Source organism: uncultured Parolsenella sp. (assembly GCF_958346945.1).
Taxonomy (GTDB): Bacteria; Actinomycetota; Coriobacteriia; order Coriobacteriales; family Atopobiaceae; genus Parolsenella.
The window spans coordinates 1-57,671 of sequence record NZ_CATVTL010000009.1 but is presented as its reverse complement, the minus strand read 5'-3'; the positions used below and the strand labels follow the sequence as shown (position 1 = coordinate 57,671).

Sequence of the window (57,671 nt, the reverse complement as noted above, 5' to 3'; positions counted from 1 at the left end):
GACTCGCCGTACTGGGAGATGGCGTCCTTGAGCTGGGTGGTGGGCACCTGGGCGACGTCGAGGTTGCCGGCCTGGAACTCGGTGTAAGCCGTCTGGACGTCCTTCTGGATGTTGAAGTGAATGCCGTCGAGCTTGGCCTTCTCGCCGTAGGAGTAGTCGTCGAAGCGGACCAGATTGATCTGCTGGCCGTCCTCCCACTTGCCGTCCATCTTGAACGGGCCGTTACCCACGGGGGCGAAGAAGAACGTGTCGAAGTCCTCGAGAGCGCAGTCAGGCACGGGCGAGAGCGCCGGGTGCATGCAGACGTAGGGGAAGTCGGCGTAGGCCTGGGAGAGCTTCACGACGAGGGTGTCGTCGTCGGGGCAGGTGACGCCCTTGAGCTCGGTGGCGTCGCCGGCGGAGAGCTCGGAGTAGCCGTCGACCATGGCGAGGTGATAGCCAATCGCGGAGGCGTGCTCTGTGGAGGTGTTGGGGTTCAGGATACGCTCCCAGCCCTGCTTGAAGGACTTGGAGGTGACGGTGGTGCCGTCGTGGAACTTGGCGCCCTTCACGAGGTGGAAGGTGAACTCGTCGGCGGCGTCGTTGACGTCCCAGGACTCGGCGGCAAGGCCCACGAGCTCGTTCTTGGTGAAGTCATAGGTGGTGAGGGCGTCAAAGAGCTGGTAGCCCACCATCATGCCCTGATCCTCCTCGAGGTCATACGGGTCGATGGCGCTCGGGTTGTTGATGTAGTAGCTCAGAGTGCCACCCTCGGCGGCGGAGCCGGAAGCGGCGCTGGTGTCTCCACCCTTCTTGCCGCAGGCGGCGAGCGCGGCCATGGCGCTGGCGGCCAGGCCACCCTTCACGAACGTGCGACGGTTCATCGTAGGCTGGGTCATAATGCCTCCCTATGTTGCGATGCCCTGTCAGGCGACCCGTGCGCCTGGGCTCCAGAGCATCTCGAATGTGGGCGGGGAGGTCCTGGCCTTCTCGGCGTCTATGCAGCCGCCCGGCGCGCGCGGCGCCTAACTGAGCTTGGCAAGAGTCCCCGCTTGCAAACTTGTCATGTGATTATCCGATATTGGATGGTGGGCGGCAACCTGAACGGACGCTTTAGCGCAGTAAAGGAAACAATTTGAAACAGACTAGAAACAAAGGGCGCGCCTCCCCCGCGGGAGACGCGCCCATGCGTTCGATATGTGCCGCGGCGACTAGCCGAGCGAGGAGACCGTGCCCAGCGGGTAGGTGAGCATGAAGATGACGATCGTGGCCATGAAGATGACGGCCGCGATGACGGTGAGGCGGTCGAGGTTCTTCTCCCACACGCCCGAGCCGGCGTTGGCGTTGTACATGGAGGAGGCGATCATGTCGGACACGCCGGTGCCCTTGCCGGAGTGCATGAGCACCAGGACGATGAGGGCGACGGCGGAGATGGCCCAAGCCACCAGAAGGATCGTGTTGAGAGGACCCACAGTTGCTCCTTTAGGGAGAAGTTACATTCATGCAAATGATGAGGATAGCACAAGTTGGCACATTAGCCTCGGGGACAAAAGACCCGTCCCTCTGTCCCCAGGCTGTATGGAATAGGGCCGCTACCAAATCAAGCGGCAGCGGCCCTAAAGGTGAAGCAAAAGACGGAGCTCGGAGGCTACTCCTCGGTGGCGAGCACGCGGCCCGTCATCTGCTTGGAGGGCTCTAGGCCCGCAAGCGTCAGCATCGTCGGGGCGATGTCGGACAGGCGACCGTCCTCGATGCCCGTGAGCTTGGCGGCCGGGTCGGCCACGATGAAGGGCACGCGGTTCGTGGTGTGGGCCGTGAACGGGTGCTTCTCGCCGTTGACCACGTCAAACATGTGGTCGGCATTGCCGTGGTCGGCCGTGATCAGCGCAAAGCCGCCCTTGGCGAGAATCGCCGGGACAACCTTGGACAGCGCGGTGTCGACGGCCTCGACGGCCTTGACGGCGGCTTCGAACACGCCCGTGTGGCCAACCATATCGCAGTTGGCGAAGTTCACGATGTAGAAGTCGGCGCGGTCCTCGTTGATGGCCTCAACCAGCTTCTTGGTGACCTCGGGGGCGCTCATCTCGGGCTTGAGGTCATACGTGGCGACCTTGGGGCTCGGCACGAGCACGCGCTCCTCGCCGGGCTTGGGATCCTCGATGCCGCCGTTGAGGAAGAACGTCACGTGGGCGTACTTCTCGGTCTCGGCGGTGTGCAGCTGCTTCAAGCCGTTCTCGGCAATGACGTCGGCCAGGACCTCCTCGGGGAAGGTCTTGGGGAAAGCAACCTCGACGTCGAACGTCGGGTCGTACTCGGTAATCGTGACGAAGTGCGACAGGGCAATCTGCTCGCGCTCGAAGCCGTCAAAGCCCTTGTCGGTGAAGACGCGGGTCATCTGGCGGGCACGGTCGGGGCGGAAGTTGAAGAAGATCACCGCGTCGCCGGCAGCCACGCCCTCGTTGTGGGCGGCAAACGGCTCGATGAACTCGTCGCCGCGCGGGTCCTTCTCGTAGTAGGCCTTGATGCCCTCGACCGGGCAGGTGTCCTCGGCGGCCGGCGTGACGATGACGTCGTAGGCGCGCTTGATGCGCTCCCAGCGGTTGTCGCGGTCCATGGCCCAGTAGCGGCCCGACACGGTGGCGACGCGGGCGTCGACGCCGGTCTTGGCAGACAGGTCCTTGAGGAAGTCGCAGAACTCGGCCATGTAGCCGGCACCGGACTGCGGGTCGACGTCGCGGCCGTCCATGAAGGCGTGGACGCGAACGCACTTGACGCCGCGCTCGGCGGCCATCTTGGCGAGCGCCTCGACGTGGCTCATGTGCGAGTGCACGCCGCCCGGGCTCATGAGGCCCATGAGGTGCAGGGTCTTGCCAGAGGCCTTGACGTCGTCCATGGCCTTGACGAAGACCTCGTTCTCGGCGATGGAGCCGTCCTTGATGGCGTTGTTGATGCGGCTGAGCTCCTGGAACACGATGCGGCCGGCACCGATGTTGAGGTGGCCCACCTCGGAGTTGCCCATCTGGCCGTCGGGCAGGCCCACGTCCTCGCCGGAGGCGCCCAGCGTGGTGTGCGGGAACTCGGCGTAGAGCGAGTCGAGGTAGGGGTGGCTCGCGTTGGTGACGGCGTTCTCATCGTTCGCCGGGGCCAGGCCGCAGCCGTCCATGATGACGAGCAGGGCAGGGAGATGACGCTGAGTCATAACTGATTACTCCCCCGCCTTGACGACCATCTGGGAGAAGTCGGCAGCCTTGAGCGAGGCGCCGCCCACGAGGGCGCCGTCCACGTCGGGCTTGGCAACGAGCTCGGCGATGTTGCCGGGCTTGGCGGAGCCGCCGTAGAGCACGCGGATGCCGTCAGCGAGCTCGGCGCCGAAGATCTCAGCGAGGGTCTCGCGAATGGCGCCGCAGACCTCCTGGGCGTCGTCGGCCGTGGCGGTCTTGCCGGTGCCGATGGCCCAGATGGGCTCGTAGGCAACCACGAGCTGGTTGGGGTCAGAGATCTCGAGACCAGCGAGGCCGGCCTTGACCTGGTCGGTCACGTGCTTGACGTAGGTGCCCGCCTCGCGGACCTCCTCGGGCTCGCCGCAGCAGAAGACCGGGACGATGCCGGCGGCCACGAGGGCCTTGGCCTTCTTGTTCTCGTCCTCGTCGGTCTCGTGGAAGTAGTCGCGACGCTCGGAATGGCCGATGATGCAGTAGGTGCAGCCAGCGCTCTTGAGCATGTCGCAGGAGGACTCGCCGGTGTAGGCGCCCTTCTCCTCCCAGTAGACGTTCTGCGCGCCCAGCGCGATGGGGGCGGCGGAGATGCGGTCGTGGACCGTGGTGATGTCAATGGTAGGCGGGCAGACGAGGACCTCGACGCCAGCGGGGACCTCGGGCAGGGCCTGGGCCAGCTCGTCGGCCAGCTTGGCCGCCGCGTGGACGTCGTTGTTCATCTTCCAGTTACCAGCGATGAGAAGGGTGCGATTAGGCATCGAGAAGCGCCTCCACTCCGGGAAGGGCCTTGCCCTCGACGAGCTCCATGGAAGCGCCACCACCGGTGGAGATCCAGCTCATCTTGTCGGCCAGGCCGAACTTGTTGACGGCCGCGACGGAATCGCCGCCACCGATGATCGACGTGCAGTCAGAGTCCGCGACGGCGCGGCAGACGGCCTCGGTGCCGTGCGCGAAGTTGTCGAACTCGAAGACGCCCATGGGGCCGTTCCAGAAGACGGTCTTGGCGCCCTTGATGGCCTCGGCGTAGAGCTCCTCGGTCTTGGGGCCGATGTCCATGCCCTCGCGGTCATCGGGGATGGCGTCGGAGGCCACGACCTCGGGCACGGCGTCCTCGCCGAAGTGGTCGGCAACGCGGTTGTCGACGGGCAGCAGGATCTTGACGCCCTTCTCCTCAGCCTTCTTGAGCATCTCGCCCGCGCGCTCGACCCAGTCCTCCTCCTTGAGGGACTGACCCACGCTCAGGCCCTTGGCGAGGAAGAAGGTGTAGGCCATGCCGCCACCGATGATCAGGGTGTCGGCGGAGTCGATGAGGTGGTCGAGCACGCCGATCTTGCTGGAGACCTTGGAGCCGCCGACGATGGCGACGAAGGGACGCTCGGGCTCGGCGAAGATGCCGGTGAGGGTGTCGACCTCCTTCTCGAGCAGGAAGCCGGCGACGGCCGGGATGTAGGCGGCCGGACCCACGACGGAACCCTGGGCGCGGTGGGCGGTGCCGAAGGCGTCGAGGACGAAGACGTCGCCGTAGGAGGCGAGGCGCTTGGCGATCTCGGGATCGTTCTTCTTCTCGCGCTTGTCGAAGCGGACGTTCTCGAGGACGAGGACGTGGCCCGGCTCGAGGGCGTCGACGGCGGCCTTGGCCTCGTCACCGTAGGTGTCGGCGACGAAGGAGACGGGCAGGCCGCTCATCTCGGCGAGCTTCTCGGCAACCGGCTTGAGGGAGAGCTCGGGCTGGAAGCCAGTGCCCTCGGGGCGGCCGAGGTGGCTCATGAGGATGACGCGGGCGTTGTGCTCGACCAGGTACTTGATGGTGGGCAGGGCGGCGGAGATGCGGGTGGTGTCGCCCACGACGCCGTCCTTGATGGGCACGTTGAAGTCGACGCGGCACAGGACGCGCTTGCCGTCGACGTCGATGTCGCGGACGGTCTTCTTGGTAAAGGCCATGGTTGATCCTTTCGTGTCTGTGGAGGGCGGGCGGGCCGCCGACGCGTTCTGCGCGCGGTGCGAGCGAGCCGGTGTCTGCGTGGCCCTCCGTCAACAAAAAGGGCGCGGCCGCGGCCCGAAAGCTGCAACCGCGCCCCTCAAAGCTACCTAGGGAAGCGTCACTTAGGCGACGAACTTCTCGAAGTACTTGATGGTGCGGACCATCTGGGAGGTGTAGGAGTTCTCGTTGTCGTACCAAGAGGTGACCTGCACCAGGGTCTGGCCGTTGCCGAGGTCAGAGCACATGGTCTGCGTGGCGTCGAAGATGGAGCCGTGGGTCTCGCCGACGATGTCGCGGGAGACGATCTGGTCCTCGTTGTAGGCGAAGGTCTCGGAGATGGTGGAGGCGTAGGCCTTCATGGCAGCGTTGACCTCGTCGACGGTGACCTTCTTGTCAACGACGGCGTAGAGGTTGGTCAGCGAGCCGGTCGGCGTCGGGACGCGCTGGGCGGCACCGATGAGCTTGCCGTTGAGCTCGGGGAGAACCAGGCCGATGGCCTTGGCAGCGCCCGTGGTGTTCGGGACGATGTTCTCGGAGCAGGCGCGGGAGCGACGGAAGTTGCCCTTGCGCTGCGGGCCGTCGAGCGGCATCTGGTCGCCGGTGAAGGCGTGGATGGTGGTCATGATGCCGGAGACGATGGGGGCGAAGTCGTTCAGGCCCTTGGCCATCGGGGCGAGGCAGTTGGTCGTGCAGGAGGCAGCGGAGATGATGTTGTCATCAGCGGTGAGCTGCTCGTGGTTGACGTTGTAGACGATGGTCGGGAGGTCATTGCCGGCAGGAGCGGAGATGACGACCTTCTTGGCGCCAGCGTTGATGTGGGCCTGGGCCTTGGCCTTGGAGGTGTAGAAGCCGGTGCACTCGAGCACGACGTCGACGTCGAGGTCGCCCCACGGCAGGTTGTTGGCGTCGGCCTCCTTGTAGATCTTGATCTCCTTGCCATCGACGATGATGGAATCCTCGGTGGACTCGACCTTGTGGTCGCGGGCGTAGTTGCCCTGCGTGGAGTCATACTTCAGAAGGTAGGCGAGCATCTCAGGGGAGGTGAGGTCGTTGATGGCGACGATCTCGGAGCCCTCGTGGCCGAACATCTGACGGAAGGCCAGACGACCGATGCGGCCAAAGCCGTTGATAGCAACCTTAACTGCCATGCTTTCTCCTTTCGAAGGCCCTTCGGGCGCCCCTTGCGCCGAGCGGACCTAAGTTGGAAACACCATCGGTAATAGTACCGCTTTTGAGTGCCACTTAAACGGCAAAGCGACGGCAAGGTTGGCAAAACTCGCCGTCTACCTGCAAGTTGTCTACTGAACCATGGTCAGGTTGGCATGGTTTTAAGCATTCGCGGCAGGTGGCGGGCACGCGGGCGATGTGTGGAGACTGTATGGCGCTGGCACGGGGCAGGCTTTGCGGCAGCTGACACGGAGCAACGTGGCCGCGCAGCGCGGAGGGGAGGGCGCGGGACGGCTGCTGCGGGCATTCGTAGCGGCGGGGCATTCGAAGTGCAAACCTGGGCTCATGGGATGGTCGATTTACGCGGTGATTGCCTCACGAAGCCACTTGCCTGCAGGGCATCAACGAGAGCCGCAAGAAAAATCACGTCAATTAGGTAACCTGGCGTGCCCACATTGAGCGGACCACTTCTACGGGCTCTCTTCAACTAGGGTTTTGCTGCTATTTGTGACAGGGAACTCGGACTTTTTCCAATCTGGTTACCTAATTGACGACAAAAATTTGCCAGCAGACCGGCAGCAGGCGCATGCGGGCGGCGAAGGCACGTTGGCCGAGATGCAGGAGGCAGACCCAAACGCCCGCAGGCGTGTGGGGCGGCAAGCCCCGAGCCCCCTACTTGCGGCGGCCCACGAGCTGCTCGAGGCGCAGCACGCGGTGGTACAGCGCGCTCTTCGAAAGCGGCGGGCGCATGGCGTTGCCCAGGTCGCGCAGCGACAGGTCGGGGTGGGCACGGCGAGCCTCGCAGAAGGCGCGCAGCGCGGGCGGCAGCTCGTCAAAGCCAATCTCACGCTCGACCTCGTCGATGAGCTCGAGCTGGTCGGCCGCGGCGCCCGTCGACCTTGCCTGGTTGGCGATCTCTGCGTTTACCCGACGGTTCACGTCGTTCTTGACGCTCTTCATGACGCGCACGTTCTCGACGGCCCGGGCCGTGCGCCGCGCGCCGATGACGCCCAGGAAGCGCACGATGTCGTCAAAGCTCTTGAGGTAGATGGCGTAGCTGCCGCGACGGCGGTTCACGCGCGCCGTGATGTTCTCGTCGTCGAGGAGCTCCACGAGGTCGTCGGCGAACTCGTCGCCGGTGACCGCAATCTCGAGATGGAAGTCGCCGCGTGGGTCGGCGATGAAGCCGCCGGCCATGAACGCCCCGCGCAGGTAGGCGGCGCGGCAGCAGGGCCGAGCCACCACGCGGGCGGCGATGCCCGAGGAGAGGCCGCGGCCAAGCACGAGCACGCCCATCTGGATGAGCGCCTGCTCAAGGCCCTTCTGCTCGGGAATCTCGATGAGGTAGTTGCGGGTCTTGTGCAGGTTTGAGCGACGCACGGTGAGCGACGTGTCGAGGTCGAACACCTTGTGGGCCAGGCGAATGACCGTGCGGGCCACGGCGCCTGTCTCGGTGGAGACGCGAATCGAGTAGGCGCCCGACCCGTGGAACGACAGCGCGCCGCAGACGCGCACGAGGGCCGCGAGCTCGGCGATCTCGCAGGCCGGGCAGCTCCCCTCGACGCGCGACAGCTCGTCTTTGACCTCGGCGGTAAACGACATCTAGCTCGTCCTCACGTTGGCGAGGGCCAGGTCGCGGTGACTCAGGCTCACGTGATAGCCGCACTTCTCGAGATAGGCGGCCGTGGCGTTGGCGATGGCAACGCTACGGTGCTGGCCCCCGGTGCAGCCCACGGCAATGGAGAGGTGGCTCTTGCCCTCGGCCACGTAGCCGGGCATGGCGACGTCGAGCAGGTTGAACCAGGCGTCGCAGAACTTCTCGGTCACGGGGTTGTTGAGGACGAAGTCGCTCACGAGCTTGTCGTTGCCGGTGAGGGCGCGCATGCGCGGGTCGTAGAAGGGATTGGGCAGGAAGCGCACGTCGATCATGAGGTCGGCCTCGACGGGCATGCCGTGCTTGAAGCCAAACGAGAAGACGCTGACCTCCATGAGCTGCTGGTCCGTGAGCTCTGAGAACGCGCGGCGCAGACGGCGGCGGAGCTCGGCGACCTTGAGGTGGCTCGTGTCGATCACGAGGTCCGAGGCGTCGCGCACGGCACCGAGCTGGGCGCGCTCGCGGGCGATCGTGGCGGCCAGGGACTCGCCGCCCTGGGCGAGCGGATGGCGGCGGCGGTTCTCGTCGTAGCGGCGCATGAGGATGTCGTCTGCGGTGTCGAGGAAGAGGACCTTGCAGGACAGCTCGTGGGCGCGCAGGGCCGCGATGGAGTCTGCGAGCTCGTCGAACAGGCCCTGGCTGCGCAGGTCGCAGGTGACCGCGAGGTGGCGGCCGACGCCGGAGTTGATGCCCACGAGCTCGGCGAGCTGCAGGATGAGGCGCGGGGGCAGGTTGTCGATGCAGAAGTAGCCCATGTCCTCGAAGACATGGAGGGCCTGGGTGCGGCCCGAGCCGCTCATGCCGGTGATGACCACAACGTCGGGTACGCGCGCGGCGGCCTCGGCGGTGCGCATGCTGGAGCCGGCGCTGTCCTGGGCGAGGGTGGGGCCGGGCGCGCGCACGACGTCGGCGCTGGCCTGGGCCGCAGCGGCCACGCGGGCGCGGGAGGCGGCGGTGCGGGCGGCGGCCTCATCGGCGGCGGCAGCAGCGGGGGCCTCGGTGTTAGCGGGGGCCTCGCTCGACGCGGCGGCGGTGCTGGTAGTGCGGTTTTCTGCTTCGCGTGGCGCGTCCATGGGCGTGCGCTCCCCTCTCGTGTTTTCTGCCTTCGAGTATAGCGTGCGGGTGGATACGCCCGGCCGCTCGCGAGGCGCACGTTGCGTCACGGCAACAAAAAGGGCGCCCCGAAGGACGCCCCATGCGCGGGTGCTTATGTGCGAGAAGCGCGAGCGCTAGTTGTTGCGACGACGCAGGGCGACGGCAGCGACAACGACCACGATGCCAGCAACAGCAATCGCAACCGGCACCATCATGTTGGTGTTGTCACCGGTCTGGGGCAGAGCCTTCTTGGGGGCATCGGCCTTCTTGTCACCATCGGCAGGCTTGGGGTCGGTCTTGGGGTCGGTCTTGGGGTCGCTCTTGGCAGGATTCTTGGTCCACATGGCAACGAGAGTCACGTCAGAGGTGGGAACGAAGGTCGCGTCGACCTTCGCGTCGCCATCGTACCAACCAGAAACGGTGTAGCCCTCGACCTCGGGGACGGCGGGCATCTGGTCGCCTACGGCCTCGCCAGCCTTGACCACGGCGGTCTGGAACTCGCCATGGCCGTTGGTCTCGAAGTCCACGAAGTAGACAAGGCGATCGACGTCGTCGGCAGTCTTGCCATTCTCCTTGGCGAAGGTGTTGGCGTCATCGGTGTTGTAGAAGTAGATCGTCTGGCCGTTGACCTCAACGGTGGCAACGGCAAGGTTCTCGACCTCATCGGCAGCGTTGACGTAGAACTTGCCCTGCTTATAGGAGGTCACGTTGCCGCTGGTCACAAACTTGGCAACGGAGGAGTCGCTGAACTGACCGCTGGAAACGGCCGGCGCGAGGTTGATGCCGTCGTCGGCGCCGAGGTTGGCAAGAGACCCATTGAAGGTACCCGCCTGAATGTCTACGGTGCCGGTGTTGTTGACGTTGCCCGTGCCAAAGAGCGAGCCGGCTCCATCGTTGGCGGAGGTGAAGTTACCGCCCTTAATGGTGAGCTTGCCCTGATCGGCAGTGATCCCATAAGCGCCGTTAGCAATGAGGGACGAGGCGGTCTCACTCACGGAGAAAGTGCCGTCGTTAACCTCGGCTACATTCCAGTTGAGGAGGGCAGGACCGGAGGTGCTGGTGAAGGAGCCACCATTAATCGTCAGGAAGCCAAAGTCGTCGTTCTTGACGGCATTCATGCCGTTGGAGACCGAGCCGGAGTTGATTGTCAGCGAAACGTGGGCGTCCGTGGGCTCGCTCAGGCCGCAGTCATTGCCCGTATTGCCATACCAGCCATTGTCGATGGCGCTGGTGCCGGCGTCGAACTGGGTGACGCTAGCGCCATCGATCGTCATGGTGCCGAGGTTCTTGATGACGTACCACTTGGAGCCCATAAAAGTGCCACCGTTGAGGTTAGCCGTGGCGCCAGGAGCGTTGTACAGGGCTGCCGTCTGGCTCACGTTGCTGCCATCAACAGCGCCCTCACCCGTGACGGTGAGATTGCCGTTGTTAGTAATGGCGGCCCACTTCTGAGCACCGGTAAGCTTGTGGCCACCGAGGTTCAGCGTGAGCGTCTGACCGGCAGGCACGGTAATGCTGGCAGTGATATCCTCGCCGAGCGTAATCTCGGTCTCACCGCCAGCGATGGCGGCCTGAAGATCGTCAGCGCTAACGGCGGTGTAGGGGTCAGCCAGAGCCGGGGCCGGGGCTACGCCCAGAGCGGCGACGAGCGCGGCAGCGACAAAGGCCGCGGCACCCGCCAACATGCGTCTCTTCCTCATATGTTCTCCTCTCGTCATCCGGGTCTCGAATGAGTTGACTAGCGATACCAATACAGCCTGAAATTGTAGCCCCCAAGCCAGCAATTCTTGAACGCATCTGAAAACTAATGGGGCGATTCCGTAAAAGGTCGGTAAACCGGCTGCCGACCGCGCGCATACGAAGGTTTTCGCAGCTTAGTCAGCGAATCGGAGCGCCATTCGCTGACTCCGCCAGCGGCACATGGCGACACGGACGCACTTGGACGCACTTGGTTTGCGGCCTCTTGCTCTACCCCGCCCCATAATTATGGAGCGCGCGGGCGCTTTGCACGCAATCAGAACCAGTCTGATAGGGCACATCGCGTGCAGGCTGGGCATGCATGCGGCGGTCGCATGCGAGTTGAGCTCTTGCATTGCCGAGAAGGACGCAAAGCCAGGGCGCTGCACCTTATTCGGCCCTGTGCATTCACCAAAAGGTAAGGGACAGATGCACGGGGGCGAATGACGCACGGCGGTCGAGGCGCGTGAGCTGGCCCAGCCCCTTTGGAACACGTGCCAAAGGGGATGGGCCTGATGGCACGGGCGCGGGGGCGGCGTGTTGCGCAGGCGGCGCCTGGGGCGCCGCACGTTATCGGGCGTCGTGCATTCCCAAGCGGGGCACGAAGCCAGGGCGCTGCACGTTATCGGGCTTCGTGCATTGCCGAGAAGGACGGCGCCGCGAGGCGCTGCACCAAATACGGCGTCGTGCATTCTCCGTAAATGAGCGGACAAATGCACAACGACCATTTATGTGCACGCCGGCCCTTCTCGCCCTCAAAGCAGAAGGGGCCCCGAATGCACCAAGCCGATTCGCGTGCAGCACAAGGCAGCCAAGGATCACGCAGAATGCACGAGGCCGATTTGCGTGCAGCGCGCGCCATGCGGGGCGTCATACACGCCAGTCCTTCTCGCACAAGAAAGCGCCCGCGATGCCTTTGGCACGCCCCGAGCTACTGGGCCATGAGCTGCTCGACCTCGTCGCGGGTGGCAAGGTGATCGCTGAACGCCGAGGCCGACCCCGCGCAGAGGCCCATGCGGAAGGCCGTCTCGTACGAGCCCGTCTCGGCCAGGCCCGCCAGGAAGCCGGCGACGCACGAGTCGCCCGCGCCCACGGAGTTGACCACGGTGCCGCGCGCGGCCGGGCTCTCGTAGACGGAGCCGTCCTCGGCCACGAGCACGCCGCCCTCCCCCGCCATCGAGACGAGGACGTTCCTCGCGCCCTCCTGCTGCATGCGGCGCGCGTAGGGCACGACGTCGGCGCGGGTCTTGAGCGCAGCACCGTAGATGTCGCCCAGCTCGATGTTGTTGGGCTTCACAAGGAACGGCTGGTAGGGCAGCACGCGACGGAGCAGGTCGCGCTCGGCGTCGACCACGATGCGCACGCCGCGGCCGGCCAAGCGCGCCATGATCTGCTCGTACATGTCGCTGGGTAGGCAGGCCGGCACCGAGCCCGAGACGACCAGCGTGTCACCCGCGACCAGGACGTCAAGCTTGGCCAGGAGCGCGTCGACGTCTGCGGCCGTGACCTCGGGGCCCATGCCGTTGAGCTCGGTCTCCTCGGCACTCTTGATCTTTGCGTTGATGCGGCTCATGCCCTTCTCGACATGGATGAAGTCCGCGTCGACGCCCGCCTGGGCCACGCGGCGGGCGATCTCGTTGCCGGTAAATCCCGCGAGGAAGCCCAGCGCGCGGCTCTTGTGACCGAGGTTTCCCAGCACGACGGACACGTTGATGCCCTTGCCGCCGGGCAGGATCTGCTCGTAGACGGTGCGGTTGATGACACCCAGGCGCATGTCGTCGACGCGAACGATGTAGTCGAGCGAGGGGTTGAACGTAACGGTGCAGATCATGCGGCTACCTCCACGACGTTGTGTTTGCGCCCATTCTACGCCGCGGCGAGGCTCGCTATTCGTCCGAGTCGGCGAGGTCGGCGCCCGCAGCGACAGCGGCGCCATCGCCCGCAGCAGCGCCGTTGCCAGCGGACTCGCCCTCGCCCAGGGCGCGCTCGCGGCCGTCCTCGCGCTCCTCGTCCCAAGCGCGCAGCGTGGTGTACACCTCGTGCGCCACCTCGGCGGGAATCCCCGGCACGGCGGCAATCTGCTCCTCGGTGGCCTCGCGCAGGCGCTTCATGCTCCCAAACGCGCGGCGCAGCGCGCGCTTGCGCTTCTCGCCCACACCCGGGACCTCGTCGAGGATCGACACGGTCATGGCCTTGCCGCGCAGCTCGCGGTGGAAGGTGATGGCAAAGCGGTGGGCCTCGTCTCGCACGCGCTTCACCAGGTAGAGCGACGCCGAGCCGCTGGGCAGCACCACGGGCATGTCGTCCCAGGGCACGAACAGCTCCTCGTCCGACTTGGCAAGGCCCGCCATGGGGATGTCGAGGCCCAGCTCGCCCAGCTGCTCCATGGCAGCCGTGAGCTGCGGCTTTCCGCCATCGAGGATGAGCAGGTCGGGCTTGGCGCCAAAGCGCTCGTCGGCCATGCGCTCGGGCGCGTAGCGGCGGGCGAGCACCTCGCTCATCGAGACGAAGTCGTTGGCCTCGTCGAGCTCGGCGCGAATCTTGAAGCGGCGGTACTGGCCCTTGTCGGGCTTGCCGGCCGTGAACACCACCATCGAGGCCACCGTGTGCTTGCCGTGGATGGTCGAGATGTCGAAGCACTCGATGCGCATGGGAGGCGCGTCGAGGGCCAGGGCGCTCTCGAGCTGGAGCAGGGCCTCGTTGGTGCGCTTGTCCTCGTAGCCCGTGCGCAGCTCGTATCGCGCGAGGTAGTGGTGGGCGTTGTTGGTGGCCATCTCGGCGAGGTGGGCCTTCTGGCCGCGCTGCGGCACGCGGATGGAGACGTTGCGGCCGCGCCGCGCCGTGAGCCAGCCGGCAAGGGTGTCAGCGTCTGTAAGGGCAACGGGCACGCAGACCTCGAGGGGCAGGTCGCTCGTCTGGTCGTAGTAGCGCTTGACGAAGCCGCTCGCGAGCTCCTCGGAGCCCACATCGAGGCCCTTGTCGAGCACAAACTCGCAGGTACGGCTCACGCGGCCCTCGCGCACCACGAAGACGCAGGCGCCCGCAATGGTCTCCTCGCGCCAAAAGCCCACGACGTCGACGTCCTGCGCGCTCGACAGCACCACGCGCTGCTTGTCGTCGAGGCCGTCGATGACCTGCAGGCGGCGCTTGACGCGGGCGGCGCGCTCGAAGTCGAGGTTCGCGGCGGCCTCGGCCATCTCGTCTTTGAGCTGGGCCACGAACTGGCCCCGGTGACCTGCGAGAAAGTGCTCGACCTGGGCCACGTTGGCGGCGTACTCCTCGGGCGATATGCAGCCCGCGCACACGCCGGGGCCGCGGCCCACGTGGTAGTCGAAGCAGGGACGGCCGCTCTCGGCCTGGGCCAGCGCCACGACGTCGCGCTGCTCGGGGTGGGCCTCGATCTGGCGGCGCACGCGCTTCCACTCGGCGCAGGTCGCGAGGCACATGGGCACGATCTTGCGCACCACGTCGATGGTGGCGCGCGCGGCGCGGGCGTCGGTGTAGGGGCCAAAGTAGCGGGTGCCGGGGCGATGGCGCTCGCGGGTGTACTTGAGGGCCGGGTAGACGTCGTCCTTGGTGATGGCGATGTAGGGGTAGCTCTTGTCGTCCTTGAGGTCGACGTTGAACGGCGGGCGGTACTGGTGGATGAGGTTAATCTCGAGGACGAGGGCCTCGTGCTCGGAGCCCACGACGACGTAGTCGAAGCTCGCGGTGGCGGCCATGAGGCGCGGCACCATGGGGCGTTCGTCGGTGAGTTGCACGTACTGGCGCATGCGGCTGCGCAGGTTCTTGGCCTTGCCCACGTAGAGCACGTTGTCGGCGGCGTCCTTCCACAGGTAGCAGCCCGGGTCGGTGGGGACGAGGGCGACCTGCTCGGCGATCGAGGGCGCGGGGCCGGCGGCAGGGGTGGCCAGCGCGGCGGCGGGAGCGGGGGCGACGGGCTCGCTCGTGGTGGCGCTTGCGTTGGGCGAGGCGGGCGCGGGCGTCGCCGCGGCGCTGGGCGAGACGTGCGCGGCGACGGTGTCGATGTCGCTAGTGTTGTCGCTGCTCACGTGGCCCTCCCCTCGCCGGCGCGCGCCGCTTCTGCTCGCACGCTCGTTGCTCTGCTCGCACGATTCTATCGCGCCATTGGTTTTACACGTCCCGGGGCCGTCAGACGTGCACAACCGATGGCGGTTTGCCGCAGACGTGCAAAACCGATGGGGAGACGCGCCCCAAACGTGAGCAACCGATGGGGAAATGCGAGACGCGCGGACACGACACGTCCCAAACGTGCGCAACCGATGGCTCGCCGCGCCTTCGCCGCCCCGCCGCACGCGCCGTTGCCGCCGTACGCCCCGCCACACGCCGCAGCAGCGCATGCGCCGTTTGTATGGGAACGCCTGCAAGCCGCGGCGCCGCTGCGTGCGAGCCCGTAAACTATACGGTTGCACAAAAGCCAACGGTCAGACACAGGAGCATCCGTGATCGAAGCCAAGGAAATCACCCACAACGAGCTCGAGGCCCGCGCCGAGCAGCTCGGCATCAACCTGCCCATCGAGCAAACGGCCACCTGGGCCGCCTACCAGGCAACCATCGAGGGCCGCATGCCCTGGGGCTGCGTCGCGCTCGAGGAGGACGGCCGCACGCTCGCGCTCATCAGCCTCATCGACTACGAGACGCACGGCTACCACTATCTGCGCGCAAACCACGCGCCCGTCTGGGCCGAGCAGCCCAGCGAGGCCACCGAGGCGGCCGCAATCGACGCGCTGGCGGCCCACGTGCGCGGGCGCGACCGCAAACAGAAGTTCATGCGCATCTCGATCCTGCACGAGCTGGAGAGCACCACGCCCGTGCTGTCGGGCATCCCCTATGACAACACCGTCGTGATCGACGTCACGGGCGGCGACGAGGAGATCCTCGCCCGCATGAAGCCGCGTGGCCGCCGCGACGTGCGCAAGGCCCTGCGTGAGAGCCCCGTGACCTGCGCCGACGAGACCGACCGCGCCGCCTCCGACTTCTCGGAGTACTACGCCGTCATGGTCGAGACCGCCCAGCGCGACGGCTTCAACCCCGCGCCGCAGAGCGACTACGAGGACATGATTCGCCTGCTGGGCCCCGACCACTGCCGCGTCTTCGCCGGCCGCGACGAGAAGGGCCGCGTCGTGACGTGGTCGATCGTCACCATCAACGGCACGCGCGCCGTACGCTACTACGGCGCAAGCCTCAACGAGACGATGCGTCAGCACGTCACCGACAAGCTCGTCTACTTCGAGTGCTGTGACCTCGGCGCCAACAAGGGCTGCCTCGACTACGACATGATGGCCATCGGCAGCGACTTCTCGCCCAAGCTCCTGGGCCTCAACGAGTTCAAGACCAAATTCACCAAGCAGGTCACCGCCGTGGCGCCAGACCGTGACGTCCCCCTGCACAAGACTTTCTACAAGGCCCTCACCGCCGCCAAGGACCTTCGTGACCGCAAGGCCGAGAAGGCCGCGGCCGCCAAGCCCGCAAAGCCTCGCGAGGGCCTCGTGCCCATCGTGCTGGGCGGCGACATCGGCGCCTACGCCCTCGCCCGCGAGTTCCACGAGGCCTACCACGTAAAGCCGCAGATGCTCGCCTCGTCGCCCATCGCGGCCGTTGCCCACTCGCAGATTCTGGACGTTCACCCCGTCGAACGCCTGAGCGAGGAAGAGGTCACTCGCGTCGTCCGCGAGATTGCCGAGAAGAACGCCGAGAAGACCTGCGTGGTCGTGGGCAACACCGACGCCCTCATCAAGGTCCTCTCGAACTGCCGCGACAACTTCCCGGTCAACTGCGTCACGCCCATCCCCGATGCCGACGTCATCGACCAGGTGTCCGACAAGATCACGTTTGCCCAGCTCTGCCGCGAGCACGGGCTCGACACGCCCCTCACCGAGGTTGTCCACCTCGCGGGCGACGGCAAGATTGCCCCCAGCGCCATCCCCTTCCCGCTCGTGGCCAAGCCCGCCCGCTCATCCGAGTACGCCGCGCACATGGCCCATGGCTTCAAGAAGGTCTACTTCGTTCACGAGCAGGCCGAGCTCGACCGTCTTTGGGACGCCTTGCGCGAGGACGGCTTCCATGGCGACTTCCTCGTCCAGGAGCTCATCGAGGGCGACGACACCTACATGGACAGCCTCACGCTCTACATGGGCACCAACGGCAAGGCGCAGCTCGCCGGATCGGCCCAGGTGCTGCTCGAGGACCACGCCCCCTCCATGCTGGGCAACCCCGTCGTCATGGTCACGCGCCCCATGCCCGAGCTGTGGGAGAAGGCCGCCGAACTGCTCGAGTCCGTGGGCTATCGTGGCTTTGCCAACTTCGACATCAAGCGCGACAAGAAGACGGGCCGCACCCTTTTCATCGAGGTCAACCCCCGCATGGGCCGCAACTCCTATTACGTCTGCGCCGCGGGCGTCAACCCCATGCGCGCGCTCGTGACCGATGTGGTCGACGGCAAGGGCAAGCGTCTGCTCAAGGCCGACGAGACGGTCCTCTACACCCTCGTTCCGCTGAGCCTCGCCAAGCGCTACGTGCTCGACCCAACCCTCGCCGCCGAGGTTGACGGGCTCATTGCCGCAGGCAAGGTCGTAGACCCTCAGCGCTATGCGGCCGACATGGCGCCCTGCCGCCGCCTTGCCGTCGAGCTCACCGAGAAGAACCAGATCCGCAAGTTCGCGAAGTACTATCCCGAGCCCACCGAGACCTCGTTCTAGCGAGTCTTCCACAGGCGCCACGCCGCCTCATGCGCCATGCGCGAGCTCAAGCAAACGGGCTCCCCACGATAGCGTGGGGAGCCCGTTGTTCATTCGGCGTCGCTCGATCTATGCAGCGTAGGTAAACCTGTAGACGCACAGGTCGACGCTTGGGTCGGCAGAGCTGGGACCAAGGTCCTCGACCACGCTCGCCAGGACCTCGCGTCCGGAGTGCTCGGCAAGGTACGTGCGGATGAGCTCCATGTTCGTGGGGTTGAGAACCGCCACCATGTTGCTCTTCTCGGGAAGCTGCTGCAGCAGGTCGCCGCCCTCGATGCCCCAGCGCTCGAGCAGGGTGGCCCAGGGCGCAGTGTGGTTCTCCCAACCACCCACCTGAATCATGTTCTCGGGATACTCCCAGCCCTCGAGGTCAAAGGCCGTGAGCCCGCGAAACATGATTGTCTGGGTGCGGCCAAAGACAACGAGCTCGTTGGGGTGGTCGGCCACGTAGGAACGGGCCGCCTCGGTTGTCTGGGCGCTGCCGCGCGTGGCCAGGGGACGAATCGAGGCATACCAGAACGCACCGCAGACGCCCAGGGAGAGCACCACGGACGCAATAACGGCGAGAAGCGCGGGCGAGGCGGCGACATCCGGCATCGGCGCAACGTGCCGCCCATGGACCCGCTCGGTCTTCCCAACGGTCGAGATCAGGGCGAGAACCGCGACGGCAATGAGCGGGATCACGACGTGCAGACGCACGCGGGCCCGCAGAATGAGCAGGACGCAGCTCGCCGCGAACATGACCACGATGCCTGCGACAAGCGCGTGCACGCCACCACGCTCCCCACGGTGGAGCAGCCACCCGTAGGCAGCCACAACCGCCACCATGCCCACGAGCAGGTAGGTGGTCTTGGCGCGCAGGGAAGCGCCAACGTTAGAGAGGCCCAGGTGATCCGAGGCGGGGGCAAGACGCTCGAACAGGTCGGTATCAAAGACGGAATCATCGGCAAAGAGCCAGCTCTGGAGCACCGCGACATCGTTGTCGGACAGCTCGGGGGCAAGCTCCCGCACCTGTTCGACCGTCATGTCGGGATAGTCGAGGACGTTGCGGCCGGCATCGAGGTAGGAGGCATAGCCCTCCCAGCCGGGCGTGTGGTCATAAGCGAATCGACCGGCAAACGCGCAGGCGGCAATGAGAAGAAGGACCACCGCACCTCGAGCGATCGAGGCAAGATTGCGATTCTTCGCAAGGACCCACAGGGCAAACGGGGCAAAGATGACAATGGTGGCAAGGCCGCTCTCGGGGCGCAGGGCATAGCCCAGAACAACGAGCAGGACGCCCAGGATATCCGAGATGCCAACGGACTGCGGGCCATCGAAGGCGGCGCGGCGTATCACAAGCATGAGACCGGCGGCGCAGACAAGAAACGCCACGATGGTGTACGTGAGGTAGAGCGTACAGATGACCTCGAACACGAAGAGGATGGCGAGGCTTGCCACACAGAGGTTCGCGCTCATGCGCGAACGCAGCACCTCGTCATAGGCAGCCCAAAACGAGGCAACCGTAAGCAGAAGGAGGAGCAGGGCATACCAAGACACCTGCGGAAGACTCGAGTAGAGCGCACCGAGCGGAGCGCTCACCAGCACGAGAGAGTAGGGCATGAGCAGGCTAGGACCCGCGGCAAGAAACTTTCCGCTCGCATAGAGCTGCTGGACAAACTCGTCCGGGCACATGGGATAGACTGGCGTAGCGAGCACACAGAGGAGCACCACGGGCACGAGGGCTGCGAGCAACCCCCCCCCGATTCGAATTCCGGGTTTCCTCAGCCTAGCCAGCAGGCTCTCCTTAACGGGCTTCTCGGCGGCGTTGGCTCGGGTCATTGCCCCTCCCCTCAAAACGGTTGCATGTTTTAAGGATAGTTCAAAGACTCATTTTTCTCCGCCACAAGGAGCCACCATGAACACGCCGCTCGTCGACTGCCACACGCACGCGTCGTTCTCGGACGGCACCTCGACGTTTGAGGAGAACGTACGGGCCGCCGCGGCCGCGGGGCTCTCCGTGCTGGCCTGCACCGACCACCTGACGCTGCCCGCGAGCATGGAGCGCGTGGCAGACGCGCAGGTGCCCCTCGGCCGGCTGTGCGAGCGCCGCGCCGCCTTCGAGGCCGCCCGCGAGCTCGCCGCCGAGGTGGCGCCCAGCCTCACACTCGTCTATGGCTTCGAGTGCGACTGGTACCCGGGCTGCGAGCCCAACGTGGCCTGCTGGGCGCAGGACGTGCCCTTTACCCTGGGCAGCGTCCACTGGGTGGGAGACGCAGGCAACGTGGAGGCCGGCGCCACGGGCCAGCCCGGAACCGAGGGCGTGGAGCTTGCCGGGCAGCCCGGCAGCGGGGCCGGCTGGATTGGCTTCTCCGATGACCTGCACATATGGCAGGAGCTTGGCCCAGACGAGGTCTGGCGCCGCTACGTCGACGCCTGGTGCGCGGCCTGCGAGAGCCCGCTGATCTTCTCGTCGATGGCCCACCCCGACCTGCCCGCGTGCTTTGCCAACGACGGCCTCGCGCCCACGGTCAACCTGGCACCCCTCTGGGAGCGTATGGCCGCGTGCGCCCACGACACGCACCGCCACGTCGAGGTGTCGAGCGCGGGCCTGCGCAAGTCGACCGGCGCCTTCTACCCCAGCGCGGGCCTGCTGCGCGCCTTCGTCCGCGCCGAGGTGCCCCTCACCGTGGGAAGCGATGCCCATCGCAGCTGCGACGTGGGCCACGGCATCGCGGCCGCCCACCGCTACGCCGCCGCGGCCGGCTACGCGAGCATCGACGCCCCGCGCGCCGACGGCTCGTGGGTCACGCTGCCGCTTCGCTAGCGGTGCGCCCTTCTCGGCAGCCCCATCACGTTCCGCGCCCGCATTTACGCGCCACGCCCATTCCGCACCCGCTTTTACGCGCTCAGAGCCCTCCTAGCACGTAAAAGCGGGTGCGGAGCGATTTAGACGCGTAAAAGCGGGTGCGATGCGGGAGCGATGCTAGTTCATGCGGGCGTTGAGCTCGCCGGCGAGCTCGTCCAGGGTGACGCCGTAGCGCTCGAGGGTCACGAGCAGGTGATACACCAGGTCGCCGGCCTCGTAGCGGATGTGGTCGTGGTCGTTGTCCTTGCAGGCCATGATGACCTCGCTCGACTCCTCGGCGAGCTTCTTGAGCAGCTCGTCCTCCACGTCGGTGAGCAGGCGCGCCGTGTAGCTCTCCTCGGGCGAGGCGTCGCGGCGGCCGTGGATGGTGGCGGCGAGGCCCTCGAGCGTCTCGCCGATGTTGCCGGGCTGGACGTTGGCGGTTCTAACTCCCATGGCTAGTCCTCTCCGCCCGCGGGCGCGGGCACGTCGAAGATACGGTTGAAGAAGCAGCCGCGCGCGCCGGTGTGGCACGCGGGGCCGGGCGAGTCGACCCGGACGAGCAGGGTGTCGGCATCGCAGTCGGCGTCGATGGAGACCACGCGCTGCATGTTGCCGCTGGTAGCGCCCTTGTTCCAGAGCTCCTGGCGGCTGCGGCTCCAAAACCACGTGGTGCCCGTCTCGCACGTCAGGCGATACGACTCGGCGCTCATCCACGCCACCATGAGCACCTCGCCGGTGTCCCACTGCTGCACCACGGCGGGGATTAAGCCGCGGTCATCGAATTTGAGTTCCATATTCAAACCTTTCGGTCAGCAAATACGAGGCCCGCGTTCAGGCCCCTTCATGTCGGCAAGGACGTTCGCGGTGCGTCAGATTGGCACAAAAAGCGAGCGTGGCATACGGAGGTACGCGAGCGAAGCTTTGAACGCCAAGATGGCGTGCCGTGGACGGCCGCAGCAGATGGCGTGCCGTGAACGGCAGAAGCTAGAAGTCGAGACGAACGGGAATGCCTTGGCTCGCCATGTACTCCTTCACCTGGCGAATGCTGAACGTCCCAAAGTGGAAGACGCTCGCGGCGAGCACGGCGTCGGCCTCGCCCTCGATGATGCCTTGCGCGAAGTGCTCGAGCGTGCCCACGCCGCCGCCCACGATCACGGGGATGGACACGACGCGGGCATGGGTGCTCAAGCAACTGAGGCGCGTAATAGTGGGTGCGAGAACCGGGGCACGTAATAGTGGGTGCACGAGGAGGGTGTACGAGGAGAAGCAAACGCGTAATGGCGGGCGCGCGGCGGACGCGGCCAACACAAAAGCGCCCAGCCGCGGGCGGATGCCGGGCTGGGCGCTCAAGCGAACGCTATTGACGAGACGCGAGCCGCATCAGCCGCCGAGGTAGGCCTGCTTCACGCGGTCGTCGTTCGCGAGGTCTGCGGCGTTGCCGCTCATCGACACGCGGCCGGTCTCGAGCACGTAGGCGCGGTCGGCCACGGACAGGGCCATGCGCGCGTTCTGCTCGACCAGCAGAACCGTCGTGCCCGTCTCGTGCAGGGACTTGATGATGTTGAAGATCTCCTGCACCAGGATGGGCGCCAGGCCCATCGACGGCTCGTCGAGCATGAGCAGGCGCGGCTTGCTCATGAGGGCGCGGCCCATGGCAAGCATCTGCTGCTCGCCGCCCGACAGGGTGCCGGCGCTCTGCCCCTCGCGTTCCTTGAGGCGCGGGAAGCGGTCGAACACCATCTCGAGCGAGTCGGCGATCTCGGCCGAGTCCCTACGGGTGAAGGCGCCCATCTCGAGGTTCTCGCGAACGCTCATCTGCAAAAACACGCGCCTGCCCTCGGGGCACAGGGCCATGCCCTTGCTCACGATGGTGTGCGGCGGAATGCCCAGCAGGCTCTCGCCCTCGAACTCCACCTTGCCCTCGCGGGGCTTGAGCAGGCCCGCGACGGTGTTGAGCGTCGTGGACTTGCCGGCGCCGTTCGCGCCGATGAGGGTCACGATCTCGCCCTCCTCGACGTCAAACGAGATGCCCTTCACCGCGTGGATCGAGCCGTAGTAGACGTTGAGGTCGTCAACGTGAAGGATGCTCATGCTAGGCCTCCTCATCCTGCTTGCCGAGGTAAGCCTCGATGACCTGCGGGTTGCTCTGGATCTGCTCGGGCGTGCCCTTGGCGATGATCTTGCCGTAGTTGAGGACGGCGATGCCCTCGCAGATGCCCATGACCAGGTCCATGTCGTGCTCGATGAGCATGACGGCAATCTGGAACTGATCGCGAATCTTGCGGATGTTGTCCATGAGCTCGGCCGTCTCGGACGGGTTCATGCCGGCGGCCGGCTCGTCGAGCAGCAGCAGCTTGGGGTTGGTGGCAAGCGCGCGCACGATCTCGAGGCGTCGCTGGGCGCCGTAGGGCAGGGACCCCGCGATGTGGTTGGCGTAGACGCTCATGTCAAAGACGTCGAGCAGCTCGAGGGCGCGCTCGTGCATCTGCTTCTCGGCACTCCAGTAGGCCGGCAGGCGGAACATCGAGCTCCACATGCCCTCCTTGACCTGGTTGTGCAGGCCGATCTTGACGTTGTCCTCGACGGACAGCGACGAGAAGAGGCGGATGTTCTGGAAGGTGCGGGCCACGCCCAGGCGGCTCGCGGCGGCCGCGTCCATGCCAGCGGTGTCGATGCCGTCGAGCATGACCATGCCGTGCGTGGGCTGGTAGACCTTCGTGAGCAGGTTGAACACGGTGGTCTTGCCGGCGCCGTTGGGGCCAATGAGGCCCGCGATCTCGGTCTTGCCCACGGCGAAGTTGAAGTCGTCGACGGCCTTGAGTCCGCCAAACTCGATGCCGAGGTGGCGGCACTCGAGGACGGGGCGCTCGTTGACGTCGCGCTCGGGAACGATCGAGTCGGTAGGCAGCGGCACCATCTTGGTGTGCTCACGACGCTCGGCGGCGTGGCGCTCGAAGGCGTTGGTCTTAGCGCTCACTGGCCTCGCCTCCCTTCTCGGCAACCTTGGCCGGACGCTTGAACTTGGCCTTGAAGGTGTCAACGAACTGGCGCAGCAGTGGGTTGTTCGAGACGATCATGACGAGGATCAGCACCACGGCGTAGATGAGCATGCGCCAGTCGGAGATGGTGCGCAGCATCTCGGGCAGCACGGTGAGCAGCGCCGCGGAGATGATCGAGCCGCGAATGTTGCCCATGCCGCCCAGCACGACGAAGACCAGCACCAGGATCGAAGTGTTGAAGTCGAACTTCTTGGGAACGATCGAGCTGTAGCCCATCGCGTAGAAGCAGCCGGCCGCACCTGCCAGGGCGGCGGCCACGACGAAGGCGATGAGGCGGTACTTGGTGACGTTAATGCCCACGGACTCGGCGGCGATGCGGTTGTCGCGCACGGCCATGATGGCGCGGCCCGAGCGGCTGTTCACGAGGTTGAGCACGACCGTTACGGTGATGAGCACGAGCACGATGCCGATGACGAACGTCGACATCTTGTTGATGCCCGTGGCGCCCTGCGGGCCGTTGATGAGCAGCGTGCCGCCCTGCATGCCCAGCGACTTGGCGTCGGTCATCGAGAAGTGCAGGCCGGAGCCGTCGAGGCCAACGTAGAGGTTGTTGAGGATGTTCTTGATGATCTCGCCAAAGGCCAGGGTCACGATGGCGAGGTAGTCGCCGCGCAGGCGCATGACCGGGATGCCGATGATGAAGCCGGCGACGGCGGCGAGCAGCGCCGCAGCGATGAGGGCGATGACGTAGGCCAGAAGGCCGTTGCCCACCATGCCGCCCACGAGCGAGAAGACGACGACGCCCGAGAAGGCGCCCACGCTCATGAAGCCGGCGTGGCCCAGCGACAGCTCGCCGGAGATGCCGACGACCAGGTTGAGCGAGACGGCCATGCACACGTAGGCGCAGATGGGGACCAGCTGGCCGGCGAGCGAGTTGGTGAGGATGCCCGTGGCGTCGAGCGCGGTCATGATGACGAAGAACGCGACGATGATGCCATAGGTGATGAGGTTGGACTGCAGGCGCTTGCTCATGCGGCGGGGAGCGGCTGCGGTGGTGGCGGTGTTGGTATCTGCCATGGCGCTACACCTTCTCCCTGACGGTCTTGCCAAGCAGGCCGCTCGGCTTCACGAGCAGCACGACGATGAGGACGCCGAACACGATGGCGTCGGCGAGCTGGGTGCCCACGTAGGCCTTGGCGAAGATCTCGATGACGCCAAGGACGAGGCCGCCCACGAAGGCGCCGGGGATCGAGCCGATGCCGCCGATGACGGCGGCGGTGAAGGCCTTGATGCCAGGTAGCGAGCCGGTCGTGGGGATCAGCGTGGGATAGGCCGAGCACATGAGCACGCCGGCGATGGCGGCCAGGCCCGAGCCGATGGCGAACGTGAGCGAGATGGTCGAGTTCACGTTGATGCCCATGAGCGTGGCGGCGCCGCGGTCCTCGGAGCAGGCGCGCATGGCCTTGCCCATGCGGGTCTTGCCGGTGAAGGCCGTGAGGGCGATCATGACGACGATGCCCGAGAGCACGGTGACGATCGTGATGGCGCTGATGACGAGCTGGCCGTCGAACAGGCTTACGCTGGGCAGGTCGACGACGCTCGGGAACGACTTGGTGTCGGAGCCCCAGATGAGCAGCGCGGCGTTCTGCAGGAAGTAGCTCACGCCGATGGCGGTGATCAGGACGTCGAGCGACGGGGCGTTGCGCAGCGGCTTGTAGGCCAGGCGCTCGACCACGATGCCGAGCACGGTGCACGCCACGATCGAGAGCAGCACGCCCACGCCGGCGGGCAGGCCCAGGTAGTTAACGGCACAGAAGCACACGTAGCCGCCAACCATGATGATGTCACCGTGGGCGAAGTTCAGCATCTTGGCGATGCCGTACACCATGGTGTAGCCCAGGGCGATGATCGCGTAGACGCTACCCAGCGACAGGCCGTTGATGAGGTTCGTCAGAAGGCCCATGTCATGCCGCCTCCTTTCAATTCGCGCTGCCGGTAACGCCTCCGAAATGGGGTGGACACGCCCCGGCAACTTCTCTTTCCTACCGACAAGCGGGGACCATCGCGCAGATGGCCCCCGCTCGCACTATCAATAGATTACGGACGACACGACTCAGACGAAGCGCGCGAGACGCTCGCCCGTGACGACGCTGAACTAGTCCAGCGGCTGGTACACGCCGTCCTTGATGACCATGCCCTTGGGCTCCTTGGAGACCTCGCCCGTGTCCTTCCAGGTGACGTTCTCGCCGGTGAGACCGGAGTAGGTGTAGCCATCTACGATGGCGGCCTTGAGCTTGTCGCAGATGTCGGAGGCGCTCATGTCGGGCGTGCAGCCGGTCTTCTCGAGCAGCTCCTTAACGACGTAGACGCAGTCATAGGCGTCGGCGGCGAACTGAATCGGGTCGTCACCGTAGGCGTCCTTGTAGGCCTTCGTGAACTTGGAGGTCTTCTCGTCGGTGGCGGTGGCGACGAACGGGGTCAGCAGCATGAGACCCTCGGCGAGCTTGGTGTCGAAGCCCTCGACCGTCAGGATGCCGTCCATGCCGTCGCAGCCAAAGAAGCCGGGGGCATAGCCCATGCCATCGGCCTGCTTGAGAATCAACGCGGCAGGGGTGTAGTAGATCGGCAGGAAGACGAGGTCGGCGCCGTTGTTCTTGGCGTCGTTGAGCTGCACGGAGAAGTCGTTGGCGGAGTCATCCGTGAAGGTCGTGGTCGAGACGATGTTCAGGCCCTGGTTGGCGGCCTCGGCCTCGAACTTCTTGTAGATGCCCGTGGAGTAGGCATCGGAGTTGTTGTAGATGACGGCGATCTTGTTCTCCTTGCTCAGGGCCTTCTTGGCGAGGTACTGAGCGGAAGCGGTACCCTGGTTGGGGTCGGTGAAGCACATCTGGAAGACGTTGTCCTTGCGCGGGGTCGTGACGTTGCCGTCGACGTCCTCCTGGCCACCGATGACGTCGTTGGAGCTGGCGGACGGCGTAATCTCAAACACGTTGTCGGCGTTGGTCTCGGCGGAGACGGCCACGCAGGGAGCGGTGGTCGTGGTGCCGACGAGAACCTGCAGGCCCCAGTCCTTGAGGTTGTTGTAGGCGTTGACGGACTTCTCGGGATCGTGCTCGTCGTCCTGGCAGTTGTGCTCGAACTTGACCGAGCCGCCGGCGGCGTTGATCTCGTCGACAGCGAGCTGGGCACCGTTCTTGGTGGCGTTGCCATAGATGGCAGCGGCACCGGTCAGCGGGCCGATGTTGCCGATCTTGAAGGCGTCGGCCGAGTCGCTGCTGGAGGAGCCAGCGCTCGAGGAACCGGAGTTGCCGCAGCCGGCGAGGCCAGCGACGCTTAGAATGCCCGCTGCACCAGACAGCTTCACGAAGTTCCTACGGGACATGCCAAAACGATTGGACTCCATCTTTCATCCTCCTCGATGCGTGGTCTTTAGCGATTGACTGACACGCGCGGGGAAGGCCGACCCCGTTTGTGTTGGTTGAACACATTAGCGGGTGCAAGTTGGATTTGTCAGAACTTTTTCAACTGCCCGCGGTGTTTTAACCGCGACGAAATAAACGCTATCGGCGGCGAGCGGCCCCATATTTGGGCGAACGGTAAAGCCGCAGCATGCGCAGGCGACACGGCGGGATCGCTGGGAGCTTGCGCGGAAGGACGAGTGATGAGGGAGGGCGATTAGTGTACAAAAGTTGGCCAATTTGCCCTTGGCAGCACGAAATTGCGGGCTTTTCTCGAACTTTTGTACACTAACCGGCCCAACCTACGCCAACCGACACGGCCTGCGCCAATCGGGACTGCCCCCCTACGCGTGGCGCAGCTTCCTGGTGACGCGACTCACCATGCGGCGCAGGAAGGCGGCCTCGGGCAGCTTTAGCGCGATTGCGGCCCCAAAGGTCACGGCCACGGCCACGACGCCCCCGCAGACGAGCACGACCAGGGCGTGGCCCACGGTGAGCGTGCCCATGCCGCCCATGGCGAAGCTGATGAGCCCGCCCAGGGCGGCCCCGGCCACGCCCAGCCCCAGCGCGCGCAGACAGCTGCCCAGCAGGCCACGGAAGCTCGCCTCGGGCACGTCGCGCCTGATCTGGACAAGCGAAATGAGGTCGAGCACGACCATATAAAGCAGGCTTCCCAGCGAGACCGCATGAATGCCCAGATAGGGCGTGGCCGCAACCGTGAAGACAACCTGCGCCACCGACGCAATGATGTTGGCGACGGCAAACGGCACCATCTTTCGCATCGACGAGAACGTCTTCTGGAAGAACGTCGACAGGCCGTAGAACGGCAGGCACAGCGCCAGGCTCGAGAGGTAGGAGGCCGTGAGGTTCGCGCTCTCGGCGTCGAACTGGCCAATGCGCAACAGGCTCATGAGCGGGCGCGAGAAGACAATGAGGTAGAGCATGAACGGGATGAGCACGAACATGATCTGGCTCATGCCCGACGAGAGCTGACGGGCGTAGCGCGCCCGGTCGCCCTTGGCGAACGACTCGCTCATCTCGGTGAACATGGCAACCGTGATGGGCACCGCGAAGACCGCGTAGGGCAGCGTGTACCATAGGCGCGCGTAGTAGGTGACCGAGCTGCCCTGCTCGGGCACAGCGACGAGCGCCATCGACGTCATGACCGAGACGGTCACGAACGAGCAGGCCGTAGCGATGAGCGTGGGGGCACCGAGCTTGACGGTGTCGAGCAGCGCGGAGTCATGCAGGTCGATCTTGAAGCCGATGCGGATGCCGTGGCGGCGCAGGCTCGGCAGCTGCATGATGACCTGGACGAGAACGCCCAGGGGGTTGCCCAGTGCAAGGGCGAGGAAGGCAAGCGACGGGTTGGCGTCCTTGAGCACCGCGAACAGCACGAACGAGCTGATCGTGATGATGTTGTTGAAGATGGGCGCGGCGTTGCTCCAAAAGTAGTCGCGCTCGGCGTTGAGCACGCCCGAGGCGATGCTCGACAGGCAGTAGAGCACGATCTCGATCGCGAAGAAGCGGAAGAGGGTCACTCCATCCGTCATCTGGGACTGGTCCGTGCCGGCGCTCTGTACCCAGATGAGGGGCGCGGCAAAGATGAGGCAGAGCACGAAGCAGACGCCCAGGATGAGCAGCAGAATCGAGAGCAGGTTGGAGATGTAGTCGTTGGCGCCCTTGCGGCCCTTTCGCTCGCGCACGTCGAGATAGACGGGCAGAAACGCCGTGATGAGCATGCCGCCGATGACGAGCTCGTAGAGTTGGTTGGGCAGGTTGTTGGCCACCGTGTAGCAGCTCGAGAGCAGCGTGGTGCCCAGGGCGAAGGCCTGGCCCCAGGTGCGGATGAAGCCGGTGAGACGGCTGATGACGACGAGCACGCTCATCATCGCGGCCGACTTGCCGACCTTCTCGTCCTCGCTGGGAGCGGGAGCGGCGGGCTGCTCGGCGGTCGCAGGAGCCGCAGCGGAAGCGATGGGCTCGGGGGCGCTCGCGAGGTGCTCGGCAGGGTGGGCGTCGTCGTGCTCGGGGGCTTCGGGCGTTAGATGATTGGCCATTAGGCGTCCTCTCGGCAGATGTCGGCAAGCGTGGCGCCGAGAAACGCGACGAGTGCCTCGGAGTTCACCTTGAGCGTGAGGCCCAGGCGACCGCCGGAGATGTAGATGTCATCGAAGAGCTGCGCCGTCTCGTCGATGAGGGTGGGAAAGCGCTTCTTCATGCCCACGGGCGAGCAACCGCCGCGGACGTAGCCCGTGGTGGGCTCGAGGTCGCGCACGTGCATGAGGGAGAGCGACTTCTCGCCGGTGGCAGCGGCCGCCTTCTTGAGGTCGAGCTCGGCGCCCGAGGGCACGCAGCAGACGACGTGGCCGCCGTGCGGCGCCACGCAGACGAGGGTCTTGAAGCCCTGCCCGGGGTCATAGCCCAGCATGTTGGCAATCTGGACGCCCAGGTCGCGCACGCCCGAGGGGTCGGGCTCCTCGAACGCGATCGCCTCGAAGGCCACACCGGCGCGCTCGAGCTCGCGCATCGCGTTGGTCTTCTGAACCTTCTCCTTGCGGGCCACGCCGCACCTCCCTTGAGCTAGCAAAACGGGCCGCACGCGAGACCACGCCCAACATGCGACCCATGAAGTCTACCCCACCGCGCAAGACCGCCGTGAAGGGTCTGTGGTGAGTGCCCGAACGCAAGCCAAGGACAGGTACGTTGGCGCGTGGGACGCCCGGCCACAAGACGGGAGCTAGGCCACGCCACGCCTGGCCAAGCTCGCAAGATAACAAGGCCGAAAGGGGTTCCCGTCCACCAGGCGCAAGCGTGCCAAAGGGCTCTGACCCCTTTGGCACGTCACGTGCCTATTCCTCGAGCGCTGGCTCGGGCACGGGGATGTTGGGCGCCCATTCGCCCTCGCCGCTCTCGTCGAGCTTGCGCTGCAGCTCGCGGGTGTGCTCGAGCACCGGCGCCAGGAAGCGGCCCGTGTACGACTCGGGGCAGGCGGCCACCTGCTCGGGCGTGCCGGACACGACCACTTGGCCACCGCCGTCGCCGCCCTCGGGACCCATGTCGATGAGGCGGTCGGCCACCTTGATGACGTCGAGGTTGTGCTCGATGACCAGCACGGTGTTGCCCGCGTCGACCAGGCGCTGCAGCACGTCGAGCAGCTGGCGCACGTCCTCGAAGTGCAGGCCCGTGGTGGGCTCGTCGAGGATGTAGAACGTACGCCCCGTCTGCTGGCGGTGGAGCTCCTTGGCAAGCTTCACGCGCTGCGCCTCGCCGCCCGAGAGCGTCGTGGCGGGCTGGCCCAGGCGGATGTAGCCCAGGCCCACGTCGTAGAGCGTCTGGAGCTTGTTCTTGATGCGCGGGATGTTCGCAAAGAACTTGAGGGCCTCGGTGACGCTCATGTCGAGCACCTGCGAGATGTTCTTGCCGTGGTAGGTGACCTCGAGCGTCTCGCGGTTGTAGCGCGCGCCGTGGCAGACCTCGCACGGAACGTAGACGTCGGGCAGGAAGTTCATCTCGATCTTGATCTGTCCGTCTCCCTTGCAGGCCTCGCAGCGGCCGCCCGAGACGTTGAAGCTGAAGCGTCCGGGGCTGTAGCCACGGGCGCGGCTCTCGGGCGTGCTGGCGAACAGGGCGCGCAGGTCGTCCCACAGGCCAATGTAGGTGGCGGGGTTCGAGCGCGGGGTGCGTCCGATGGGACTCTGGTCGACGTCGATGACCTTGTCGATCTGGTCGATGCCCACAATCTTCTTGTACTCGCCCACCGGGCGCTGCGAGCGCTGGATGGCGTTCGTGAGCGCGGGGGCGATCGTGTCGGTCACCAGCGAGCTCTTGCCCGAGCCCGACACGCCCGTGACCACGGTGAGCGTGCCAAACTCGATGCTCGCCGTGACGTTCTTGAGGTTGTTGTGCGTGGCCCCCGTAATCTTGAGGGCGCCGCGGCCGGGCTTGCGGCGCTTCTCGGGCAGGCGGATGAGCCTGCGGCCCGTGAGGTAGGCGCCCGTGATGGAGTCCTGGCAGGCGCAGATCTGCTGCGGGGTGCCCGCGGCCACGACCTCGCCGCCCAGCTCGCCCGCACCAGGCCCCATGTCGAGCACGTAGTCCGCCGCGCGAATCGTGTCCTCGTCGTGTTCGACCACGATCACGGTGTTGCCCTGGTCCCTCAGGCGCTCGAGCGTGTGGATGAGGCGGTCGTTGTCCCTCTGGTGCAGGCCAATCGAGGGCTCGTCCAGGATGTAGAGCACGCCCATGAGGCCGGCGCCAATCTGCGTGGCCAGGCGGATGCGCTGGGCCTCGCCGCCCGAGAGCGTGGCGGAGGCGCGAGCCAGCGTGAGGTAGTCGAGACCCACGTCGACCAGAAAGCGCAGGCGCTCGACGATCTCCTTGACGATGCGCCCGCCAATGAACTCCTGGCGCTCGGTGAGCGTAAGGCCGCGGAAGAACTCGAGCGACTCGCGACAGCTCATGCGGCAGACGTCGTAGATCGACTTGTCGCCCACCGTCACGGCCAGCATCTCGGGCTTGAGGCGCGCGCCGTGGCACGTGGGGCACGGCATCTCGTGGATGTACTTCTCCAGGCGGGCGCGCAGCTTCTCGTTGGCGGTCTCGCCGTACTTCTCGAACAGAATCGAGCGCACGCCGGCGTAGGTGGTGAGCCAGTGCGTGTCGCGCCCGTCGACCGTGTGGTAGTCGACGCGAATCTTGGTGGCGCCCAGGCCGTCGAGAAGGGCGGTGCGCACCTTCTTGGGAAGCTTCTTCCACGGGGTCTCGGGGCTCTCGCCAAAGTGGCGGCACACCGCCGCGAGAATCTGCGGGTAGTAGTTGGAGCGGCCAAAGAAGCTGCCGAACACGCCGTCTGCCACGGACTTCTCGGGGTCCTCGATGAGGGCCTCCGCGTCGACCACGCGCCTGAAGCCCAGGCCGTCGCAGTCGGGGCAGGCGCCGTAGGGGGCGTTGAACGAAAAATCGCGAGGCTGCGGGTCGTCCATCGAGTGGCCGTGGATGGGGCAGGCCAGCGCCAGCGAGTACTGCAGCAGCTCGCCGGGCATGCGCTCGGGGTCGTCGCGGTCTGGCAGCAGGTAGACGCCCACCTTGCCCGCGGCGAGGCGCGTGGCCGTCTCGACCGCCTCGGCGATGCGGCCCAGGCTCGTCTCGCGAATGACGATGCGGTCCACCACGACCTCGATGGTGTGCTTGAGCTTCTTGTCGAGCTTGATCTCCTCGTCGAGGCCGCGGACCTCCTCGTCGACGCGCACGCGCGAGAAGCCCTCGCCGCGCAGGTCCTCGAAGAGCTTGGCGTACTCGCCCTTGCGGCCCAGCACCACGGGCGCGAGCACCAGGGCTCGGCGGCCCTGGCCCGCAGCCAGCACCTTGTCCGCCACCTGGTCCGTGGTCTGGCGCTCGATAACGCGGCCGCACTCCGGGCAGTGCGGCGTGCCCACGCGCGCGTAGAGCAGGCGCAGGTAGTCATAGATCTCTGTGACGGTGCCCACCGTGGAGCGCGGGTTCTTGCTCGTGGTCTTCTGGTCGATCGACACGGCCGGCGACAGGCCGTCGATGCTGTCGAGGTCCGGCTTGTCCATCTGGCCCAGGAACTGGCGCGCGTAGCTCGAGAGGCTCTCGACGTAGCGGCGCTGGCCCTCGGCGTAGATGGTGTCGAACGCCAGGCTCGACTTACCCGAGCCCGACAGACCCGTGATGACAACGAGCTTGTCGCGCGGGATGGAGACGTCGACGTTGCGCAGGTTGTGCTCGCGCGCGCCGCGGATGACGATTGCGTCGGAGGCCATGAGTGCTCCCAGTCTAGGCGTGTTCTTCTCGGCATCAGTATAGAACAATAGTTCGCCTTTTGCGAGAGAAACGCGCGCGGGGACAGGGGGACGCGCCTACTGTCCCCGTCTGGCGGGGACAAAAGACACGTCCCTCTGTCCCCACCAGCGAGGGTGGCAGCCGAGCTAGCCCCTACTCCCCGTAGCGCTCGCGCAGGCGCTCGGTCAGGGCCATGTTCTCGGAGTAGTCGACGCGCACGACCACCACGCTCGGCGCGTCGTCGTGGGAGAAGGCCATGTCGAGCGTGGGCATGAGCTCGGCGGCGCTCGTCACCTCGTAGCCGTGGCAGTGCATGGCCTCGGCATAGGCCTTGAAGTCGGGGTTGGAGAAGCCCACGCCAAACGTGTCGCCAAACTGCTCCTCCTCCTTCCAGCGGATGAGCCCGTAGTGCTCGTCCTCCCAGATGAGGACCACGATGGGAATGCGCTCGCGCACGGCGGTCTCGAGCTCCTGCGAGTTCATCATGAAGCCGCCGTCGCCGGTGACGGCCAGCACGCGGCGCTCGGGGTGCACGAGCTTGGCCGCGATGGCGCCGGGAACCGAGAAGCCCATCGAGGCGAAGCCGTTGGAGATGAGGCAGGTGCGCGGCTCGTAGCAGGGGTAGTTGCGGCCAATCCAGATCTTGTGGGCGCCCACGTCGGAGACGAGGATGTCGTGGCGGCCCAGCACCGAGCGCACGTCGGCCAGGATGCGCGCCGGCTTCATGGGGTAGGCGTCGCTTGCGGCCATGCGGTCGAAGTCGTCGCGCAGGCGCTTGCCCACCGCGAGCAGCGCCGCGGGCTCGGGCGCTCCCTCGCGCTTCGCCACGCGCAGGATCTGGTAGATGCTGTCGGAGATGTCGCCCGTGACCTCGACGTCGGGCTCGTAGAGCTGGTTGACGTCGGCCGGAAGGCCCGAGATGTTCACGATCTTCATCTCGTGGGTGTGCCACTTCTTGGGCGCGCACTCGATGAGGTCGTAGCCCACGCCAATCACAAGGTCTGTCTGGTCGAACGCGTCGATGATGTAGTCATGCTGCGGGATGCCCACCACGCCCAGGCGCCAGGGGCTGTCCCAGGGGACGATGCCCTTGCCCATCATGGTCTGCACCACGGGGATGTGCAGGCGCTCGGACAGCGACCTCACGGCCTCGGCCGCGTTGGCGCGCACGGCGCCGGCACCCACCAGGAGCAGCGGATTTCTGGCCTCGGAGATGAGACGGGCCGCCTCGATGACGCTCGCGGGGTCGGCGTAGAGCGCGGGCGGCTGCTGGCGACGCATGGGGCGAGCCGTGCTGGGCATGTGCGCCACGTTCTTGGGCAGGTCGATGTGGGTGGAGCCGGGCTTTGCGGCCTCGGCGTACTTGAAGGCCAGGCGGCAGATCTCTGCCACGGTGTCGGGGCGCATCACAACCTTGCTGCGCTTGGTAATGGGCGCAAACATCGCCGAAAGATCGAGGTACTGGTGGCTCGTGAGCTGCATGAGCTCGCTGGAGACCTGCCCCGTGATGGCCACGAGGGGCGCACCGTCGAGGAAGGCGTCGGCCACGCCGGTGACGAGGTTCGTGGCGCCCGGGCCCAGCGTGGCGAGGCAGACACCGGCGTGGCCCGTGAGGCGGCCGTAGACGTCGGCCATGAAGGCGGCGCCCTGCTCGTGGCGTGTGGGGACAAAGCGGATGCCCGAGCCCTTGAGGGCAAACATCAGGTCGAGGTTCTCCTCGCCCGGGATGCCAAAGACGTACTCCACGCCCTCGGCCTTGAGGCAGTCAACGAGGACCTGCGCGCAGGTCTTGGTCGAAGGAGCGGCGGCGTCACCAACGGCGCACGCCTGCAGGGCGGGCAACCAACCTAGTGCAGAAGCGGGTTGTCGAGGTGGAGTTCGGGGCGGGGAGAGCGGCTGGGGGCCTTCGCAACGGGTGCGCTCGAGACGAGCTCACTGCGAACAGCCCGCAGCTCCCAGGCGCTGGCGACCTCCGCCGTGGCCGACCCCGCGCGCACGTGGGCGAGCGCGGCCGAGAAGACCGGCCCCACGATGTCGCAGCGCCACACGCGGGCCTGCACGTAGCGCCAGCCACCCTGCTCACGCAGCCACAGCTCCACGGGCTCGTTGAACCACAGGGCATGCGCAAGGGCCGCGCCGGCGTCGCTGCGGTCCTCGCGCAGGGCCACCACGTAGGTGTCGTTCGTCACGCTGCCACCAATAATGCCCAGTTCAGAGGCCGAGAAGACCTCAACGGCCAGAGCGTCGGCAACGAACGGGGCGTGCAGACGGGTCGCATCGTCGCCCGCAGGTGTGGCGCCCGCGGTAAAGGCGGGGTCGCTCGCGCTCGTCTCGCCCAAGCGACGCCAGACGTCCAGGTCGCAGCGCTCGAGGTCTGCGTCGGGGTGGTTGCCGCAAGCCTTGTAGTCGTCCTCGAAGGCGGCAAGCCCCGCGCGGGCGCGCACGGCGTGCATCTCGCGCGCAAGGCGAACGTAGTAGTCGATGGGCGGCATGGGGCGCCAGCCCAGCACCGCGCGGCGGTGCGGGCGCCAAATCACCGAGAGGCATGTGACGCCGCGCTGGGCAAACCAGTCGCACGCCTCGACGTTTTGCGCCACCGCGTCGCCGACGCTCGCGGCGGCCCCCTCGCCCGCGAGCTCGGCACCGCCCACGAGCTGCGTGTACACGTTGCCGCGGCCAAAGACGTCCACGGCGTCCACCGTGCGACGCAACCACTCGTCGTAGCCAACGTGGGCGTCCTTGCCCGGGCACAGGCGGGCAAACTGGCCCGCTCCCCAGACCTCGAGGTTGGGGCTGTAGGAGCTCACGGGTGCAAGCTCGCGCAGGTGGGCCAGGGTGTCGGCGTCATAGGCAGGCGCCATGAGCTGCGAGGCAAAGGGCGCCGAGAAGCCCTGTCCCATGGCCGAGAGCGCGCGGGCGTAGCGGGCGACCTCGCGCGAGAAGGGCGGCTCGCCGTCGAAGTCGGAGCCGCCCGAGATGTAGAGCTGGGAGTAGCGGCCCGGCTCGGAGAGCGCTGCCCGCACGACCTCGGCGATCTCGGCGCAGGGCACCTCGGGGTCCTGGCCACGACGGGTGAACAGGGCGCAGAAGCGGCACTGCCTGCCCTCGCGCCAGAACTCGCAGCGGCGGTAGGCGGTGAGGATGAGCTTCTGGGCGCGGGCGTCTGCCAGGGCGTCGGCCGGCGTGCCCGCGCTCGTCTCGAAGTCATAGAGCGCGGGGCGCGGGGTAAAGCCGATCACGTCGACGAGGCCCTCGCGCGCATCGCCGGGTGCCTCGTCGCCATCGGCCAAAATCGTGCCCGACGCCGGCTCGCGCAGCGTGAACTCGCAGGTGGCGGCGTCGTAGTCGATAACGTAGGGGTCGTCGTAGGTCTCGCCCCAGTTGATGTAGACGTAGGTGGCGTCGCGCAGCAGCACGCCGCCGGGCATGACGGCGCGCTGGGTGGCGCGGCCGGCGAAGGCGATCTCGAACGGCTCGTCCGAGGCAAAGCGATAGTCGGGCCGCTGCAGCCGCGCGAGCGCGCGGGCGGTCAGGCGCGCGCCATGCCACACCATCGAAATCTTGAGCAGCACAAGCGGGCTCATATCGGGGTACTCCGCGCACAGCCTGCGCCACTCGGCAGCCTTCGACTCCACCATGACTCCGTCTCTCCAATCATCTATCAGCGGGGACAGAGGGACGGGTCTTTTGTCCCCGCCAAACGGGGACATTAGAGCCGTCCCTCTGTCACGGATTACGGAACGAGCACGAGCGCGGCGACGATCCCTGCGTTGAGTCCCACGGCAAACACGAGGTCGCGGGCGCGCAGGGGCACCTCGAAGGCGCAGCGGCGCGGCGCCCCGTCCTCGAACCCGCGCGACTCCATCGCCATTGCAAGGCTCTCGGAGCGCTCGAGGGCGTGGGCCAGCATGGGCACCACGCGACGGGGCGAGAAGGGCCCCACGCGCACGCCGCGCGCCCTGAGCGCAAGGCCCACCTCGCCGTACTCGTCGCGCACCACGGGGAAGAAGTGGTAGGCGGCAAGCACGCCGTAGGCAAACTTGGGCGGCAGGCGGAACTGCTGCATCAGGCTCATGACCAGCTCGAACGCGTCGCTCGTGAAGGCAAACGCCATGCCTAGGCCTCCGTAGGCCAGCACGCGACTCGCAAGCTGCGCGGCCGTGGTCCAGTCGCTCGCAAACAGCGTGCGCTGGCCAAACATGTCTGCCTCGACGCCCGCCGAGGCATTGCCGCTCGCGCCGTACATGAGGCCGGTAACGAACATAGCGAGCGCCGTGATGGCAAACGGCAGCATCGCGAGCGCAAGGCCCCTGCGGTTGCACCCGCGCGAGCAAAGCGTGGCCACGATAGCCAGCGCCGCCACGGCCAGGTTCACGCGCGTGTTGAACGTCACGGACAGGAGCAGCGACGCCACGATGAGCGCCGCGAGCTTGACTCCGGGGTTGAGGCTCCTCATCGCTCACCCACCCCCTCCAGGCTCCGCTCGAAGCGCGTAAGCTCGTCGCGCGAGATTTCGCGGACGCGCCCATCCTCCACAAGCAGCACTTTATTGGCAATGGCTCGGGCAAGCGTGAGGTCGTGCGTGGCCATGACCACGGTGAGGCCCGCCGCCACGCGGCCCATGAGCATGTCGAGCATGAGGCGCGTCGAGCGCTCGTCCTGCGCATAGGTGGGCTCATCGAGCAGCAGCACGTCGGCCGCTCCGGCAAGCATCGAGAGCATGGCGAGGCGGCGCTGCTGCCCCTGCGAGATCTCGTAGGGCGAGCGCTCGGCGAGGCCGGAGAGGGCAAACTCGTCGAGAAGCGCCGGTACGCGGGCCTCGAGCTCTTCCTCGCTGGCGCCGGGGTTGGCCGCGCGCAGCGTCACGAGCACCTCCTCGGCAACCGTGAGGGCCAAAAACTGCAGGCGCGGGTTTTGGAAGACGAGGCCCACGCGACCCTCGACGACAAGGCTCCCGCGCGTCTCGCACGCACCGGCGATGGCGTGGAGCAGCGTCGACTTGCCGCTGCCGCATACGCCCACCAGAGCCACCACGCTTCCTCGGGCCACGTCGAGGCTCACGTCCTTAAGCACCGGGGCGTAGGCACGGCGGCGACCATAGCCGCAGCTCAGGCCATGCGCAAGCACGACGGCACCGCAGCTGGCAACGTCATCGCCGGCGTCATCGCCCGCGCCACCCCTCTCGCCCAGATCGACGGGCGCGTAGCCCGCGGCCCACTCGTTGCCCGAGAAGAGCCCGGCAGCGGCAAGATCGGCCGCATGGGCGGGCCACTCCCCCGCCGAAAACGAGGCATCGTCGAGGCTGCCCTCCCCGCACATGAGCACCACGCGCGTAGCAAACGGCAGCCACCACTCCGCGCGGTGGTCAACGACCACAAGCGTTACGCCCATCTCGGCATTAAGACGACGCAGCTCGGCAGAGACCGCGGCACACGACGCGGGGTCGAGGTTCGCGAACGGCTCGTCGAGCACGAGCGTGCGGGCCCCGCAGGCAAGCGCGGTACACAGGGCGAGCTTCTGCTTGAGGCCGCCGGAGAGTCGCCCGATCTTCTCGGCAGCGCGGTCCTCAAGGCCCACGAGGGTCAGCAGCTCATGGCAGCGGTCGCGCAGGCTGCCCTCGTAACCCACGTTCTCCAGGGCAAAGAGCACTTCGCGCTCGACCGTGTCCATGCAGAACTGGTTGTCGGGGTTCTGGAACAGGATCGAGACCTCGCGGCTGCGCTCGCGCGCGCCCATCTGGGCCACGTCGCGCCCGCCGGCGAGCACGAGGCCCTCCATCTCGCCCGCATAGGTGGGGTAGAGGCCCGCCAGGCACAGGGCCAGGGTCGACTTTCCGCAGCCAGACGCCCCCATCACGAGGACGACCTCCCCCCGGCCAACGGTCAGGGAGAGGTCGCTGAACACGGGGGCTGCGCCCTCGCCGTAGCGAAAGGCGAGGCCCCGCGCCTCGAGTGCGGGCGCCGGGACGGCAGCGGCAGCGGCGCCGTAGCCGTTCGCGGCGGCCTGGGCGCTTGCGACGCCCCGACCACCCGCGACGCAGTTGTCGACGCTTGCGCTAGGCACGGTTGCGGCCCAGGGCATAGCCCTTGAGCAGGCCGGTCTTGGCCAGGCCGTCGCCGATGGCCTTGGACAGGAAGCCGCAGAACACGACGGAGCTCACGAGGCGTACCACGAAGAACATGACGAGCACGGGAATCGAGAGCAGGCCGTAGCCCGAGCGGATGAAGCTCCACACGAAGCTGATGACGGTGCAGAAGACGGCGGCGAGCATCATGTCCTTGGTCTTGAAGCTCTTGTAGTGGCCAAGGGCAAAGGCAAGCTCGGCGCCGGCGCCCTGCACGAGGCCGGTCACGATGACCATGGGGCCGTACATGTTGCCAAGCAGCACCTCGATGAGCGCGGCGATGACCTCGGACACGAGGGCCACGCCCGGGCGCTGGATGATGTAGGCGGCAAGCGTCGAGACCATGAACCAGATGCCAAAGACGATCTCGTTGCCCATGGGGCCGATGCCCATCGGCGTGAACGCGGCGACCATCGCGGCGGCGGCGTACACCGCGATGAGGTAGACCACGCCAAAGACGATGCAGAGCATCGCCACGAAGATGATCTCCTGAAGCTTCCAGCCGCCCTTGGCGCTGTCCTTCTCGTTAGCCATTGCTATCCCCTCTCGCCCGGCTCGCGGGCATCGTGTTGGCCCGCACCCCGCGGGCCCGTAACGCTGGTCTTTTGCGCATCCACCGCGGTGCGCGGTGGATGCGCGCACGGTTGCACGGTCGCCATGGACGGCGGCACCGCGCGGTCCTACTCGGCGGACTCGTCCGTCGGGCTGTTGACGTTAATGGTGAAGTGCAGCACGTAGTGGTGGACGCTCTCGGTGTCCTCCATGAGCTGGCAGACGTCCTGCAGGTAGGCAAAGATGTCGCGGATCGATCCCTCGATGCGCGTGGCGTAATGGATCGTGGTGGGGTTGAGGCCGCGGTCTTCGGCCATGCGCCAGACGGCCGCGATGTCGTCGATGTAGTCGCCCACGCCCATGGGATAGAGGGCGAGCTTGCACAGGGCCGGCTGGGTGGCCGCCTCGACCAGCGCGTGGTTGGGGGCCTCGCCCTCGACGCTCAGGACCGAGTCGCCCGAGACATCGCCGGGGCAACCCTTGGAGACCTGGCCCTCGAGCGCCATGTGGACGTTCTCGGTCCAGGCGCTCGCGAACAGGCCCGCGACGGCGTCCATGACGTAGGGCAGCTTGCCGCGGTAGACGGTAGAGAGGGCATCGGACTCGCTCCAAACGGCCGAGGTGTCGACGCGGCCGAGGGCGCCCAGGATGATGTCGACGAAGTTGTCGCACATGGGGTAGAGCGAGAAGCGGCAGCCAGAGATGGGCAGGCTGGTGCCGCGGCCGGCCCAAGGAAGATCGGGGCGGTTGCAGCCCTCGCAGCAGGATTCGTCGGACATGGTTTCCTCTCCCTATGAGTTGCGTTTTCGCAGGTGGCAGGCGCGGGCTCGGTAGAGAGGACGAATCTGCAAGGTGGGACCGGTGGCCAACGGCATACGGCCGTGGCACGAGAAAAGCCGCCGTAAAGCGGAGAGCTTCCCTACGCTGGTCCTAACCAGGTCAGGTTCAAGGGGTTGGAAATCCTCTCAGCTCTTGCGAGCACCCCCAGCTGTGTTGCGCAAGCCTTTGTTCGCGCAACGGCATTGGATTATACGGCGAGCGGTTGCCACGTCAAGTGTCGTTGTTGGCGGCAGGGCATTGGGGAAGCCCCTGATTCGAAAACCCATCAAATAGGTAACCTACGAGGGACTCTTCGAGTAGAGCGACCCTCATGGCAATAAAACCCCAGTTGGCCAATGGGCCGGCAGACGACCTACTTGGCACGCGCGCCGGAGGTTACCTATTTGATGTGTTTTTTGGCAGACTGATGCCCCCTCGCAGGCCGGACCCGGCAAATTACCCCATCAGTTGTGTAGCCGAATCGGTGGTTGCCAAAGTAGAGAGCTTCCCAAACCGGCAAACCCCAGTTGGACAACGGACGACCGGGCCGACTACCCAACCCGCTGCCTCGCCCCTACCCAAACGTTTACGCAACGGGCACGCCCGCTTGTGCAACACTAATGCGCAAGGAAAACCGCAACCAACGCCGCGGCGCTCCCCGGCCGCGACCGCGCCCCTGCGCGCGCCCACAGGAGGGATGAACATGTTTAGAATCGGCCTGCTCACGAGCGGCGGCGACTGCCAGGCTCTCAACGCCACGATGCGCGGCATCGTCAAGACCATCCTCAAGAACTCAAAGGACAAGGTCGAGATCTTCGGCTTCGAGGACGGCTACCAGGGCCTCATCTACGGCCGCTACCGTCAGATGAAGTGGAAGGACTTCTCGGGCATCCTCACGCAGGGCGGCACCATCCTGGGCACCTCGCGCACCCCGTTCAAGCTGCTCGACGTCCCCGAGGCCGACGGCGTCGAGAAGGTCCCGGCGATGATCGCCACCTACCGCAAGCTCAAGCTCGACGTGCTGTTCGTGCTAGGCGGTAACGGCTCGACCAAGACGGCCAACCGCCTGCGCGATGAGGGCCTCAACGTCATCGCGCTGCCCAAGACCATCGACAACGACACCTGGGGCACCGACATGACGTTTGGCTTCCCCAGCGCCATCGACATCGCCACCAAGTGCATCGACGACATCCACACCACGGCCAACAGCCACCGTCGCGTCTTCGTCATCGAGATCATGGGCCACAAGGTGGGCTGGATCCCGCTGTATGCGGGCATCGCCGGCGGCGCGGACGTCATCCTCATCCCCGAGATTCCCTACAGCATGGACAACGTGGTCGCCGCGATCGAGCGGCGCGAGAAGGACGGCGGGCGCTTCGCGATCGTCGTGGTGGCCGAGGGCGCCATCTCGCGCGAGGAGGCGGCCATGAAGAAGAAGGACTACAAGAAGAAGGTGGCCGCGAGGGTGCAGCCTTCCGTTGCCTACGACATCGCCGAGGAGATTGCCCAGCGCACCGACCGCGAGATTCGCGTGGCGGTGCCGGGCCACACCCAGCGCGGTGGCGAGCCGAGCGCCCAGGACCGAATCTTTGCCACCCAGTGCGGCGTCGAGGCCGCGCGCGGCGCGCTCGCGGGCGAGTTTGGCTACATGATTGCCCAGCGTGACGGCCACATGGCGCGCGTTCCGCTCGAGCAGGTGGCCGGCAAGCTCAAGTACGTCGACCCCAACTGCGAGCTCATCCGGGAGGCCAAGCTCCTGGGCATCTCCTTCGGCGACGAGTAGGCCGAGAGGGAGGTCAGGCGGCGTCCCAATGGCCCAGCCGAGAGGGACGCCGGGCAACACCCGAACGACTTGGCCGAGAAAAACTGCAGGCACCAACCCATGCCCGCGATGGCACGCGCAAGCGCCGCCATCGCGGGCTTTTTTTGAGAGGCGCATCCCGTACAATTTAATAAAGGACAGCCGCCAGCGGGGAGGCGACCATGAGCGAGACGACCGTTCAGTTCATGTGGTTCATCGTCATCACGTTGGTGGCAACGCTGTTGCAGATCGCCCTGTTCCTGGGCGTCGCTGCCCTGGTCGTCCTCATCGTCAAGAAGCTGTGGAAGTAGCGGGCTGGCCGCGAGTCCGCGCGGCGTACCCGCCCGGCCCGTCAGCATCGCACCGGCCTACCCGGACCGCCGGCATCGTACCGGCTCGAACCGGCCCGCCGGCATCGCGCTCCACCTCACTCCCGCACCCATTCAACCAAAAAGGCGCCCCGCCGCCGAACGGCGTCGGCAGCGGGGCGCCCGCGCGTCAATCCAAATTAGCAGCCACTACGCCAGCGTGGCACCATCGGCACCGTCGATGCGGACGTCGGCGTCGTAGAACGCCTTCACCGCCGCGATCGCCAGGGCCACGTCGCGCGTGCCACCCGTCTCGTAGCTCGAGTGCATAGCCAGCTGCGGCAGGCCCACGTCAACGGCGTGCGTGCTGACCTGCGTGTTCGACAGGTTGCCCAGCGTGGAGCCGCCCGCCATGTCGCTGCGGTTGGCAAACACCTGCACGGGCACGCCGGCGTCTGCGCACACCGCCGCGAACACCGCGCGCGAGAAGGCGTCGGTGCAGTACTTCTGGTTCGCGGCCTCCTTCACCACGATGCCACCGTTCAGCACGCAGCGGTTGAGGGCGTCGGACTTGTCGGACTGGTTGGGGTGCACGGCGTGCGCGTTGTCGCAGCTCACGAGCATCGAGCCGGCAATGGCGCGGCGCAGGGCCTCCTCGTCCTTGCCCAGTGCCGCGTTGATGCGACCCAGGGTGTCGGCGAGCAGGGTCGACATCGCGCCCTGCTTGGTGTTGGAGCCAACCTCCTCGTTGTCAAAGCAGCAGTAGACGCTCACGTCGCGCTGGTTGTCGCTCGCGAGGAGCGCCTTGAGCGAGGTGAACGCGCAGGCCAGGTCATCGAGCTTGGGCGAGGACACAAACTCGCTCGCCACGCCCCACACGCACGGGCGCTGGCGGTTCACGAGGAACAGGTCGCGTGCGACGATCTGCTCGGGAGCCACGCCCAGGCTCTCGGCCACCAGGGCGTCAACGGTGCCCACCGTGCAGTCGCCGGCCGACATGATGGGGCACAGGTCGCTCGCGCGGTTGGGCGAGAACTTCTCGTTCATGGCGCGGTTCATGTGGATGGCGAGGCTCGGGATGAGCGCCACGTCGCGGTCGAGCGACACGAGGCGGCTCTCGATGCGCGCGCCGTCGCGCACGAGCACGCGGCCGGCCAGCGACAGCGGCTTGTCGAACCAGGTGTAGTCGATCATGCCGCCGTAGGCCTCGGTGTCGAGGCGCAGGTAGGAGCTGGGGCCGTCGAGCTCGCAAGCCGTCTTGAGCTTGAACGTGGGCGAGTCGGAGTGCGAGGCAGCAAGCTGGAAGTGGTACGAGCTGGCCTCGTCGTTGAGCTTCTCGCCCACCTTCCAGGCGATGACGCTCGAGTTGTTGCGGCAGGTGTAGTACGAGCCGCCGGGACGCACCTCCCAAGCCGCGGTCTCGGGCAGGTAGGTGAAGCCCGCCTCGTCGAGATAGGTGCGGATGGTCGCCGCCGTGTGGAACATGCTCGGGCTCTTCTGGATGAAGTCGATGAGCTCCTCGGCAAGCGCCACGTCGGCCGCGGAGGTCTTGCTAGTGTTGGCCATGGTTTTCCCTTCCTTGGGTTATTGCCTCGTCCAGTCTATAGCACCCGTGATGCCGCAGCCGAGAAGGATGCGGGCGAACGGGACGTCCCCCCCGCCCCGCGCCGTACAATGGCGGCGAAGAGTCGACGAGAGGAGACCCGCGTGACCGCATCGAACCCACTCAACGTCCTCGTGCTGCTGCCGCTTACGGACGAGCAGCGCGCCCGCCTCGAGACCGGCGCGCCCCACGCCCGCTACACCTACGTGACGCCCACAAGCCCGCTGGACGTGGGCGCACCCTCGGCCGAGCAGGTAGCCGAGGCCAACGTCATCGTGGGCAACGTCTCGCCCGCGCTGCTTGGCCACGCCGCCAACCTCAGGCTGCTGCAGCTCAACTCGGCCGGCTACGACAGCTACATCTCCGCAGGTACCGTGCCCGCCGCGGCCGCGCTTGCCTGTGCCGTTGGCGCCTATGGCCAGGCGGTCTCCGAGCACCTCTTTGCCATGACGCTCTCGCTCATGAAGCGTCTCCCCACCTACCAGGACTGCCAGCGCAAGCACAACTGGGCAGACCTGGGGCCAGTCACGACCTTTGACGGGGCGCGCGTGCTCGTGCTGGGCACGGGAGACATTGGCGGCCACTTCGCGCGCCTGTGCGCCGGCATGGGCGCCACCGTCGTGGGCGCCAACCGCCACGGTGGCGAGGCCCCGGCGGGCTTCAGCCGAGTCGTGACGATGGACGCGCTGGCCGCTGAGCTTGCGGAGGCAGACGTCGTAGCGTCGTTTCTCCCCAGCACGCCGGCCACCCGCGGTCTTGCGAACGAGAAGTTCTTCTCGGTATGCAAGCCGGGCGCCTACTTTGCTAACGGCGGGCGCGGCGACCTCGTGGTGGCAGACGCCCTCGTGGCCGCGCTCGAGAGCGAAAGGCTCGCCGGAGCCGCACTCGACGTCACGACGCCCGAGCCCCTGCCGGCCGACCACCCCTTCTGGAACACCAAGAACCTGCTGCTCACGCCCCATGTCTCGGGCGGCTTCCACATGGCCTGCGTGCTCGACAACATCGTGGGCATCGCGGCCGAGAACCTCGCCCACCTCGCGGCCGGCGAGCCCATCCGCAACTTCGTGCGGCACTAGGGCAAGACGGGCAGGGCGGCAAGGCGCGCTCACTCCCCAGCCACCCCTGCGCCCACGCGCCACGACCGCCGGCCGCCCCCCTCTTTACAGAAAAGGTGACAAAGGGCTCTGGCCCCTTTGTCACGCGCGCCGCTCACTCCCCAAATTCTGCGCCCGCACGAGCCCGCCACAACTTAAGCGGGTAAGTGTGCCAATCTATAAGGTCACGAACGCGCGCGGCGCCAGGCAGCAACTAAGGAGGGCACATGTATCTTGAGGGCATCGACTCTCCCGCCGACGTGCGGGCGCTGCCCCGCGAGGCCATGCCCGTCCTCTGCGCCGAGATTCGCCACGCCATCATCGACAGCTGCGCCAAGATCGGTGGCCACCTCGGCCCCAATCTCGGCATCGTCGAGCTCACGGTGGCGCTCCACCGCGTGTTCGACTCCCCCACTGACAAGCTCGTCTTCGACGTCTCGCACCAGACCTACGCCCACAAGATGCTCACCGGCCGCGCGTGGAACTACCTCGACCCCAAGCGCATGGGCACCCTCTCGGGCTTCGCGAGCCCAGTCGAGAGCGAGCACGACCACTTCTCGATGGGCCACACCTCCACCTCGGTGAGCCTCGCGGTGGGCCTCGCCCGCGCCCGCGACCTCGCCGGCCAGAGCCACGACGTCGTTGCCGTGATTGGCGACGGGTCGCTCTCGGGCGGCCTCGCCTTCGAGGGCCTCGACGACGCGGCGACGCTCGCCAGCGGCCTCGTCATCGTGGTGAACGACAACGAATGGTCGATCTGCCCCAACCATGGCGGCCTGTACGCGAGCCTCGCCCACCTGCGCGAGACGGGCGGCACCGCGACCGACAACCCCTTCCGCGCGCTGGGCCTCGACTACCGCTATGTCGAGAACGGCAACGACGAGGCTACCGTCGAGGCGGCATTGCGGCAGGTAAAGGGCTGCGCACACCCCATCGTGGTGCACGTGCACACCCGCAAGGGCCTGGGCTTTGCGCCCGCCGAGGCCAACGAGGAGAGCTGGCACCACGTGGGTCCCTTTAACCCCGAGACGGGCGCCAAGCTGGGCGGTGGGCGCGCAAGCGGCGGCATCGTCGAAGCGCCGCCCGCCACCTACGCCGACCTCACGGGCGAGTACCTGCTGGGCCGCATGCGCACCGACCGCGACCTCGTTGCCGTCTCGAGCGCCACGCCCTACATGATGGGCTTCACGGCAGACCGCCGCGAGGCCGCTGGCCAGCAGTTTGTTGACGTTGGCATTGCCGAGGAACACGCGGCCACGCTCTGCGCGGGCCTCGCCGTCGGCGGCGCGCACCCCGTCTGGGGCGTCTACGGCACGTTTCTGCAACGCGCCTACGACCAGCTGTGGCACGACATCTGCCTCAACGCCTCGCCCGCCACGATCCTTGTGTTTGGCTCGAGCGCCTTTGGCACGACCGATGCCACTCACCTGGGCTTTTATGACATCGCGATGCTGGGCGACATGCCAGGCCTCACCTACCTGGCGCCCACCTGCCGCGAGGAGTACCTCGCCATGCTCGACTGGGCCTGCGGCTACGAGGGCAGCCCGGTCGCCATTCGCGTGCCGGGCGCGGGCGTCGTGAGCCGCGCCGACGTTGCGCTGCCGACCAACGGCTTTGCCGCCGCCGAGCCCGAGATCGTGCGCGAGGGGTCAGGAGAGGTGGCGCTTCTCGCCCTCGGTGCCACGATGCCGCTGGGTCAGCAGGTGGTCGAGCGCCTTGCCGCCACGGGCATCGACGTCACCCTGGTGAACCCGCGCTACGCCTGCGGGATCGACCGCGACTGGGTGGTGCGCCTGGGACGCACCGCGCGCCTCGTCGCGACGCTCGAGGACGGCGTGCTCGACAGCGGGTTTGGCAGCCGCATCGCCTGCCTGCTGGGTGCAGACGGCACGCGCGTGCGCTGCTTTGGCCTGCCCCATGGCTTCCCCGACCGCTACGAACCAGCGGAGCTTCTCGCCGCATGCGGCATGACCTGCGATAACATCGTGAGGGAGATTACCGAGCTACTAGAGGGATAGCCCATGCGCGCCAGCGACCTTGAACACGTGCCGTTCTACTCCACCACCTTCGAGGTTGCCGCGGCCGATGGCGCCGACGCGCTCTGGGGCCTCATCCAGTGCGTCCGCGGCTGGATATGCCGCAAGTGGCCCGAGGTCCCGCGAGACATCGAGCGCTGGAGCAGGTTCAAGGTGGGCACGCGCGCCGAGCTCGACGTGTCAGGCGTGGCCTTTGAGTCGGCCCTCGTTCAGCGCGAGGACGGCAGCGTGAGCTGGGCGGGCACCATTCGCGAGACTTTTCGCGAGGGCGAGTGCGCCCCGCGTGAGTGGCGCACCTCGGTTGGCTTTGCGGCGCGCGAGGGCCTCGCGAGCGGCACCGTCTCCGTCGCCGTCTCGTACGCTGACTATTCCGGGTTTCTCGGCCCCATCCTGGACGAACCGCAGGCAAGCGTGCCGGGACTCGTGAGGGGCATCGTCGAGTGCGACTGGCTCGAGGCCACGACGTCGGGGCTGCCCGCGTCGCTGCACGCGATTGGCCTTGGGGCCGGCGACTTTGATGCGTTCTGGCGGTTTGCGAGCAAGCCGGGGCGTACGACGCCGGCCGTTCTCGTAAGCCCCAAGTTCGATGGGACCGTGGTGCGCCACGCGCTCGACGTTCGGGCGCTCGCCGCCATGCTGGGCACGAGCGCTCGCGTCTATTACTCCATTGACCAGGACTTTTGCGCCGAGATGGACGCGGGGCTTCCCAACCTCGACCTGCGCTGCGACGGAGGCACAGTACGCGTCTACGCTCCACTGCCGCGCTTTGAGCGCCCGGAGGACGCAAGGCGGCACCGCTTCTTCTCGTTTGCCCGCGCGCAGGAGCTGGGCGAGGAGCAGCTGCTGGCCATTCTCCACCGGGCGCTGGCCCAGCAGCCCGTGCGCACGGGTCAGCCCCTAGGCATTGCCGAGATTCGCAGCGAGCTGCGCGTGACGCGCGTGATACGCGAGGCCCGGCGCATCGAGACCCTGAGCAAGGCGGACGCCCAGCGTCAGATCGATGAGGCGCTCGACCTGTCACTGCAGCTCGAGGAGGAGAATCGACAGCTCACGGCACAGCTCAGCAGCTCGTGGACGCTGGGGACGAACGGCGGTACTGGGGCGGGCGAGACCGTTGAGCTACCCAGCTGGCCCAAGACCCCCGAGGCCGTGGGGCAGCTCATGGTGGATGCGTATCCCGAGAGGCTCGACTTTACCGAACGCGGCTGGAAGACGCTTCGCAAGGAATGCAAGGCGAGCACCGAGCTGGTCTGGAACGCCCTGCGCGACCTCGCGTGCGTGGCGCACGGGCTGTACGCGAGCGGCGCGCGCGACATCGAGGGCGAGTTCCGCGCGCGGTCGACCTTCGAGTTTGCGTCCAACGCCGGGATGATGACGCGCAAGGACCCCTGGCTCATGGCCCAGTATCGCGACGTCTACCAGGGTCGCGAGCTCAACTGCGAGGCGCACATCGGCAAGGGCAATGGCCACAGCAAGGACCGAGGCGACATCCGCGTCTACTTTGCATTCGACCGCATGAGCGGCAAGATCGTCGTCTCGAGCTGCGGCCCGCACCTCGACAACTACTCGACCCGCAAGATTCACTAGGCCGAGCAGGCATCAAGCCCCTAGGAGGTTCGTGGCGCCGAAACTGTCAATGAAAACGGTTACACGTGCGGTAGCGACTGATTAGCGGATAGTCCTGGCAAGCCCCGGCGCCAGCCAAAGGCCCGCCGCACCGCATTAGGGACGTCAACGACCGCATTTAGTACGAATCTCGGACCAAACGGCCCACTTCGCAAGCCCACATGCCGCACTGGCCGCACGTGTAACCGGTTACAGTGACAGCCTGAGCCAAGCGAACATGTTCGGCCGGGCCAAAATGTCAGTGAAACCGGTTTCCTGTGCAGCGCCCCCAAATTTAGCGGACAATCAAAACGCAAACGAACGCCCTCGGGAACAGTTCAGAAGGCCCCGGCAGTCCTACGCGCCCCCATTTAGTACGACTTTCGTACTAAATGGGAAGCCAGCCACCTCCTGGCGCCCCGCCCACTGCACCAGAAACCGGCTACAGTGACAAATCCAGACGCACGAATCCCTCGGAACGCATAAGGCGCTCGTTCAAGCCCGTAAACCCACCGTTCACACATCAACTGTTAACTCATATCGCCCCGCTGGGCATAACGAAACCGTTGTGTTCAATCAGCGAAAGGGGCAATCATGTTCGACATCAACGGCAAGACAGCGGTGATTACAGGCGGAACCTCCGGCATTGGCCTGGCCACCTCCGAGGCCTTCCTCAAGAAGGGTGCCAAGGTCGTCATCGCCGGCCGTAACGCCGAGCGTGGCGCCGCAGCAGAGGCTCAGCTCAAGGAAATCGCGCCCGACGTTATCTTCCGCCAGACCGACACCAGCGACGAGGACGACGTCAAGGCTCTCGTCGACTTCGCCGTCGAGACCTTTGGCTCCGTCGACATCATGTTCAACAACGCTGGCGTCGGCGGCATGGCGCCCGTCGACCAGATGAGCGGCGAGGAGTTCCGCAAGCTCATCGACATCAACCTCACCGGTGTCTTCTACGGCATCAAGTACGCGGCGTTGCAGATGGAGAAGCAGGGCAACGGCGGCGCCATCGTGAACACCTCCTCCATCGAGGGCTGCGTGGGCGACCCGCTGCTGCCGCACTACAACGCCTCGAAGGGCGGCGTGAACCTGCTCACGAAGTCTGCCGCACTGGCGCTTGCCAAGTACGGCATCCGCGTGAACACCGTGAACCCCGGCTACATCGAGACCGGCATGGTCAACGAGGGAACGATGGGCAAGGAGGGCATCGAGCACCTCAAGAGCCTGCACCCGCTGGGCCGCCTGGGTCAGGCCAGCGAGATTGCCCACGGCGTCGTCTTCCTGGTGGAAAACGAGTTCACCACGGGCCACAACCTCTACATCGACGGCGGCTACACCGCGCAGTAGGAGCCAAGCGCATCAAGTACGATGGGGCGTTGCGAGCTCAGCTCGCAACGCCCCACTCTATTCTCACCCACATCGAGTAAGACGCGCATGAGAGGCAGCTCGCCACGGCAGAAGTGTCAGTGTAAACGTTTTCCGGTGCAGCGCCCTTCAATTAGCGGATAGCACAGACGGCCCATTCTGCTTTCAGCGGGTGCAACTGAACCCATCGCACCCCCGTTTGGTACGAAATTCGCACCAAACGGGGGTGCACTTTGCTTCTTGCGCTGCATCTACTGCACCGGAAATCGTTTACATTGACAGATTTGAGCCAGCAAACCCAGCGAGCACTTTGCAGCGCTATCCAGAATGCGGCCGCACCTTATCCCAACATGCACTTCACAAACTCATCGCCCGCAAAGACCTCCTCGCCTGGCTCTACAAGCAAATCGACGCAGGTCATGTCCGCAGAGTTCGTCACGGCAAGCACCACGCAATCGGGATGGCCCGCCGCGGCCACGCGCTCGCGATCAAAGCGCACAAGGGGCTGACCGGCCTCGACATGGTCGCCCTGGGAAACAAGCAGTTCAAAGCCCTCGCCACGCATCTCAACGGTGTCGATGCCCACATGGACGAGGAGCTCGACGCCGTCATCGGCGGCGATGCCAAAGGCATGAGGCATGGCCGCGCTCACCGTGCCGGCGGCCGGCGCATACGCAACATCCTCGTCGGGCCAAACGGCACAGCCCGCTCCAAGCATACCGGCGGAAAACACGGGGTCAGGCACGTCGCCAATCGCCGCAACGCGCCCGGAGACCGGTGCGCGCAGCACAACGACGCTTCCTTGTTCTCGTAGCGTATCCAGCGTAACCATATCTCCCCAATCAAACAGGCTCTCGGGAAAGCGTACAGCAAAAAGGGGCCGCTCCGAAAAGGAGCAGCCCCACAGCCACGCTTATAAAACCAGCGACTACCCCGTGACGATCGAGTCGAGGTGCAGCGGCATACCCGTCGTGTGCGCCGAGACCTCGGACGCCAGGTAGAGGGCCGCAAACGCCACCTCCTCGGGCCGGCAGTAGCGCTTGTCGAGCGCCGTGCCGGCAAAGATCTTCTCGGCCTCCTCGTGGCTCATCGTGTCGCCAAACGTGTCGAACTCGATGCGGCGCATCATGTCCGTATCGACCGGCCCCGGGCAGATGTAGTTGACGTGCACGCCCGCGGCGCCCACCTCGTTGGCCACGCACTTGGTGAGGCCCGCCACCGCATACTTGCTCGAGCAGTACGTGCTCATCGTCGCGGCCGGGGTGTAGGAACCGGCCGAGGCAATGACCACGATCGAGCCCGACTGCTGCTTGAGCATGTAGGGCACGGCGTACTTCATGACATACATCGGACTAAAGACGTTGAGCGCGTAGACCTTGTTGACCTCGTCCATGTCAACGTCCTGGATGGGCACGCACTTGCCCTCGTAGCCGGCGTTGGGAATGGCGACGTCAACGGTGCCAAAGTACTCGGCCGCGCCCTCGACAAAGGCCTTGACCTGGTCTTCCTTGGTGGCGTCGACCACAAATCCCTTGACGTGGTCCTCGTCGAGGCCCAGCGTGGGGATAAGGGCGTCGAGCTTCTCCTGGCGAGTCGACGAGATGGCGAGCTTGGCGCCCTCGGCGGCAAACGCGCGGGTGATGGCCGAGCCAATGCCGCCCGTGGCGCCGGTGATGAGAACGACCTTGTCCTTGAGCTTCAGATCCATGTTTCCCCCTCCATGGGTTGCGCCCGCAGCCGCGCCCCGCGCCTACAGGCCCGTCTCGCGCTCGATGGCACGCATCACTGTTTTAACCATTTCTTCAGCCCTTAATATCAGAAGTTGAAGCGTTATCGATAAATGGTGATAACGAGTAGCATGGGTGGCAGAAGAGGCGCAACCAAGGAGGGGCCATGCACGTCGTCGAGCACGTGATCGAGTCCGAGAAGGGTCGCATCGTGGGTGACCTCGCCCTGCCAGACTTTGCGGCCGAGACGAACGAGGCAGCGGCGTCAACGGTGGCCGAGAAGAGCGGGACGCCTGGAACCTCGACCCCTATGCGGAGATTGGTGTCTACGGGCGACCCGTGCTCATCACCCACGGCACGGCAGACGAGCTGGTAGACCCACGCTACTCGCAGAGGGCGGCCGCGGTCTACGACCACGCTGGTCTGCACCTCATCGACGGTGCCGGCCATGGCTTCCACGGTGCCGCGCTCAAGGAGGCCACCGGCTACCTGGTCAGCTACCTCGCGAGGGAGAGGGCATAGGAAGCCCAGCGGGAGCCAGGCTTTCGCATCTCGCAGCGCCCGGCATGGCTCGCGCACCACCATGCCGGGGTGGGCGTCTCTGGCGCGCTTTCGCTCCGCAGCCTTCGCGCGACCAGCCCAAACAGATATCGCCGGCGCCCCTCACTGCCTTCGCGCGCCGCCCTTAGTGCTTGAACAACTTGGCCATGAGGTCGGCGTTGAGCTTGAGACGCGCGGCCTTCTCGGCATCGTCCTTGGCCCAGGCGCCGGGCATGCCGCGCAGCACGTCGCCCTTGCCGCAGCCCGCCGGCAGCTCGGCCAGCGGCACGTCCATGAAGCGCGTGCCATCGACCTCGAGCACCGCGATGTTGCCCTCGATGCGGTCGATAATTGCCTGCATGTCTCCTCCTCGCTTCTCGCGCACCACGCCGGCGCCCACAGGCACCCTACGGGTTGCACCTCTTGCACGGGGTATACCCCTGCGACTCCGCCTCGGAGCGCGACATCGCCACGAGGCCGCTCGAGTTGTTCAGGCTCGAGCAGCCCTTGCGATGGTAGCGCTTGCCCTTGCCCGAGGCCGTCACGTACACCACGTCGCCCACCTGCTCGTCGCCGCTCACGCTCTGGCCGCCACCAGCCGCCGCGCCCGACGACTCGCCCGAGCCGCTCGAACTGCCGCTGGAACCACCTCCCGAGCCGGTGCCAGAGCCGTGCCCGATGGAGCGGCCGCTCTTGCCCGCGTCCTGGCTCGCCGCCTCGACGCTACCCTCGCGCTCGCTCGTGACGCTCACCGTGGTGCCGTCCGAGGCGGCCGTGACGGTGCCGTTTACGCGCGTGCCGTACACGTGCGTGCCCACGCCCGCGAGCGCATCAAGCACCACCTGGGTGGGGTGGCCGTAGTTGTTCTGGCCGTAGGAGATGACGGCCGCGCTTGGGGTCAGCTTGCTCGCGAGCTCGGTGTCCATACCCGAAGCGCTGCCGTGGTGGGCCACCTTGAGCACGTCAACATGGCCTGCCCCGCACAGCTTCTGGGCCTCGGCCGGGGCGTCCCCCGTAAAGAGGAACGTGCTGTTGCCGTAGGTCACCTTGATGATGGCCGAGTAGGCGTTGTCCTCGGAATAGCTCGCGCCCTGCTCGGGCCACAGGAGCTCGGCGGTATAGTTCTCCCCGCTTGCGACGGTGCGGCCGGCATAGCACGGCTCAATCGACAGACCCTTGTCGGCAATGGCCGTGAGGAAGCGCGTGTAGGTCTTGGTCGAGCTGTTGACCTCGGGCGCCCAGACGCTGCGCACGTCCATGGTCGAGATGATCGTGTCGAGCCCACCGATGTGGTCGGCGTCAGGATGGGTGGCCACGAGCCAGTCGATCGTGTTGCGTCCATCGGCCGCAAGCTGGGACTTTACCGTACCAGCCTCGCCCGTGGGCGTGTCGATGAGCATGGTTTTGCCGTCGGGAAACTCGATGATGCTCGCGTCGCCCTGGCCCACGTCAACGAAGCGCACGACGAGGTTGTCGAGCGCGGGCGTGGCCGCGGGGGCCTCGGTCGTTGCGGGGGCCGTGGTCGCTGCGGCAGTCGAGGCTGCAGCGGTGGCGACCGCCGGGGCCGCCTGCTGCTGCGGGGACTTGCTGGGCGCGAGCGACCCCATGAGCAGCAGCGACACGAAGGCGCATGCGACGCCCGCGAGCACCTGCCGCACGACGGGAGGCCACGAGCCCACGCGCCTCACGAACTTGGAGTCGGGCGCCTGCTGGGCAAGCTTGCGCCAGCAGTAACGGACGAGGAACCACAGGCCCACGCCCGCGGCGACGCACGCCACGAAGGCCAGCGCGTAAATGGCCAGGCACAGCAGCACGAATGCCGCGCAGTACCACAGGCAGCCCCGCTTCTTGTGAACGACGGCAATCTTCTTGCCCATACGCACTCCCCTGTTCGGGCGAACCTGTCACTTGCTCCAGCATAGCCCTCCGCGATCCTTGCATTTTAGCGGAGAGCTATGATGGGCGGAGCGTGGGCAACGCATCACAGCGCACGGCCAAGAATCAAAAGCAGGATGCCGTAGATGATTCCGGCCAGCACCGCCTTAAGCAGGGCTCGGGCCAGTAGGCTGCGCATCGGCTCAATCTCGGTATGCCCCGCCGCTTTGGCACGGTGCCTGTCCAAGAGGTCGATTCCCAAATCGACAAGCAAGGTGCACAGGGTCACAAGAAATATCCTGGTAAGCAGTACTGTCATGACGCGTCACGGCCTTCGGCGCGGTCCTTTTGACTTGTCCCGATTCATCTGGGCATCCCGAATGTATCGCTCAACGCGGACATTAATCCAAAGGCAAGGTTGGCCCGGCCAGCCACGCTTTTGTCGCGCACCAGGGCGCACTCTGAGGCCATTAGCAGCCCGCATGGTCACAAAACTGGAGACGCCATGAACGACAGGGGCCCGCAGAAGGAGATCGAGCAGCTAACCGACGAGTGCTCGACGGCCGTTTTGCAGGGCGACGGCTCGACCAGAACTTAAGGGCATCAACCTGCGTAGGCGCTCTGGAAGCGAGCACGCATTTGCCCTATGAGCCCAAGTGCCCCAAGCGGAGCAGGCCACCGAGCCGTTGAGCGCGGAAACAGCATCGAGACACGAAAAAGGCCATCGACTAAGTCGATGGCCTTGAACATTTGGTCGCGGGGGCAGGATTTGAACCTACGACCTTCGGGTTATGAGCCCGACGAGCTACCAGACTGCTCCACCCCGCACTGTGTAAGTGCGCGCTTGCGCAAAAAAGAAATATACGCGCCCTTCCCCACCGCGTCAACAATGTGAAGACATCTCCACAATTTGCTCGTCCAACAGAGGCAGCGGCGCGTCGAGCGGCAAAGCCGACGATACGCTAATCAGCTTTTTCGTGCTTAAAACGGGGCAGACCAAGTAGAAGGGGCGACCACCACGGTAAAACCCCAGTTGGCAGAAGCCCATTTGGCAGCCCTACCCGGCCAACCGACAAACAAGCACGAATAAGTTGATTAGCCCCAGCGGGATCAGCGCCCGCCCAGCAAGCAACCCCAGCCCTCGTAAAGCGCGCGTAGGCCGCCCGGTACTCGCCCCGCAGACGCTCGACGTGGCGGTCACTCACCCGCAATGCGTTGATCAACTTTTTCGTGCTTGTATGGCGCCAGCTCGAGTAGAGCGGCATAGCGCCCCTGTAAAGCTGCTGGTAGAAAGGCCGGTGGCATCCTGCATACCCGCCCGGTCGCTAAACAAGCAAGAATAAGCTGATTAGCCCCTCAGCGAAGCCGCCGAGCGCGCACGGCTCCAGCGGCCAACGCGGACGCAAGCTGATCAGCCTATGTACACCAACTTGGCGACAGCTCGAGTAGAGCAACGCAATGCCCCCACAAAATCGCAGGTAGAAAGGGTGGCAGATACCAGGCTACTCACCCATACCCAGCCATGGTGTACAGAAGTCGATTAGGGTTCCTCCAAACGGTCGGTCCGCCCCACGGCGCGGCAATCTTAGCCGCACGCCCACCGCGGCCGCACACGGCGCGGCAGCCTCGCCGGCCGCCCCCCCGCCCAACAAAATAGGCGACGCGGGTCTCCCCGCGCCGCCCTCGCGCACCTACTTGTTCTCGATGCTGCCGATGTTCTTGAGCTCAATCGAGATCAAACCGTTTTCCTCGGTCGAGAACTGGATGAACTCGGGGTCGTCGCCGTACTCGGCCGGGAACGACACCTCGATGCCCGTGTCGGTCACGATGCGGTGGCACCGCACGCGCTTCTGCGCCACGGCCCTGCGGTCGACCGCCACGTTCTCGGGCAGGTGGCGCACCTCGGCCTCGGTCTCGAACGCCTTGCGCGCGGGCTCGGAATCCTCGAACACCTTCTCGGCCAGCCCGTCGCGCGAGAAGCTGTCGCACTCGTCGACCTGTTCGGCCACGAACGCCTTGGCCTTCGACAGCGCGAGCGCCGCGTTGGCGCCGTGCTCCTCGGCCACCTTCTCGACGATCTCGGTCACACAGTCGATCGTCTCGCGCGCGCTCGCCTCGCTCGTGCACTGCAAGAGGCCCTCGGGCAGCACGAGCGTCTCCTGCCCGTCGATCGTGCGCGGCTTGTCCACGTAGGAAATCTCGAGGTTATCGGCACGCACGACCGCCCAGCTCGCGAGCTTCTGCGTCGCCGCCGGCAGCACGCCATAGCGCCTCACGATGTCGCAGCTCACCATCGTGCCCGCCTGGCTCACCTCATGCACAAACGCCTTCTTGCCCTCGAGCAGGAAAAGCCCCAGGTAGCGCACGTCCTCGCCATCCATGAAGTCGACCACGAGCATGTCGGTGCTCTTGGCCCCGTCGGCGCGCTGGATCTCGCCAAACACGAAGTTGGCCATGTCGGCCGTCAGCGGAACGAACTCGTCGGCGCCATGCAGGTAGCGGCTCACCTTCGTGGACAGCGCGTTGTCGGAGCCAAACCTGCCATGGCGGCAGTCGGTCGACCCCAGAGCCTTGCGGCAGATGCTCTGCACGTAGGCCTTGACGGGCTTCTCCTCGAGGTCGAGCTCGGCCTTCGACAGCACGCTCACGGCCGAGTCGAGGTCGAGCACGTGCAGAACGGCCTTGTTGAGGCGAATGATCATGAACCCCTCCATATGGTGGGCCCGCGCGGGCGCGACCGCCCGCGACGCCGGGCGCGGATTGCAGGCGTCAACTATACCGCGCCCCACGCAAACGAAATCGAATCTCAAGAATCCCTGCTAAACCGTACCCAAAACGGGGAGAAGAACAACTACGACAAAAGGAGGCCAACAATGGCACGCACCATCATCCTCGTCCGTCACGGCAAGGCGAAAAAGGCCCAGCTTGGCACGGACGACATCGACCGTCCGCTCGTTCCCGGCGCCGCCGAGGCGCTCGCCCCCACCTTCCGCCACGCGATGGCCCAGCTCCACAGCGCGCGCCAGGCGCACCTGTGGGCGAGCCCGGCCCTGCGCGCCAAGCAGACGAGCGCCGCGCTGGCGCCCGCGCTCGTGGGCAACGGCATCCAGATCGTCGAGACCCGCAACCTGCCCTGCCTGTTCGAGCAGGACCAGGCCACCTTCCTCGACGAGCTCGCCGCCACGCCCGACGACGCCTGCGTGGCCGCCGTGGGCCACATCCCCTTCATGGACGAGCTGCTAACGCGCCTCTGCGACTGCCAAATCGACTTTGCCCCGGGCTCCATCGCAGCCGTCGAGCTCAACGGCGACCCGCGCGACCCCTCCATCTCGGGCACGCTGCTGTGGTACGCCCGCGGCCCCAAGCTGTCCTAGCGCGAGAAGCCCTGCGGGGACAGAGAGACGGGTCCTTCGTCCCCGCCAAACGGGGACAAAAGGCACGTCCCTCTGTCCCCGCCTGGTCCCGCCTGCTGCGAGACGAGGGCGGTACGAGCGGGTCGGCCGCGCCAACAGGCCCGCCCCCGCAGACACGCCCCGCCCCCACAGGG

General features: G+C 66.2%; 46 protein-coding genes, 1 tRNA gene, 1 pseudogene and 1 riboswitch (1 of these 49 running past the window's edge). Of the genes and pseudogenes, 11 read left to right on the top strand and 37 right to left on the bottom strand.

Annotation, left to right across the window (positions count from 1 at the left end; all coding sequences use genetic code 11):
- From Q3866_RS06190 to uvrC, 11 genes are all read right to left on the bottom strand, one after another.
- Positions 1-878, bottom strand: the 5' portion of a protein-coding gene (locus Q3866_RS06190) for an ABC transporter substrate-binding protein (protein ID WP_301830422.1). Its footprint begins 793 nt before the window's first position; 878 of the gene's 1,671 nt are visible here — the first part of the coding sequence; it begins with the start codon at positions 876-878; its stop codon lies off the left edge, out of view.
- A gap of 312 nt (positions 879-1,190) precedes the next feature.
- A complete protein-coding gene (secG, locus tag Q3866_RS06185; RefSeq protein WP_293673716.1) occupies positions 1,191-1,451 on the bottom strand; it encodes a preprotein translocase subunit SecG in 261 nt (86 codons plus the stop codon).
- Between the two features lie 176 nt (positions 1,452-1,627).
- Positions 1,628-3,178 (bottom strand): 2,3-bisphosphoglycerate-independent phosphoglycerate mutase, encoded by a 1,551-nt coding sequence (gene gpmI, locus Q3866_RS06180; protein WP_301830420.1) that lies wholly within the window; start codon positions 3,176-3,178, stop codon positions 1,628-1,630.
- A gap of 6 nt (positions 3,179-3,184) precedes the next feature.
- Positions 3,185-3,952 carry a triose-phosphate isomerase gene (gene tpiA, locus Q3866_RS06175; protein ID WP_301830418.1) on the bottom strand — a complete coding sequence of 256 codons (768 nt, stop codon included), beginning with the start codon at positions 3,950-3,952 and terminating at the stop codon, positions 3,185-3,187.
- A complete protein-coding gene (pgk, locus tag Q3866_RS06170; RefSeq protein ID WP_301830417.1) occupies positions 3,945-5,135 on the bottom strand; it encodes a phosphoglycerate kinase in 1,191 nt (396 codons plus the stop codon). Before pgk ends, tpiA begins: the two co-directional genes overlap by 8 nt.
- Before the next feature lie 162 nt (positions 5,136-5,297).
- On the bottom strand, positions 5,298-6,323 hold the full coding sequence (gap, locus tag Q3866_RS06165) for a type I glyceraldehyde-3-phosphate dehydrogenase (RefSeq protein ID WP_301830415.1): 1,026 nt from the start codon (positions 6,321-6,323) through the stop codon (positions 5,298-5,300).
- A 691-nt stretch (positions 6,324-7,014) separates the two neighbouring features.
- A complete protein-coding gene (gene whiA / locus Q3866_RS06160; protein WP_293674299.1) occupies positions 7,015-7,944 on the bottom strand; it encodes a DNA-binding protein WhiA in 930 nt (309 codons plus the stop codon).
- Positions 7,945-8,850, bottom strand: a complete 906-nt coding sequence (rapZ, locus tag Q3866_RS06155; protein WP_293825917.1) for an RNase adapter RapZ — start codon at positions 8,848-8,850, stop codon at positions 7,945-7,947.
- A gap of 375 nt (positions 8,851-9,225) precedes the next feature.
- The gene (locus tag Q3866_RS06150; RefSeq protein WP_301830413.1) at positions 9,226-10,791 is read right to left on the bottom strand and encodes an InlB B-repeat-containing protein; all 1,566 of its coding nucleotides are present in this window, start codon (positions 10,789-10,791) and stop codon (positions 9,226-9,228) included.
- A gap of 968 nt (positions 10,792-11,759) precedes the next feature.
- Entirely contained in the window at positions 11,760-12,659 is a 900-nt protein-coding gene (pfkB, locus tag Q3866_RS06145; protein ID WP_301830411.1) for a 1-phosphofructokinase, read from the bottom strand.
- Positions 12,660-12,714: 55 nt separating this feature from the next.
- Positions 12,715-14,742, bottom strand: coding sequence for an excinuclease ABC subunit UvrC (gene uvrC / locus Q3866_RS06140; protein WP_301830434.1), 2,028 nt, complete (start codon positions 14,740-14,742; stop codon positions 12,715-12,717).
- A 549-nt stretch (positions 14,743-15,291) separates the two neighbouring features.
- Between uvrC and Q3866_RS06135 the strand changes: the two genes are divergently transcribed.
- The gene (locus Q3866_RS06135) at positions 15,292-17,547 is read left to right on the top strand and encodes a GNAT family N-acetyltransferase (protein ID WP_301830410.1); all 2,256 of its coding nucleotides are present in this window, start codon (positions 15,292-15,294) and stop codon (positions 17,545-17,547) included.
- A gap of 108 nt (positions 17,548-17,655) precedes the next feature.
- Here the strand turns inward: Q3866_RS06135 and Q3866_RS06130 are convergent, their stop codons facing one another.
- Entirely contained in the window at positions 17,656-19,188 is a 1,533-nt protein-coding gene (locus Q3866_RS06130; RefSeq protein ID WP_301830409.1) for a hypothetical protein, read from the bottom strand.
- Positions 19,189-19,483: 295 nt separating this feature from the next.
- On the opposite strand from Q3866_RS06130, the gene Q3866_RS06125 reads away from it, so the two are divergent.
- Complete coding sequence (locus Q3866_RS06125) at positions 19,484-20,392, top strand: PHP domain-containing protein (RefSeq protein WP_301830407.1); 909 nt, start codon at positions 19,484-19,486, stop codon at positions 20,390-20,392.
- Positions 20,393-20,551: 159 nt separating this feature from the next.
- On the opposite strand, the gene hisE is transcribed toward Q3866_RS06125, so the two are convergent.
- The 17 genes and pseudogenes from hisE to Q3866_RS06040 all read right to left on the bottom strand — a co-directional run bounded on the left by hisE (position 20,552) and on the right by Q3866_RS06040 (position 40,133).
- The gene (gene hisE / locus Q3866_RS06120; RefSeq protein ID WP_301830405.1) at positions 20,552-20,869 is read right to left on the bottom strand and encodes a phosphoribosyl-ATP diphosphatase; all 318 of its coding nucleotides are present in this window, start codon (positions 20,867-20,869) and stop codon (positions 20,552-20,554) included.
- Between the two features lie 2 nt (positions 20,870-20,871).
- Positions 20,872-21,210: a phosphoribosyl-AMP cyclohydrolase gene (gene hisI, locus Q3866_RS06115; RefSeq protein ID WP_301830403.1), complete on the bottom strand. Its 339-nt coding sequence runs from the start codon at positions 21,208-21,210 to the stop codon at positions 20,872-20,874.
- Positions 21,211-21,400: 190 nt separating this feature from the next.
- Positions 21,401-21,592 (bottom strand): annotated as a pseudogene (locus Q3866_RS06110) (HisA/HisF-related TIM barrel protein); the annotation flags it as partial.
- Between the two features lie 204 nt (positions 21,593-21,796).
- Complete coding sequence (locus Q3866_RS06105) at positions 21,797-22,507, bottom strand: ABC transporter ATP-binding protein (protein WP_293673435.1); 711 nt, start codon at positions 22,505-22,507, stop codon at positions 21,797-21,799.
- Between the two features lies 1 nt (position 22,508).
- Complete coding sequence (locus tag Q3866_RS06100; protein ID WP_301830432.1) at positions 22,509-23,333, bottom strand: ABC transporter ATP-binding protein; 825 nt, start codon at positions 23,331-23,333, stop codon at positions 22,509-22,511.
- Between the two features lie 49 nt (positions 23,334-23,382).
- On the bottom strand, positions 23,383-24,447 hold the full coding sequence (locus tag Q3866_RS06095) for a branched-chain amino acid ABC transporter permease (RefSeq protein ID WP_367881376.1): 1,065 nt from the start codon (positions 24,445-24,447) through the stop codon (positions 23,383-23,385).
- Positions 24,448-24,496: 49 nt separating this feature from the next.
- Positions 24,497-25,378, bottom strand: a complete 882-nt coding sequence (locus tag Q3866_RS06090; RefSeq protein ID WP_293673437.1) for a branched-chain amino acid ABC transporter permease — start codon at positions 25,376-25,378, stop codon at positions 24,497-24,499.
- 192 nt (positions 25,379-25,570) lie between these two features.
- On the bottom strand, positions 25,571-26,797 hold the full coding sequence (locus tag Q3866_RS06085; protein ID WP_301830395.1) for an ABC transporter substrate-binding protein: 1,227 nt from the start codon (positions 26,795-26,797) through the stop codon (positions 25,571-25,573).
- 420 nt (positions 26,798-27,217) lie between these two features.
- Positions 27,218-28,933, bottom strand: coding sequence for a murein biosynthesis integral membrane protein MurJ (gene murJ / locus Q3866_RS06080; protein ID WP_301830393.1), 1,716 nt, complete (start codon positions 28,931-28,933; stop codon positions 27,218-27,220).
- Entirely contained in the window at positions 28,933-29,439 is a 507-nt protein-coding gene (locus Q3866_RS06075) for an aminoacyl-tRNA deacylase (RefSeq protein WP_301830392.1), read from the bottom strand. Before Q3866_RS06075 ends, murJ begins: the two co-directional genes overlap by 1 nt.
- Positions 29,440-29,725: 286 nt before the next feature.
- Complete coding sequence (gene uvrA, locus Q3866_RS06070) at positions 29,726-32,659, bottom strand: excinuclease ABC subunit UvrA (protein WP_301830430.1); 2,934 nt, start codon at positions 32,657-32,659, stop codon at positions 29,726-29,728.
- Positions 32,660-32,831: 172 nt separating this feature from the next.
- A complete protein-coding gene (locus tag Q3866_RS06065; protein ID WP_301830391.1) occupies positions 32,832-34,520 on the bottom strand; it encodes an acetolactate synthase large subunit in 1,689 nt (562 codons plus the stop codon).
- A 5-nt stretch (positions 34,521-34,525) separates the two neighbouring features.
- Complete coding sequence (locus Q3866_RS06060; RefSeq protein WP_301830388.1) at positions 34,526-36,316, bottom strand: radical SAM protein; 1,791 nt, start codon at positions 36,314-36,316, stop codon at positions 34,526-34,528.
- Between the two features lie 95 nt (positions 36,317-36,411).
- The gene (locus tag Q3866_RS06055; protein WP_301830386.1) at positions 36,412-37,134 is read right to left on the bottom strand and encodes an energy-coupling factor transporter transmembrane protein EcfT; all 723 of its coding nucleotides are present in this window, start codon (positions 37,132-37,134) and stop codon (positions 36,412-36,414) included.
- Positions 37,131-38,741: an ABC transporter ATP-binding protein gene (locus Q3866_RS06050; RefSeq protein ID WP_301830384.1), complete on the bottom strand. Its 1,611-nt coding sequence runs from the start codon at positions 38,739-38,741 to the stop codon at positions 37,131-37,133. Before Q3866_RS06050 ends, Q3866_RS06055 begins: the two co-directional genes overlap by 4 nt.
- Positions 38,734-39,336, bottom strand: a complete 603-nt coding sequence (locus Q3866_RS06045; protein ID WP_301830382.1) for an ECF transporter S component — start codon at positions 39,334-39,336, stop codon at positions 38,734-38,736. Before Q3866_RS06045 ends, Q3866_RS06050 begins: the two co-directional genes overlap by 8 nt.
- A gap of 146 nt (positions 39,337-39,482) precedes the next feature.
- Positions 39,483-40,133 (bottom strand): YkoF family thiamine/hydroxymethylpyrimidine-binding protein, encoded by a 651-nt coding sequence (locus Q3866_RS06040; protein WP_293825887.1) that lies wholly within the window; start codon positions 40,131-40,133, stop codon positions 39,483-39,485.
- A gap of 120 nt (positions 40,134-40,253) precedes the next feature.
- Positions 40,254-40,350, bottom strand: a riboswitch (TPP riboswitch).
- A 526-nt stretch (positions 40,351-40,876) separates the two neighbouring features.
- Between Q3866_RS06040 and Q3866_RS06035 the strand changes: the two genes are divergently transcribed.
- Together Q3866_RS06035 and Q3866_RS06030 are read left to right on the top strand one after the other, a co-directional pair.
- Positions 40,877-41,956, top strand: coding sequence for a 6-phosphofructokinase (locus Q3866_RS06035; protein ID WP_367881375.1), 1,080 nt, complete (start codon positions 40,877-40,879; stop codon positions 41,954-41,956).
- 200 nt (positions 41,957-42,156) lie between these two features.
- Complete coding sequence (locus Q3866_RS06030; RefSeq protein ID WP_301830379.1) at positions 42,157-42,285, top strand: hypothetical protein; 129 nt, start codon at positions 42,157-42,159, stop codon at positions 42,283-42,285.
- Between the two features lie 207 nt (positions 42,286-42,492).
- Here Q3866_RS06030 and Q3866_RS06025 read toward each other — a convergent pair whose 3' ends face one another.
- Positions 42,493-43,848 (bottom strand): M18 family aminopeptidase, encoded by a 1,356-nt coding sequence (locus tag Q3866_RS06025; protein ID WP_301830378.1) that lies wholly within the window; start codon positions 43,846-43,848, stop codon positions 42,493-42,495.
- Between the two features lie 141 nt (positions 43,849-43,989).
- Between Q3866_RS06025 and Q3866_RS06020 the strand changes: the two genes are divergently transcribed.
- From Q3866_RS06020 to Q3866_RS06005, 4 genes are all read left to right on the top strand, one after another.
- Entirely contained in the window at positions 43,990-44,961 is a 972-nt protein-coding gene (locus Q3866_RS06020) for a D-2-hydroxyacid dehydrogenase (protein WP_301830377.1), read from the top strand.
- 245 nt (positions 44,962-45,206) lie between these two features.
- Positions 45,207-46,997, top strand: a complete 1,791-nt coding sequence (locus Q3866_RS06015; RefSeq protein ID WP_301830375.1) for a 1-deoxy-D-xylulose-5-phosphate synthase — start codon at positions 45,207-45,209, stop codon at positions 46,995-46,997.
- Positions 46,998-47,000: 3 nt separating this feature from the next.
- On the top strand, positions 47,001-48,602 hold the full coding sequence (locus Q3866_RS06010) for a hypothetical protein (RefSeq protein ID WP_301830374.1): 1,602 nt from the start codon (positions 47,001-47,003) through the stop codon (positions 48,600-48,602).
- Positions 48,603-49,214: 612 nt separating this feature from the next.
- Positions 49,215-49,964, top strand: a complete 750-nt coding sequence (locus tag Q3866_RS06005) for an SDR family NAD(P)-dependent oxidoreductase (protein WP_301830373.1) — start codon at positions 49,215-49,217, stop codon at positions 49,962-49,964.
- Between the two features lie 358 nt (positions 49,965-50,322).
- Here the strand turns inward: Q3866_RS06005 and Q3866_RS06000 are convergent, their stop codons facing one another.
- Together Q3866_RS06000 and Q3866_RS05995 are read right to left on the bottom strand one after the other, a co-directional pair.
- On the bottom strand, positions 50,323-50,814 hold the full coding sequence (locus Q3866_RS06000) for a PTS glucose transporter subunit IIA (protein WP_301830372.1): 492 nt from the start codon (positions 50,812-50,814) through the stop codon (positions 50,323-50,325).
- Between the two features lie 96 nt (positions 50,815-50,910).
- The gene (locus Q3866_RS05995; protein ID WP_301830370.1) at positions 50,911-51,690 is read right to left on the bottom strand and encodes an SDR family NAD(P)-dependent oxidoreductase; all 780 of its coding nucleotides are present in this window, start codon (positions 51,688-51,690) and stop codon (positions 50,911-50,913) included.
- A 185-nt stretch (positions 51,691-51,875) separates the two neighbouring features.
- On the opposite strand from Q3866_RS05995, the gene Q3866_RS05990 reads away from it, so the two are divergent.
- Together Q3866_RS05990 and Q3866_RS05985 are read left to right on the top strand one after the other, a co-directional pair.
- On the top strand, positions 51,876-52,085 hold the full coding sequence (locus Q3866_RS05990; RefSeq protein WP_301830368.1) for a hypothetical protein: 210 nt from the start codon (positions 51,876-51,878) through the stop codon (positions 52,083-52,085).
- Positions 52,049-52,231 (top strand): hypothetical protein, encoded by a 183-nt coding sequence (locus tag Q3866_RS05985; RefSeq protein ID WP_301830366.1) that lies wholly within the window; start codon positions 52,049-52,051, stop codon positions 52,229-52,231. The genes Q3866_RS05990 and Q3866_RS05985 overlap by 37 nt, the downstream gene beginning before the upstream one ends.
- Before the next feature lie 163 nt (positions 52,232-52,394).
- On the opposite strand, the gene Q3866_RS05980 is transcribed toward Q3866_RS05985, so the two are convergent.
- The 5 genes from Q3866_RS05980 to Q3866_RS05960 all read right to left on the bottom strand — a co-directional run bounded on the left by Q3866_RS05980 (position 52,395) and on the right by Q3866_RS05960 (position 56,826).
- On the bottom strand, positions 52,395-52,610 hold the full coding sequence (locus Q3866_RS05980) for a DUF3006 domain-containing protein (RefSeq protein ID WP_293673460.1): 216 nt from the start codon (positions 52,608-52,610) through the stop codon (positions 52,395-52,397).
- A gap of 46 nt (positions 52,611-52,656) precedes the next feature.
- Positions 52,657-54,126, bottom strand: coding sequence for a ComEC/Rec2 family competence protein (locus Q3866_RS05975; RefSeq protein WP_301830364.1), 1,470 nt, complete (start codon positions 54,124-54,126; stop codon positions 52,657-52,659).
- 104 nt (positions 54,127-54,230) lie between these two features.
- Positions 54,231-54,443: a hypothetical protein gene (locus Q3866_RS05970; protein WP_301830363.1), complete on the bottom strand. Its 213-nt coding sequence runs from the start codon at positions 54,441-54,443 to the stop codon at positions 54,231-54,233.
- A gap of 432 nt (positions 54,444-54,875) precedes the next feature.
- A tRNA-Met gene (locus Q3866_RS05965) sits at positions 54,876-54,952 on the bottom strand.
- 863 nt (positions 54,953-55,815) lie between these two features.
- Positions 55,816-56,826, bottom strand: a complete 1,011-nt coding sequence (locus Q3866_RS05960; RefSeq protein WP_293673913.1) for a nucleoid-associated protein — start codon at positions 56,824-56,826, stop codon at positions 55,816-55,818.
- Between the two features lie 171 nt (positions 56,827-56,997).
- Here Q3866_RS05960 and Q3866_RS05955 point away from each other — a divergent pair, with 171 nt between their 5' ends.
- Complete coding sequence (locus tag Q3866_RS05955; protein WP_301830360.1) at positions 56,998-57,498, top strand: histidine phosphatase family protein; 501 nt, start codon at positions 56,998-57,000, stop codon at positions 57,496-57,498.
- Positions 57,499-57,671: the final 173 nt, after the last annotated feature.

Coding starts and splice junctions, on each gene's coding strand:
- Q3866_RS06130 (WP_301830409.1), bottom strand. CDS start 19,188: ATGCCCTACTCTCTCGTGCTGGTGAGCGCTCCGCTCGGTGCGCTCTAC.
- Q3866_RS05960 (WP_293673913.1), bottom strand. CDS start 56,826: ATGATCATTCGCCTCAACAAGGCCGTTCTGCACGTGCTCGACCTCGAC.
- Q3866_RS05990 (WP_301830368.1), top strand. CDS start 51,876: ATGCACGTCGTCGAGCACGTGATCGAGTCCGAGAAGGGTCGCATCGTG.
- Q3866_RS05980 (WP_293673460.1), bottom strand. CDS start 52,610: ATGCAGGCAATTATCGACCGCATCGAGGGCAACATCGCGGTGCTCGAG.
- pgk (WP_301830417.1), bottom strand. CDS start 5,135: ATGGCCTTTACCAAGAAGACCGTCCGCGACATCGACGTCGACGGCAAG.
- Q3866_RS06090 (WP_293673437.1), bottom strand. CDS start 25,378: ATGGGCCTTCTGACGAACCTCATCAACGGCCTGTCGCTGGGTAGCGTC.
- Q3866_RS06000 (WP_301830372.1), bottom strand. CDS start 50,814: ATGGTTACGCTGGATACGCTACGAGAACAAGGAAGCGTCGTTGTGCTG.
- Q3866_RS05995 (WP_301830370.1), bottom strand. CDS start 51,690: ATGGATCTGAAGCTCAAGGACAAGGTCGTTCTCATCACCGGCGCCACG.
- Q3866_RS06105 (WP_293673435.1), bottom strand. CDS start 22,507: ATGAGCATCCTTCACGTTGACGACCTCAACGTCTACTACGGCTCGATC.
- murJ (WP_301830393.1), bottom strand. CDS start 28,933: ATGGCCAATCATCTAACGCCCGAAGCCCCCGAGCACGACGACGCCCAC.
- Q3866_RS05955 (WP_301830360.1), top strand. CDS start 56,998: ATGGCACGCACCATCATCCTCGTCCGTCACGGCAAGGCGAAAAAGGCC.
- Q3866_RS06025 (WP_301830378.1), bottom strand. CDS start 43,848: ATGGCCAACACTAGCAAGACCTCCGCGGCCGACGTGGCGCTTGCCGAG.
- pfkB (WP_301830411.1), bottom strand. CDS start 12,659: ATGATCTGCACCGTTACGTTCAACCCCTCGCTCGACTACATCGTTCGC.
- Q3866_RS06010 (WP_301830374.1), top strand. CDS start 47,001: ATGCGCGCCAGCGACCTTGAACACGTGCCGTTCTACTCCACCACCTTC.
- tpiA (WP_301830418.1), bottom strand. CDS start 3,952: ATGCCTAATCGCACCCTTCTCATCGCTGGTAACTGGAAGATGAACAAC.
- Q3866_RS06085 (WP_301830395.1), bottom strand. CDS start 26,797: ATGTCCCGTAGGAACTTCGTGAAGCTGTCTGGTGCAGCGGGCATTCTA.
- Q3866_RS06150 (WP_301830413.1), bottom strand. CDS start 10,791: ATGAGGAAGAGACGCATGTTGGCGGGTGCCGCGGCCTTTGTCGCTGCC.
- Q3866_RS06005 (WP_301830373.1), top strand. CDS start 49,215: ATGTTCGACATCAACGGCAAGACAGCGGTGATTACAGGCGGAACCTCC.
- whiA (WP_293674299.1), bottom strand. CDS start 7,944: ATGTCGTTTACCGCCGAGGTCAAAGACGAGCTGTCGCGCGTCGAGGGG.
- gap (WP_301830415.1), bottom strand. CDS start 6,323: ATGGCAGTTAAGGTTGCTATCAACGGCTTTGGCCGCATCGGTCGTCTG.
- Q3866_RS05975 (WP_301830364.1), bottom strand. CDS start 54,126: ATGGGCAAGAAGATTGCCGTCGTTCACAAGAAGCGGGGCTGCCTGTGG.
- Q3866_RS06045 (WP_301830382.1), bottom strand. CDS start 39,336: ATGGCTAACGAGAAGGACAGCGCCAAGGGCGGCTGGAAGCTTCAGGAG.
- Q3866_RS06100 (WP_301830432.1), bottom strand. CDS start 23,333: ATGGTGCCGCTGCCTACCGACTCGATCGTTCCCGAGCGCGACGTCAAC.
- rapZ (WP_293825917.1), bottom strand. CDS start 8,850: ATGCGCACCGCCGAGGCCGCCGCGCGCGTACCCGACGTTGTGGTCATC.
- Q3866_RS05970 (WP_301830363.1), bottom strand. CDS start 54,443: ATGACAGTACTGCTTACCAGGATATTTCTTGTGACCCTGTGCACCTTG.
- Q3866_RS06035 (WP_367881375.1), top strand. CDS start 40,877: ATGTTTAGAATCGGCCTGCTCACGAGCGGCGGCGACTGCCAGGCTCTC.
- Q3866_RS06055 (WP_301830386.1), bottom strand. CDS start 37,134: ATGAGGAGCCTCAACCCCGGAGTCAAGCTCGCGGCGCTCATCGTGGCG.
- Q3866_RS06015 (WP_301830375.1), top strand. CDS start 45,207: ATGTATCTTGAGGGCATCGACTCTCCCGCCGACGTGCGGGCGCTGCCC.
- uvrA (WP_301830430.1), bottom strand. CDS start 32,659: ATGGCCTCCGACGCAATCGTCATCCGCGGCGCGCGCGAGCACAACCTG.
- Q3866_RS06060 (WP_301830388.1), bottom strand. CDS start 36,316: ATGGTGGAGTCGAAGGCTGCCGAGTGGCGCAGGCTGTGCGCGGAGTAC.
- Q3866_RS06040 (WP_293825887.1), bottom strand. CDS start 40,133: ATGTCCGACGAATCCTGCTGCGAGGGCTGCAACCGCCCCGATCTTCCT.
- Q3866_RS06125 (WP_301830407.1), top strand. CDS start 19,484: ATGAACACGCCGCTCGTCGACTGCCACACGCACGCGTCGTTCTCGGAC.
- gpmI (WP_301830420.1), bottom strand. CDS start 3,178: ATGACTCAGCGTCATCTCCCTGCCCTGCTCGTCATCATGGACGGCTGC.
- Q3866_RS06095 (WP_367881376.1), bottom strand. CDS start 24,447: ATGAGCAAGCGCCTGCAGTCCAACCTCATCACCTATGGCATCATCGTC.
- hisE (WP_301830405.1), bottom strand. CDS start 20,869: ATGGGAGTTAGAACCGCCAACGTCCAGCCCGGCAACATCGGCGAGACG.
- Q3866_RS06030 (WP_301830379.1), top strand. CDS start 42,157: ATGAGCGAGACGACCGTTCAGTTCATGTGGTTCATCGTCATCACGTTG.
- hisI (WP_301830403.1), bottom strand. CDS start 21,210: ATGGAACTCAAATTCGATGACCGCGGCTTAATCCCCGCCGTGGTGCAG.